Consider the following 57,671-nt stretch of genomic DNA (forward strand, 5'->3'; position numbering starts at 1 on the left):
CAGAACGGGTAATAATGTCCGCATGCCGCGGGCTGCCCACCTGATTAATAATCACGCCACTGACACGGACGTCAGTGCGAAGCGTGGAGAAACCGTGGACAACAGCCGCCGCCGACTGCGACATATGCCGGGCATCAATTACCAACACCACCGGCAGTCCCAGCAGCGAGGCAATCTCGGCCGTCGACCCCACCACCGACAGCGGGTCGTCACCAATGCGGCCGTCGAAGAGCCCCATAACACCTTCGACCACCGCAATATCGCTGTCGGCAGCTCCGTGTGCGTAGAGCGGCCCAATCATCTCAGGCGAGCACATAAAGGAATCCAGATTGCGCCCGGGACGACCAGCGGCGACTCCGTGATACCCCGGATCAATATAGTCGGGTCCGACTTTGAAAGGTGCCACCGCGTGACGGCGCGACAGTGCACGCATCAGACCCGTCGAGATTGTCGTCTTTCCCGTGCCTGAAGCTGTGGCCGCGATAACAATTCCAGGCGCTACCACTCGATACCCTTTTGTCCCTTACGTCCGACATCCATCGGGTGCTTAATCTTGGTCATTTCCGTCACCAGATCCGCGACCTCCACGAGCTTCGGATCCGCATCGCGGCCAGTCATCACCACATGCTGGCGACCGGGACGGTTCTTCAACGTCTCCACCACATCGTCGACATCAATCCAACCCCACTTGATTGGATAGGTGAACTCGTCGAGGACGTAGAAATCGTGCACCTCATTTTCCAGGCGCCGCTTAATCTCCTGCCAGCCCTCGGCAGCAGCTGCAGCATGATCCTCCTCAGTGCCCTGCTTACGCGACCAAGACCAGCCTTCGCCCATCTTGTGCCATTCGACCGGGCCGCCCTCTCCCGTGTCGTCGTGAAGCTCGCCCAACCGGCGCATGACAGCTTCCTCGCCAACCTTCCACTTTGCCGACTTCACAAACTGAAAGACACCAATATTCATCCCCTGATTCCACGCGCGCATCGCCATACCGAATGCCGCAGTGGACTTGCCCTTTCCTGGGCCCGTATGCACCGCAGTAATCGGAATCATGCGACGCTGCCTGGTGGTCAGTCCATCGTTGGGAATTGATTTGGGGTCAAGCTTTCCTTGTGCCATGGTCTCGATGATAGGCATGGACCACGCCCGCCACGGCTTCGGCATTGAGTTCGGAGAGGTTTATGCAGTTCGCACCCAATTCCACGCTGAGTTCCTGTGCCAGCCCCAGCCGCACGCGAGAGCGCTCACAGTCGATAACCACCGTCGCCGCCAACGCTTGACGACGAATCTTTGCGGCCACAGCCCTTGCCTGCTGCAGGCCATTTTTACCCGTTGCTCGGCCATCGGAGAGCAACACCATAATTGCGCGCCGTGTGGGCTCCCTATGGGCTTCCCGAACCACCACTTCGTGTGCCTTCAACAGTCCTTCGGCCAATGGGGTTCGGCCACCAGTGCGGACATCTGCGAGGCGACGAACTGCGGTGTCAATAGACTTCGTCGGCGGTAAAACCAATTCGGCGCTATTTCCGCGGAAAGTAATGACAGCGACTTTGTCGCGGCTTTGGTAGGCATCACGCAGCAGCGAAGTGACCGCGCCGGTAACGGCCGCCAGTCGATCGCGTGCGGCCATGGAACCCGAGGTGTCCACGGCAAAGACGACCAGATTGGACTCAGTTCCCTGTCGGATAGCGCCGTGAACGTCCGTCGGTTCCAGGGGGATCATGGAGTCGCCTATGCGGGCGCCACGATTGGCCGCCGCCAGCACTGTCGCCGGCACGTGGAGACCATGGCCTCCCCGCTCGGCACCAATGGTGCTGCCCCGCGGGCCAATGGCCTTGGAACGTCGGCCGGAATCCCCTTGGCCGACACCGTCAACGCTGATTTTACGAACGGCGAAAGGGGGCGCCTTTAGCGGCGCGACCTCCCTTCGATCCCGCAGAACTCGACTGTTGCGGCTCCTGAGGTTCGGAGTTGGAGTCGAACTGGGAGACCGGCTCAGATTTGACTTCGGGCTGGTCTGAGGTCTCCGAATCCGACTCTGGCTGATTCTGGTCATCTCGGAACTGCTCCTCTGCATCCTGCAGAGCATCGTCGAGCTGTTCCTGGTCCAGTCCTGGTTCATCAAAGGGGTCACGGCGACGACGGTGCGGCAGTGCCATTTCTGCAGCTACCTTAATGTCTTCCGCAGTGATCTCAATTGGATTGCGCGGTTCGGGCTGCGCCGACTCGTCCCCGGCTACTCGCCAGGCAGCGTGAGCGCGGGCGGTACGTGCAATGACGATGTCGGCACGCATACCGTCCACATCAAAAGCAGCGCACACGGTGGCAATTTGACCGAGAATGCTGGGAGTCAATTCAACGTCGTCAAGCAGTGCGCGTGCGCGATCGATGCGAGCGTGTAGTGCCGCGTCGTCGGCGGCGAACCGCGTAACAAAGCTCTCCGGGTCGGCGTCAAAATCGAGGCGGCGGGCGACGATTTCCGCGCGGACAGCCGGATCCTTGGATGCGGTGACGTCAATAGCGAGACCAAAGCGATCGAGAAGCTGGGGACGCAATTCGCCCTCTTCTGGGTTCATCGTGCCGACCAACACGAACTTGGAAGTTGCAGAGTGCGAGATGCCATCGCGTTCGACAACCACGCGACCGGTGGCAGCGGCATCGAGAACGGAATCAACGAGGTGATCCGGCAGCAGGTTAATCTCGTCGACATAGAGAATGCCACCGTCAGCCGCGCTGAGTAGTCCCGGATTGAACTGTGCGTGTCCGGTCGTCAGGACGGTCTCCACATCGATGGAGCCTACGACTCGATCTTCCGTCGCGCCGAGTGGCAGGTTCACCAACGATCCGCTGAGAAATGGTGCCAACGCACGGACCGTAGTGGTCTTGGCTGTGCCCTTCTCACCGCGGATGACCACGCCACCAATCTCCGGGGATAGGGCGGTCAGAATCAACGCAAGCTGTAGTCGCTGCTGCCCGACAATCGCAGTAAAAGGAAAAGTGGGCTCTGTTTGAGCAGTGGCCGCTGACGTGATTTTTTCCATAAACACAGTTCTACCCCACTGCGAACGGATGGCTCAAAGCGGGGTAGAACAATGTTGGCTTAGTTGAACTCTTTGAAGCTCTTCAGCGAGTAATTAGCGCTCCAGCTTCAGGGTCTTCTGGGAAGCTTCCCAGACCTCCTTGAACAGAGCCGGGTCATCAGCCAGGTGCGTACCGTAGGACGGGACGAGCTCCTTCAGCTTCGGAGCCCACTTGCCCATGTGGCGACCGAAGCAGCGCTCAATCAGGCTGATCATCACGGCCGGAGCGATGGAAGCGCCCGGGGATGCACCCATCAGGCCGGCAATGGTGCCGTCCCACGAGTTGATGACAGCGGTACCGAACTCGAGGGTACCGAAGACCGGAGCCTTCATCGGCTTAATAACCTGAACGCGCTGACCAGCGACAATCAGCTCCCAGTCCTCTGGGCGAGCGTTCGGGACGTACTCACGCAGGGACTCAATTCGTGCGTCGAAGTCCTTCAGAACCTCAGTAATCAGGTACTTGGTCAGTCCCATCTCCTGAACACCAACACCGATCATGGACGGCAGGTTGGCCGGACGCAGGGACTTAATCAGGTCCAGGTTGTTACCGTTCTTCAGGAACTTCATGTTCCAACCGGCGTACGGACCAAAGAGCAGGCCACGCTTGCCGTCGATAACACGGGTGTCCAGGTGCGGAACCGACATCGGCGGCGTGCCGACGGAAGCCTTACCGTAGACCTTGGCATCATGCTTAGCAATGACTTCCTCGTTGGTGCAGCGCAGCCACTGGCCGGAGACCGGGAAGCCACCAAAACCACGAATCTCGTTAATACGAGCCTTCTGCAGCAGCGGCAGTGCGTCACCACCGGCACCGACGAAGACGAAGTTGGAAACCAGGGTGCGAACGTCCTTGGTGTGCAGGTTCTTCACGGTGACAATCCACTTGGAACCGTCGCGCTTCAGACCGGTGACCTCGTGTCCGTAGCGAATCTCAGTACCCATATCGGACAGCGCGGCCAGGTACTGCTTGGTCAGTGCACCGAAGTTAACGTCCGTACCATTCGGGTTACGAATAGCGGAGACCGGCTTGGAGAAGTCACGACCCTCGGACATCAGCGGAAGGTACTCAGCGAAACGGTCCGGATCCTCAATGAGCTCCTGACCGGGGAACAGCGGCTCCTTCTCAAGTGCCTCGTAGCGACGACGCATGAACGCCACCTGCTCCGGGCCCTGAGCGAAGGTGGTGTGATCAACTGGGTTGATGAATTCCTTCGGGTCAGTCAGGGTGCCGTTTTCAATCAGCGAGGTCCACAGCTGACGGGACACCTGGAACTGCTCGTTAATGGTCTTGGCCTTGGTGACGTCGACCTTGCCGTTCTTCTCCGGCGTGTAGTTCAGCTCACACAGCGCAGAGTGGCCGGTACCAGCGTTGTTCCACGGGGAGGAGGACTCCTTGGCGGGCTGATCGAGACGCTCGAACAGAACCTGTGACCAGGATGGCTCGAGCTCCTTGAGCAGCACACCCAGCGTCGCACTCATTACACCTGCACCGATGAGGACGACATCTACCTCGTCGCCACTGGAAGCAGGAAGCTTGTTATCAGCCATTTTGCTGTCAACATCCTTACTAACTTGATTAGTGATTCAAACTAGCGCTCGCTCACATGCGCGCACACAACTAAAGACGCAAAAGAGAGCTACCGTCTCAGTCCATAATCTATTGTGGCACACATTCCCACTACCCCCGGTAATCGGCGCTAGGCTTGACCCCGTGACTACCGATATTCCCGATTTCGTTACCCCCACCTTTAACCCCGATAACCTAGGCGAGGGCTACAGCCAACATGTCATCGAACTCGGCCAGGACCCCGACGGTGAGGGATCCGTACGCGCGGTATTGGTCCGCTACTGCCCCGACTCGTCGGCAAGCGACTTCCAAAAACGCCCGGCGGTTCTATGGATTCACGGGATGTCGGACTATTTCTTCCAGAAGCACGTAGCGGAGCGGTACCACGCCGAAGGCTACGCCTTTTACGCCATTGACCTGCGTAAGTGCGGGCGCGCTCACGAACCGGGGCAGACTTGGCATGGCTGCAGCGAGCTAACGAATTACTTCGAGGATCTCAACGGCGCACTCGCGGTGTTAGACCACGCCGGCCATACAACTGTCACTGTTAATGCGCACTCCACCGGCGGTCTCATTGCCGTGCTCTGGCTCGATTGGTTACGAAGCACAGGCGGCCATTGCCCTCAAGCACCCAATATTTCCGTCACGGCTGCCGTCTTGAACTCACCGTGGCTGACCCTGCACGTTTCCCGGGCAAAGGCTCCCGTGTACTCGCTGGTGACTCGTGTTATGGCGCGAATTCGCCCCAACAGTCTCATTCCGGTGCAGTCTGCAGGCGGCTATGGCAAATCCATTAGTGCCGACCACCAGGGACGCTGGGAGTACAACCGCACTTTCAAGCCGTTGGCTGGACATGACAAGAACTGGCGTTGGCTCAATGCCATCATCGTCGGCCAGCAACGTGTCAGCCGCGGTATCGACACCGGCGTGCCGACGCTCGTCCTCCACTCGGACAACTATCTTCTCGGCTCCGACTACACCCCGGAACTCAGTCGCGTTGACTCTGTTCTCAACACTGAACAAATTGCCGATGCCACTGCCCACCTGGGTCCGCAGGCTCGCAACGTCGCGATTCCGGGCGCCCTCCACGACGTGTATCTCTCCGCGCCCGAAGCACTTGACCGCGCTTTTAATGAGACCTTCCAGTTCCTTGCCACGGTCAAGCCGGGAGGCAGCTCGAAATAGGAGCACAGGGTAGGAGCTCGGAATAAATCAGCATTCAGTACGGTTGAACCAAACTAGTTTGACCAGAATGCTAGGAGTGCTTGTGACCACTGAGAATTCCCCTGAGACTACCCCACGCCACTACGACGTCATCATTATCGGAACCGGGTCCGGCAATTCCATTCCGGCCCCGGACTACGACAATGTCCGTATCGCTCTGGTGGAGGAAGGACGTTTCGGCGGTACTTGTCTCAACGTTGGTTGTATTCCCACCAAGATGTTCGTTCTGGCCGCTGATGCCGCCCGCAACATCCGCGAGGCCAGCCGCCTGGGCGTGCACGGCACCTTCGATTCCGTTGATCTCAAGCAAATCCAGGATCGCGTTTTCGCCCAGCGAGTCGACCAGATTGCCGACGGCGGCGAGGCCTACCGACGTGGGGACGAGACTCCCAATATCGATGTCTACGACCGCCACGCAACATTCATCGGCCCTCGCACTATTCGCACCGGCATCGGTGAGGAAACCGTCGACATCACAGCCGACAACATCATCATCGCTGCAGGCTCCCGCCCTCAGGTTCCGGGCCTCATCGCAGAGTCCGGGGTGCATTACTACACCAACGAGAGCATCATGCGCGTCGACAAGCTCCCACGCGAAATGATTGTCGTCGGCGGCGGCTACATCGCCAGCGAGTTCGCGCACGTCTTCGCCTCCTTCGGTACGAAGGTGCACATGTTGGTGCGCTCCGATGTCATGCTGCGTGGCTCAGATGCCGCCATCTCCGAGCGCTTCCACGAGGTTGCCGCCCGCGACATTGACATCCGTATGAACACCTCCATCACTGCGCTCTCCCAGGAGGGCGAGATTGTCACGGCCACGCTTGACGACGGCACGGAGCTCGCAGCCGATGCCCTGCTAGTGGCAACCGGACGCATCCCCAACGGTGACCGTATGGACCTTGCAGCCGGTGGTGTGGAGATGCACGACGATGGTCGCATCAAGGTTGACCAGTACGGTCGCACCTCTGCCGAAGGTGTGTGGGCGCTGGGCGACGTCTCTAGCCCGTACCAGCTGAAGCATATTGCCAACCATGAGGCCAAGGTTGTCTTCCACAATGTGCTGAACCCGTCCGACCTGCGCGAATTTGACCACCGCTACATTCCGTCGGCAGTCTTCTCACATCCGCAGATCGGTCAGGTCGGTATGACCGAGGACGAAGCTCGCGCCTGGGCTGCGGAAAATGGCACGGACATTACCGTGAAGGTACAGAACTACGGCGATGTCGCCTACGGCTGGGCGCTGGAGGATCGCGACGGCTTTGCCAAATTGATTGCGGACCGCGCCACCGGCCGCCTGCTGGGTGCGCACTTCATCGGCGAGCAGGCCGCCACCCTAGTGCAGCAGTGCATCCAGATGATGAGCTTCGAAATGGATGTGCGCGAAGTTGTCAAGGGCCAGCACTGGATCCACCCAGCACTGCCAGAGCTGATCGAAAACGCGATCCTGGGTCTGGAGTTCGACAGCTAGCCCAACTGCTCAATACCTGTGGCCTGGGCCAATGCGGGCCCAGCCAGGTACTCTTCGACTGCATCGGCCAACAGGTCGACCTGCCGCAGCCGTTCTGCGGCAAACGAAGTGGTAGAGCTGACCTCAAAGCCGTCCCGTCCGACGGCATCTGCAACTTCCATCAGTAACTCACGGCGCGCCTGATCATTTTCCAGGTAGCCGTGGCGGTGCGTGCCCATCACCATGCCACGCCGCGCCCCTTCTTCTTCAGGCTCAGTGATAAAGGGCGCCTCACTGCTTCGCACAACCTGTCCATTGTGGACTTCGTAAGAGCCATCCGGGTGGCTCACCAGCGTCTTCGTCCCCGCGAATTCAATGTCGGTATCGAACACGCCAAGCCCGTTCACCGTCCCGGCTATCGACTCCACCGTGTCAGTGATGGTGGTGCAGAGCATTTGGAACCCACCGCAGATGCCAATCAGCGGCAGCCCCCGGGCGGCTCGGTTCTCCAGTACGTCGTCAAGCCCACGGTCGCGCAACCACTTGAGATCGGCGACCGTCGACTTCGTTCCGGGCAACACGACCAGGTCGGCGCGAGCAACGACCGACGGATCGACTGTCCACTGCACGTGTACCCCTGGTTCACAGGCAAGCGCCTCGATATCGGTGGCGTTGGACACGCGCGGCAGGCGGATGGCTGCCACGAACAACGTTTCCATGCCCAGCGGTGCGTTCGCCGGCCCTACCGACGCACCGGCGACTGTGCCGAGCGAATCCTCCGCATCGACCCACAGCCCTGGAATAAAAGGCACTACGCCGAGTACGGGCACGCCGGTGTGCTCGCGCACCACGTCCAATCCCGGAGTTAACAGCGAAACATCGCCCCGGAACTTGTTGACAATAAATCCGGTAATCCGCGCGCGGTCTTCGGGGCTCAGGATTGCATGCGTGCCGACGAAATGTGCAAGCACCCCACCGCGGTCAATGTCACCGGCGACTACAACCGGCAAATCAGCGAGCTCTGCCAACCCCATGTTGGCAATATCTGACTCTCGCAGATTGACCTCGGCAGGACTGCCAGCGCCTTCACACAGGACGGCATCGAACTGCCCCCGCAGCTCTTCCAATGTCTCCGCAACTACTCCACGTAGCGCTTTTCTCCGCGACCGGTACGTCAGTGCGCTCACATGCCCATCGGCTTTGCCCTTCACCACCACCTGACTGGTGTGGTCCGAGCCCGGCTTGAGAAGTACCGGGTTAAAGGAGACATCCGGCTCCAGCCCACAGGCCAACGCTTGCAGAGCCTGCGCGCGCCCAATCTCGCCGCCGTCGAGCGTAACAGCGCAGTTGTTGGACATGTTCTGCGCCTTGAAGGGTGCGACCTTCACACCGCGGCGCGCGAGCAGCCGACACATGCCGGCGACCAGAACTGATTTGCCGGCATCTGAGGTGCAGCCGGCAATCAGAGCTGCGGGAGCCAGCACGACTTAGGCCTCGGGCTTCCAACCAGTTTGGAACTGACCCGGAACGTTCTGCTCATCCGGCAGGGTGAGAATTTCATAGCCATCAGCGGTCACCAACACTGTGTGCTCGAACTGGGCGGTGAACTTGAAGTCATCATTCTGCACAGTCCAGCCGTTATCCCAGATGTGGTACGGCAGCTCACCGAGGTTAATCATCGGCTCGACAGTCAAGGTCATGCCCGGCTCGAAAATGGTGTCCTGACTCGGCTCATCGTAGTGCAGGACAATCAAACCATTATGGAACGTGGTACCGACACCGTGACCGGTGAAGTCCCGAACGGTGTTGTATCCAAAACGCTTAGCGTAGGACTCAATCACGCGGCCGATGACATTAATCTCACGGCCCGGCTTGATGACCTTAATGCCACGCATGGTGGCGTTGTAAGTGCGTTCCACCAGCTGGCGGTGCTCCTCCGAGACATTGCCGGCGAGGAAAGTCGCGTTGGTGTCACCGTGGACGCCGTTCTTGTATCCGGTGACGTCGACATTGACGATATCGCCGTCTTCAATAACCTGAGTGTCCGGAATACCGTGGCAGACAATCTCATTGAGAGACACACAGCACGACTTCTCAAAACCGCGGTACCCCAGCGTGGACGGGTAGGTGTCGTGATCCAACAGGTACTCGTGCACCACCCGGTCAATCTCATCCGTGGTCACGCCCGGAGCTACGGCCTTGCCGGCCTCCACCAACGCGTTGGCAGCAATGCGAGAGACCTCTCGCATATTTTCAATATCTTCCGGAGTCTGTACCAGCGGCTCGCCGACGCCTTCCTGAACCTCGTCCTTCCAGGCGTACTCCGGCCGTTCAATATGTGCCGGAACGGTGCGAATTGGCGTGGACTTCTGCTGAGTAAGTGGAGAACGCTGAGTCATGGAACATACTCTACCCCTACCCCCGGATTAGCCTTTCGGCCTGTGCCGGTTTCGAAGCCAGAAATGCTCTAGCCCTCGTCCCCCGAACCTTCATCCATATTGGCGAAGAAGGCATCGGTAATCGCCACGGCATGCTCCGAACCGCCACCGCCGACGATGAGCGTGGCAAAGGCCAAATCATCGCGGTAGCCAGTAAACCAAGCATGGGAGCCGCCTGCGTACTCGGCCTCACCGGTCTTTGCGTAGACCTCACCTCGACCGGCAATGGCCGAACCAGTACCAGAGGTCACCACCGCCCGCATGAGTGAGCGAACCTCGTTCAAAACCTCAGGTGGAAGCGGTTTCGATGTCTGCGACTGCCAAGTTCCCGCGCTTGGCACGAGTGATGGCGTCGGAGTCCGCCCGGCCGCCACTGTCGCGGAAACCAGAGCCATGCCAAACGGGCTGGCCAAGTCATTTCCCTGTCCATAGCCCGCATCGATACGTTCGACTTCATCACTGCCGTCGGAAACGCTGCCGGTAATAGTGTCGAGGCCCGCGATGTGATAGTTGATGCCAATTCCGAAGTTCTTGGACTCCTCCTTGAACTGCCCTGGCTCCAACTTGTGAGAGATGTTGCCGAACGTGGTGTTGCAAGACCTCGCGAACGCATCGCTCAGCGAGGTATCCCCGACACCACTTCCGTTGTAGTTGGTGACAATACGTGGCCCGATCTCCATCGAACCTGGGCACGGCACAGTCGATCCCGCATTTAGCCCCTCGTGCTGTACACCTGCAGCGGCAGTGACAATCTTGTACGTCGATCCCGGCGGGAACTGCCCCATCAGCGCAAGGTCGCCGTCTTTATCTGCCTCTGCCGTCTGTGCTACCGCCAGAATCTTGCCCGTAGACGGCTGCACAGCCACCAGCATTGCCTTCGCATCTTGCCGCGTATCGACTGCCTTCTGCGCCGCGTCCTGCACCTTTTTACTAATCGATGCCTGCACCGCCGGAGCTACATCCGGAGACACCTCATAGAGCGTGCCGACGACTGCTCCGTCCTCGTTCGCCGCTACGATATTCCAGCCATCGGCACCGTGGTCGCCAGTGTCCACTAGCCTTTCCACGCGGCTCATCAAATCAGGCGCAAAACCCGGGTCGGGTCGCACCATCGCCGCCTCATCATTAACCGAAATTCCGTCAATGCCCGCGAGCTCATCCTTGACTCGCTGTGGCGTGGATGCCGGCAGCACAATCAGCGAAAAGTTACCCTTCCCACCAGCTGCCTGCTCCCCCACGGCGCGCGCGTCAAGCTTCGGACCATCTTCCGGCATTTCATTATTGATGACCGTCGCCGCCCGGTTAATCGACGACTGCACATTCTCCGTCGCATCACGATTGAGAATTACCCGGTGCACAGTGCCTGGCTCAAGCAAGGCCGCACCGTCCGAACCAACCACAGACGGACGTGGAGCTGCGATAGTGCGCAATTCTGGGTGCTGATTACGCCCCAGCTGTGGATGAAGGGATGCTGGCGACCAGCGCAACGCCCAATTCCGTTGCCCAGTCTCAGTCTTGGTCAGCGTAAAAGTGGTGTCATATCCCCAGTGTCGCTGATGCGGTAGTTGCCAATTCATGGCGACTTCGGCCGAGGACTGGTTCGAGCTGGAATCAATACCCGCAATCTCATACTCAAGCCCCTCTGGCTGGAGGCCGGCAGTGGCCGCCTTCAGATCTCCTTCAGCGGAGTCCGGGTGATCAGTCAGTGTCGCTGCCTTAGCAACGTCCCCTCCCGCCAGCGCCCCCAGGAATTCCTCTAGCACCTCGCGCCCGGTGTCAGGCCGCGGCGTACACGCGGCGGATGACAACACCAGACCCGTGATTGCCACAGCCGAGATACTGCGAAGCAGGGGCTTGCGGCGCGAAGTTTGTTCCATGTGGGCTGACGTTAGCACCGCTTTGCTTTACGACGACGCTGGCGCGCCGCAGCCTGCTATCAGCGGTTCAGCACAATTGGATTGACGACGTCTGCAGCCATAACCAGAACGCCGAAGACCAGCAAAACCGCGGTAAAGGCCATAGTAATTGGCATGAGTTTGGTGTAATCGGCAGGCCCAAGCGCCGGCTTGCCGAAAGCCTTGCGAATCAGGTCGCGGATGCGCTCATAGATAACTACGGCGATGTGGCCACCGTCGAGTGGCGGCAACGGCACCAGGTTTAACACGGCCAGGAAGTAATTGAGGTTGGCCAGCAACAGGAAGAATGAGGGCCACTGGTTCATCTCCACCAATTCACCGCCGGCACGCGAAGCGCCGACGACACTCATTGGGCTGGCCGGGTCACGCTGAGCACCAAAGATAGAGGCGACCACACCGGGAACCTTCTCCGGGATGGAAAGCAGCCCGTTCCAAACCGCCCCGAAAAGGCTGCCTGTGAAGCTGGCCGCACCACCGATGGCGGTCACTGCGTTGTACTCGTGGAGGATAGTCTCTGGTCGCTGGAAGGCGATACCAATCGCTGGCTGGTCGATGTCCTGGCCGTCATTAGTCTTGCGCTTGACGACTTCCGGAGTGACCGTGACCGTCTGGGTGCTGCCATTTCGGTCGATGGTCATTTTGATGTCGCCCCCTGCAGAGCTGCCGATGAGAGACACAGCCTCGGGGTAGGACGTGATCTTGGTGCCATTGATCTTCTCAATCACATCTCCGACACGTAGCCCTGCGCGCTCTGCAGGACCTGAACCAGTGCAGGGTTCCAGAGTACCGTCGGCACGCTGTGCCGGCGCGACGCACTGTACCGCCTGAATGCGTGGCGCCATTTCCTTACCCATGTTGGGCAAACCCCACGTCACGGCGATGAAGTAAAGAATGATGAATCCAACGATGAGGTTCATTGCCACCCCACCGAGCATCACGATAATGCGCTGCCACCACGGCTTTTTGTACATGGCGTACGGCTCTTCGGCAGGATCGATCGGATCCATTGCGGTCATGCCTGCGATGTCGCAGAATCCGCCAAAGGGAATTGCCTTTACTCCATACTCGGTGTCATGCCCACCTGCCGCAGCGTGATGCCGCTTAAAGGAAAACAGCGTTGGGCCAAAGCCAATGAAGTACCGACGCACTCGCATTCCACACAGTCGAGCTGCGGTGAGATGACCCCATTCGTGAAGGGCGATTGTCACCGCGATGCCGATTGCGAAGAGTAAAACTCCAAGAAGAAATGTCACGAGTGCTCACCCTACCCCCACTTTGGGCAAACGAGCACACCGGCGAACAGTTTCCGGCCGGGCTAAGTCCCAATTTCAGCAAGTTCTAAGGTATCCTTACACCCGATACTCAAGATTGTCTGAAAATGCGCTCAGTCGCTTTCAGCAAAACCGCAGATAGACTGAAGTGCATATAGAGTGCAATTCGCCGAAAGTGTTAACAGGAGGACTTTCAAGTGAGCAACCACGAGCCAAAGGAAGAGATTTACCGCGGCGTCAGCACCCTCGACGAGCCGTCGGCGAAGTGGGGCTGGCACGGCATGAGCAAGAGCGCTATGCAGAAGGCCGGCTGGATTTCCGTAATCTTCCTGCTGGGTATGACCATTGGTAACCACAAGGGCAACGTCGAGAACTACTGGCTGGTTGCCATTGCTGCCCTGATTGCCATTGGTCTGCTCTTGCAGCTGTTCGCTCCACGCGGCTCCCAGGTTCGCACGGTTACCGCTCACAACAAGCCGGAAGGCCATATCGAACCACAATGGGCACACGACCAGGTTAACGGCACTGGCGTCTACGCTGATCTGACTGACTCCCAGCTGCGCTCCTGGAACCGCCTGCCGAAGGGCCAGAACCAGTAGAGTTGGCCACTTTTGCAGAAAGTCTGGCCTAACAGCTCTATAGCAACAGCTCTATAGCGCTACAGCGCATAAAAAGATCCGCACCGAATTCGGTGCGGATTTTTTGCTATTTGTCGGCTAAACCTCTTCAGCCGCCAGCTGACCACACGCTGCCGCAATCTCGTTGCCACGGGTATCGCGGACCGTGCACGGTACCCCCTGCGCCTGTACGCGGCGGACGAACTCCTCCTGCTGCTTCTTCGGGGAGGCGTCCCACTTCGAACCCGGAGTTGGGTTAAGCGGAATCAGGTTGACGTGGACACGTGAGCCCAGAGCATTGTGGAGCTTCTTACCCAACAGGTCTGCACGCCAATCCTGGTCGTTAATATCGCGAATCAAAGCGTATTCAATAGATACACGACGGCCTGTCTTGTCTGCGTAGTAGCGAGCCGCATCAAGTACCTCGGCCACTGTAAAGCGATTGTTGATCGGTACCAGCTCGTCGCGAAGCTCGTCATCCGGAGTGTGCAGAGACACCGCGAGGGTTACCGACAGGTCCTCGTCGGCAAGCCGTCGGATGTTCGGCGCGAAACCGACCGTAGAAACGGTGACATTGCGCATCGAGATGCCGAATCCCTCCGGCGACGGTCGCGTGATGCGATGGATGGCGGCGAGAACGCGATTGTAGTTCGCGAGCGGCTCGCCCATGCCCATGAATACGATGTTCGTCAGACGACCGCCCTCAGCTGCCATAGTGGCAGCGGCCTCACGAACCTGGTCGACAATCTCCGCGGTGGAGAGATTACGCTGCAGACCGCCTTGCCCCGTCGCGCAGAATGGGCATGCCATACCGCAGCCTGCCTGCGAGGAAATACAGAGGGTCGCACGCCCCGGGTACTTCATCAGCACGGATTCCAGCAGCGTACCGTCACCTGCACGCCACAGCGTCTTACGAGTTTCGCCGTCGTCACAGGTGATGTGGCGAACGGGAGTCAACAGAGGTGGGAAGAGACTGTCCTTGACTTTTTGACGGTCTGCTTCCGGCAGATCAGTCATCGTCATAGGGTCGGCCTCAAGCCGACCGTAATAGTGCCGGGCAATCTGATCGGCACGGAAGGCCGGCAGACCCAGTTCCTTGACCGCAGCCTTCCGTTCCTCAACATCGAGGTCCGCAAAATGGGTCGCGGGCATGCCGCGACGTGGAGCTTTAAGAACGATTGGAAGTGAAGATGCCATGATGGCACCCATTTTCGCATGTAATGACGGTTTTGGCCTAATGAGCGACTAGGCAGCCGCAACTAAGTGGACCTTTACAAGTGGTACATACCTGCCAAAACGTGTTGAATGATAGGTATGACTAACGCTAATCAGCCGAATAACGACGGTCCGCTTTTCGACGATTCCCCGTCGTACTCCCCAAATGATTCCGTGGCTCCTGCACCGGAGCAGGGCAACCTTCCAGAACCAGTCGTTGACGCGCCGACAGAGAAGGACTCCACACCGGAGCCAGCGCCCGCCCCTGGCCGGCGCAAGGTGAAAAAGACTACCGCGGGTTCGATGTGGGTTGGCCTTGTCATCAGTGCAGTTTTGCTGATCGTACTGCTTGTGTTCATTCTGCAAAATCAGCAGGAGACCGCACTAAACCTGTTCGGCTGGACCTGGAACTTCCCGGTCGGTGTCGGAATGCTGTTCGCTGCTATCCTCGGCGCCCTAATTACCGCGCTAATCGGTGGCTGGCGAATGTTTGATCTGCGCCGCCAGATTCGTAAGGGCGACAACTAAAGCCCGACAATTAAACTAGGCTGAAAAGCTGCAATATCAGCCACGTCATCGCGGCTGATGGCAGCATGCCATCCAGGCGGTCCATCAGACCGCCGTGGCCCGGCAAAATCGAGGACATATCCTTAATCCCCAGATCGCGTTTGAACTGTGACTCCATCAGATCACCAAGCGTGGCAGAGATAACCAGGGCGATCCCCAGCACAATGCCCTGCCACCACGGCGCGTGCAACATAAAGATCGCACAGAGCGCTCCAGTAATAGTGGCGAGTACGAGAGAGCCGCCGAACCCTTCCCAGGATTTTTTAGGGCTTACCTTCGGAGCCATCGGATGCTTTCCGAACATGACACCGGCGGCATAGCCTCCGACGTCGTTTGAGATAACCCCAATCATGAAGGTCACAATGACCAAACGGGGATCGACTCCCCAGGGATTGTCCATGTGCACCAGCTGCACAGCTAGCGCCGCAAAGAACGGAATCCACATCACCACGAAAACTCCGACTGCAACATCTCGCAGCCAGTTCCGTGGTGCTTCAGCCATCCCGTGCAAAAACAGACGGGTGACTAGTAAAAGCATCAGGGTAACAGTCAGGCCCATGACCAGACCGTCAATCCCCCAGTAGGCGGACAGCCACACCATCAGCTGTCCGCCGAGAATCAGAACCGGGCGAGGGACCTGCCAATCGGACTCGCGGAGCCGCTCGCAGACCTCCCAGGTTGCAAGACCAACCGCCGCGGCGACCAGAACGGTCCAGGCGAGCGCCCCCAGCAGCAAGCCGATGATGACGACTGCACCAAGTGCTACGCCCACCGCAATTGCAACCGGCAGGTTACGACCTGCTGAGTTGCGTGGCTTAACAAGCCGTAGTTCGTCTAGAACACGTTCCTTATTGGACGCTGGCTTCGACGTTGGCATTGGCGCCTCAAATCCCCTCTCCCGGTTGAATATGAAGGCCTAAACCTCCATCAGTTCCGCTTCCTTGCGTTCAACCAAGGAGTCCACCTGCTCGACGTAGTTCTTGGTGACCTGGTCCAGCTCCTTTTCGCCTGCCTGCACCTCGTCCTCGCCAGCGTCGCCGTCCTTCTGAATCTTCTTCAGAGTTTCCATGCCCTTACGACGGACATTGCGAATCGCAATCTTGGCGTCTTCGCCCTTCGAACGTGAGACCTTAACCATCTCACGACGACGCTCCTCGGTCAGCTGCGGGATAGTTACGCGCAGGACCTGGCCATCATTAGTCGGGTTCACACCCAGGTCGGAGTTGCGAATCGCGTTTTCAATGTCACCCATGACGCTCAGCTCATACGGCTTAATCAGCAGCATGCGCGGCTCCGGAACCGAAATGGTAGCCATCTGGGTAATCGGAGTCGGAACACCGTAGTACTCCGCAATAACGCCATTGAACATCGCCGGGTTCGCACGACCAGTGCGAATGTGCGTCAGCTCCTCGCGGCAGTGCTCTACGGAGCTACCGTACTTTTCTTCACAGTCAAGCAGGACTTCATCAATCATTGTGTTTTTAACCTCGGGTTTCTTCTCGGGTTCTAGATAGTTCTAGAGCGCTCTGTGGAAAGAACGTATTACGAACAAATTTATCAGCTGTGGACGAGAGTACCGATTTGCTCACCGGCTACCGCGCGCGCAATGTTTCCGTCGGTAAGCAGATTAAACACGAGAATCGGCATGTTGTTGTCCATGCACAGGGAGAAGGCGGTGGCATCGGCAACACGCAGATCCCGTTCCAGAACCTCACGGTGGGTGATGTCGTCGAACAGCTCTGCGTCCGGCACCTCACGTGGGTCGGCCGAGTAGACACCGTCAACGGCCTTGGCCATTAGCAGCACCTCGCAGCCGATCTCCAGGGCACGCTGGGCGGCGGTGGTGTCGGTGGAGAAGTACGGCATACCCATACCTGCGCCGAAGATGACCACGCGGCCCTTTTCCAGGTGGCGCTTAGCACGCAGCGGCAGGTACGGCTCTGAGACCTGTGCCATGTTGATGGCAGTCTGAACACGGCAGTCCACGCCCTCCTGCTCGAGGAAGTCCTGCAGAGCCAAGCAGTTCATGACCGTGCCCAGCATGCCCATGTAGTCAGAGCGTGCGCGGTCCATGCCGCGCTGCTGAAGCTGTGCGCCACGGAAGAAGTTACCGCCGCCGATGACGACACAGACCTCGACACCCTTTCGGGAAACTTCCGCAATCTGTCGGGCAACGTTTTGCACCACGTCCGGATCAACGCCAACCTTGCCGCCACCGAACATCTCACCACCGAGCTTGAGCATCACACGCTTGAAGCCATTGCGCTCGACAGATTCTGCCATGACCATGCACCTTTCTCACACCGTTTAAAAAGTCGCAGACGAGTCTACCCGGTCACGACAACAAGGCACACTTGACGCTCCGCATTGCCGGCGACATGACAGCAAAATGCCCCACTCGGGTTCCCGAGCGGGGCATTTAAACTAGCTCACAGCTAGAGGCTTACACACATATTACAGCGAATTAGTGCTGGCCAACCTCGAAGCGAACGAAACCGGTCAGGGTAACGCCAGCCTCGTCCATGAGCTGCTTAACGGTCTTCTTGTTGTCAGCGACAGACGGCTGCTCCAGCAGGACGACGTCCTTGTAGAAGCCGTTCAGACGACCCTCGACGATCTTGGCGATAGCCTGCTCCGGCTTGCCCTCTTCGCGGGTAATCTTTTCGTAGACAGCGCGCTCTGCCTCGACGCGGTCGGCCGGGACATCCTCGCGGGACAGGTACTGAGCCTTCAGAGCGGCGACCTGCATAGCTGCTGCGTGAGCAGCCTCTGCAGCGCCCTCTCCCTCACCGGTGTAAGCAACCAGAACACCGACAGCTGCCGGCAGATCTGCTGCACGGCGGTGCAGGTAGACAGCGATGTTGTCGCCCTCGAGAGTAGCGGCACGACGCAGCTCCAGCTTCTCACCGATCTTTGCGGAGAGCTCCTGGGTAGCGTCAGCTGCGGTCTGACCGTCGAGGTCAGCTGCTGCGAGCTCTTCCGGGGAGTTTGCCTTGACTGCTGCGGCAGCGTCGGCGACCTTGTTGGCGAAGTCGATGAACTCCTGGTTCTTGGCAACGAAGTCGGTCTCGGAGTTGACCTCGACCATGGTGTTACCAGAAACAGCAATCAGGCCCTCGGCAGCGGTGCGCTCTGCACGCTTGCCGACGTCCTTTGCGCCCTTAATACGCAGGATCTCGACAGCCTTGTCGAAATCGCCGTCGGTCTCGACGAGTGCGTCCTTACAAGCCTTCATGCCGGAGCCGGTCAGCTCACGGAGCTTCTTGACGTCAGCAGCAGTGAAATTCGCCATGCTGGGCGTTCCTCCTTGTGGTGGTTAGAACTTGTGGTGGTTAGAAAGTTCAGCTTTACTCAGCGGATGCCGTCTCAGTTGCAGTGGAGCCCTCGGCGTCCATCTCTGCAGCCTGGTCGGTGTTCTCAGCGGCGGACTCGATCGGAGCGTCGCCTGCTGCCTCGCGAGCAGCGTTGGCCTCGCGCTCAGCGCGAGCCTTTCGGCCCTCTTCAACAGCGGTGGAGATGATACGGGTCAGCACGGAAGCAGCGCGGATTGCGTCGTCGTTGCCCGGGATCGGGAAGTCAACGTCATCCGGGTCGCAGTTGGTGTCCAGGATGGCAACAACCGGAATGCCCAGCTTCTTAGCTTCGGCGACAGCGATGTGCTCCTTGTTGGTATCAACAATCCACAGTGCGGACGGAACCTTGGACATGTCGCGAATGCCGCCCAGGGTGCGCTCCAGCTTGGTGCGCTCACGGGTCAGCATCAGGATTTCCTTCTTGCCGCGACCCTCGTAGCCGTTCTCAGCAGCGTCCATTGCCTGAAGCTCCTTCAGGCGAGCCAGACGCTTGGAAACGGTGGCGAAGTTGGTCAGCATACCGCCGAGCCAGCGGTGGTTGACGTACGGCATGTCAACGCGCTCTGCCTCGTTCTGAACGGCTTCCTGAGCCTGCTTCTTGGTACCGACGAACAGGATGTTGCCACCGTGAGCGACAGTCTCCTTGACGAACTCGAAAGCCTCGTCGATGTAGGTCAGGGTCTGCTGCAGGTCGATGATGTAGATGCCATTGCGCTCGGTGAAGATGAAACGCTTCATCTTCGGGTTCCAACGACGGGTCTGGTGACCGAAGTGGACACCTGCATCGAGCAGTTCTCGCATGGATACAACAGCCATGTCATATTCAGGGAAGATCCTCACGTCCAGCCTGACTAGGGCTGCGGCTGCTTCCCTTCCTTTCTTATCCGATATAGGTGGTTACAGTTCACGCACAGGCTTTCCCTGTGCCCTAGCGCTCCCCCGCTGCCTCACACCCGACAGATATTCTTGCCGAGCACCCGTGAACCAGCCGGAATGGGTCGCGCGCGTAGTCTTTGTGCTAATGACCGCCCATTAAGGCAGACACCGCGAGCGTCATCTTATCTGATACATCGCGCAGGTCGCAATATCTGACACGCCCTGCTATCCACAGGGCAAAAAGTCATCCACAGCTACAACCGTTTGCAATGCACTGCCGCTTGTCGACGAGTGCAGCGTCCGCCACACTATCGCGCATGACGACCAAGCAGAGGCCCAGGCGCTCGCTAATGCGCACATTAGCGCTATTCGTGCTCGCTGTCGCGCTAACAACACCCCCAAGCCCACCTACAGCTACCGGCGAGCCAATATCCGCCATTGCGCATGCCCTCCCCGTCCACGGCGAAGTGCTACGCGACTATGCCCCACCGGAAAAACGCTGGCAGCCTGGGCATCGCGGAGTAGACCTGAACGCCTCCCCGGGCCAGCCAATCCGCGCCTCAGCTCCCGGTGTGGTGCATTTCGCCGGTTCGATTGCCGGAATGACTTCCGTGTCTATCATGCACGCCGATGGCATCCGCACAACCTATCAGCCCATAGATACCGCACTAGAAAAGGGAGACCACGTGGCCGCTGGCCAGGTGATTGGCCATCTTGTGGTCAATGCCAAACATCCCGAACCGGGTCTGCATTGGGGCGCGCTGCGCGGCAAGGACTATCTCAATCCGCTTGATTTGATCCAGCGGAGGCCAATCGTGCTCAAGCCCGTACGTAATTAAGCGCGAGGATGTGCCCGCTTATGTACCTCACGGAGGCGATCCGCTGAGACGTGGGTATAAATCTGCGTGGTCGCCAGACTGGAATGGCCGAGCATCTCCTGCACCACCCGCAAGTCAGCGCCACCTTCCACCATGGCCGTGGCCGCAGAGTGCCGGAGAGCATGCGGTGAAACATCAGCCCATTTATGAATAACTCGGCGCGCCTGCCGAGGATTCAACCTGCCTCCACGCACACCGAGAAAAAGCGCATGTTCGGCCTGTGCGGAAGCAGGAAAGTTTCCACGCACCTGGAGCCAACCTTTGAGTGCCGCCTCCGCTGGTGCACCGAAGGGCACGATGCGCTGCTTGTCCCCCTTACCCACTACCGAGATGATATGGCGGGAAAAGTTCACATCAGAGACGTCGGCCTTGCACAGCTCCTCTACACGCATCCCAGTGGCATACAGCAATTCCACGATGGCCAAGTCGCGAGCCGCTACTGCACTGTCCTCGGAGGAGACTTTCTCGATTGCCTCTTCAACCTTCTCCGGCGAGAGCACTTCCGGAAGATGCTGATGCTTCTTCGGCGTTGACAGCCGCAGCGACGGATCAGCGTCGAGAATTTGCCGAGCTACAAGCCAACTACAGAACTGGCGAATGGACGTCGTTAAGCGGGCCAGCGATGACCGCGCAGCACCCTCCGCGTGCTTCGCGCCGAGGTGCGCGCGGATGACAGGCGTGGAGAGTTCACTGATGTGGTCCAGGCCAGCGAGGAGGGGCATAAGATCGGCTCGATAGGCGCGGACGGTTGCGCCGGAGAGTCTGCGGGAATAAGTCAGCTCATCGAGAAAATCCATGAGTATGGCCTCGATATTGGCGGATAACCCGAAATCCAACTCAGCCCTGTCGTCGTTATCGGTTGCGCGCTTCACGGTTCTGACCTTAGTAGATACACATCGCAAGACCTCACCAGACAGCGGAAAAAGGCAGTGACTCCGACTTTCGCCAGAGCCACTGCCCTATTGCCTCACCCATGTCACAAGCCCGTTTCCGTAACAGTTACTTAGGCTTGCCTTGCCTATATTACTGAGCGTACAAAAAATTGCAATACCTAATTCAAGATTTTTTCGAGATTCTCTGCAGAAGGCTTTACTAGTGCGTCACTAACGCTTCTGTTCCTGGCGCAACCACCCGCCCTCCACCCGATTGGTCAGCCCCTGTCCCTGCAGCTCCAGCAACAAATGTGTCGTAAGCGCCACGGCTAATCCCGCCTGCGCCGCAACTTCTCCCACCGGCGTTGGCTCCGCAGAATTCAGAGAGTCGAAGACAGCGAGCTCATTGCGAGAAAGCTTCTGCACCGCCGACTTTTCCCACAACAATTCAAGCTGAGCGTCCTCATTCACTGTGCCAACTGACCGATACAGCGACCGCACATTGTCGGCACTACACACCAGGACAGCCTCGCCACTGCGGATTAGGTCATGACAGCCAGAGGTAGTTTGCAGCGTCACCGGTCCCGGCACCGCCCCCAAGGGCTTGTTTAACCTCACTGCCCAGTGCGCTGTGTTGCGCGCCCCTGAACGCCAGCCCGCCTCGACGATTGTGGTTGCCCGCGATAGGGCCGCTACCAGCCGATTCCTAGTCAAAAACCGATGCCGCGCAGGTCGCACACCCGGTGGATACTCCGTGACCAGCGCACCCCGCTCTGCAATCCGGTCGAAGAGTTCTGCATGCGTCCGCGGATAGTCAACCCCTACACCACCGGCTCCGACCACAACCGTAGTGCCGCCAGCGTCGAGCGCCGCTCGATGCGCCGCGGCATCAATCCCCAACGCACCACCACTGATGACACCAACCCCCGCATTCGCGAACTGCCCCGCGAATTGGGCCGCCACTTGTGTCCCGTAGCTGCTGGCCATCCGCGTTCCGACAATAGCCACCGCTTCACTGAGCATCTCCCGCAAGTCACGCCCACGCACCCACAGCGCAAGTGGTGGCGCATCGGCGCGGTCACGGACTTCGAGCGTCGTAAAGCAGGACAGCAACTCCCCCGGCCACTCTGGGTGCCCCGGATAGATGAGACGCCACCCCATCGCCGCCGCCGACTCCAAATCGTGGCCGCTCTGGTCAACGTCGGCCCTTGCCTGCGTCGTATTGAGCAGACCTTCCGGCAGCCCGGCGCGAGCCTTGATCCTCTCCGCTACCTCTACCGGCCCAAACTCCGTCACGAGCCGCACAATCTGCGGATGCGTCGCCTCTACCACACGATTCAGGTAAGCCCACGCGTGAATTTCATCCATTTCTCCCCCTTGATAATGGTTCGGTTGTATTAGCTGCTCTCGCGGTCGTGCAGCTGGCAGGCGCGTTGCACATGCTCGAAGGTAAACGCGTCTGCCCCCTCGAGGTCTGCGAGCGTCCACGCGACTGCGATTACTTTGTCCACTCCCCGCTGGGTAATCTCTCCGTTCCTCAACTGGTAGTCCAATAACGCCATCGCCTCTTCGTCCAGGCCCGCGTGACGACGGAGAAGCGAGCGTGGCACACTCGCGTTGGTGACGGCTGCTTCGTCAGCAAGCCCCAGGGCCTGCCACCTATGGCAGGCACGGTCACGTGCGGCCTGTACCCGATCGCGAACGGCCGCGGAGGGCTCATTGTGTGCTTTGTTTGTAATGCCCAGCTTGGCCCCGGCAGGACTGAGCGTGACGTTGAGATCCATGCGATCGCGAAGCGGGCCCGATAATGCGCGACCATGCTTGGCTCGCTCGGTACTAGAACAGGTGCATTCGCTGGCGTACGCCGCCCCGCACCGACACGGATTAGTCGCCATGACTAGTTGTGTTCTCGCCGGAAAGGTCACTCGGTGGTGCGTACGCAGGTGGACGACCACCCCGTTTTCCATCGGCATCCGCAACGCATCCAATACCGCCGGGCGCATGAGGGTAATTTCGTCCAAGAAGAGCACCCCATGGTGGGCAAGGCTAATCGCGCCGGGCTTGGGCACAGCACCGCCGCCGACTAGCGCTGCCACAGTCGCGCTGTGATGCGGTGCCACAAACGGCGGATGTTGAACAAGAGTGTCCGTAGTATCCAGTGCTCCGGCCACCGAATGCAGCGCGGTGACCTCCAGCTGCTGCCACTTCTGCAATGGCGGCAGAATTGTGGGCAAGCGCTTAGCGAGCATGGACTTCCCAGTTCCCGGAGAACCCTGCATGAACAGATTGTGCCCACCGGCTGCCGCTACCTCGAGCGCGAAGCGGGCGTCAGGTTGGCCATCGACATCGGCCAGGTCTACCGAGAAGGCTTCTTCGCTGGGGTCGTCGTTAAGCGCGGTCGTCAAACCTGAGCCGGTGAGTACCCAGCCCCATAGCTGTGTGAGGTCGGCTGCGGTGCAGACTGCGATGCCGTCGACGAGCGCGGCCTCGGCGGCGTTGGCGGCGGGAACGACAACCCAACGGGCGCCGGCCTCGCGGGCGGCAAGGACCTGCGGCAGCACTCCACGCACCGGGCGAATGGAACCGTCGAGCCCAAGTTCGCCAATGAGAACCGTATGGCGGAGACGACCTCGGGCCTCCATGTCATCGCTGGTTGCGATAAGGATGGCGCAGACGATGGCGAGGTCAAAGCTAGTGCCGTGCTTGCGGATATGCGCCGGAGACAGACTCACCACGACCTTTGTCTTCGGCCAGGGCAGCTGCGAGTTAGCAACCGCCGTACGCACGCGATGTTTGGCTTCTCCGACGGCGGCATCGCCGAGCCCACCGATATACATTCCCGGCAAACCACGCCCAACATCGGCTTCCACCTGCACAATAGTTCCTTCAATGCCACTGAGGCTGACTGCAAGAGCTGTACCGACAGTCATCTAGCAGTCCCACATGATTGCGTCGCAGATTGCGGGAATGTATGTAACCGCTACGACTGGAGGACCGGACGAAGGGCTGGACACTGTGACTTCTGCACAGTCGATAACTACGGACTCCAACCAGTAGGTAGAACTTTCTGACAGCCACTGCGCCGCCGCCTTGCGTAAATGACGAAGCTTAGCCGCTGTGATGGCCTCTCTGCCGTCCCCAAACTGACTACTTCGCGAGCTGCGCCGCGTTTTTACTTCCACAAAATGCAGCCTGCCGTTGATGTCTTCAGCAATAAGATCGAGCTCATAGCGCCCGACCCGCTCATTCCGAGCAATAACTTGCCACCCGTAATCCTCCAACATCTCAGCAACGAAATCCTCCCCAAACGCGCCGAGCTGTCTCGTGGTCAGTTCTTCAAAGCTCTGTGTCATAGCCCCCAGTCCCCCTGGTTCCCCGTTGAATTGTGCCTTGGCGGCTCGGAAACACTCTTGCACAGCGGGCATGACAAAGGCCCTCCGATAGATGCTCGGAGGGCCCTAACTGTGGATAATTTTTCGACTGTGGATAACTGTCAGCAGCTTGCCATAACAAGCGATGACAACCGACGATAAACTACGGCAGTCGCAAGTCCGGCTTATCCAGTTCCTCGATATTGACATCCTTGAAAGTGATAACGCGCACGTAGCGGACAAACCGAGCCGGGCGATGGACATCCCACACCCACGCATCCGACATCCGCAGCTCGAAATAGACCTCGTTTTCGCTGTTGTGCGGAATCAGCTCCACAGCATTAGCAAGGTAGAACCTGCGCTCCGTCTCAACTACGTAGGAAAACTGACTAACGACATCGCGGAACTCCTTGTACAGGGATAGTTCAACGTCGGCCTCGTAGTTTTCTAGATCTTCTGCGCTCACGACCGCGACGGCTCCTTCGAGTGTTTACATGTTGCTCTTTTTGTACATGTTGGTCTATTCGGGGTGCTCAAGATACTCCGCGTGTGCCAAGCGCACATTGCGGTATGACCACCGATGCTCCGGGGTTGCGCCATGGCGTGAAATCGCTTCCATATGCGATGCCGTGCCGTAGCCCTTATGCCCCGCCAGACCATAGTCCGGATACTTCTCCGATAGGTCAACCATAATGCGGTCGCGGGTGACTTTGGCTAAGACACTCGCAGCAGCAATACATCGGCAGGTGGAATCACCACCAATCACGGGCAAATAGGGTGCGGTGAAGCCAGACACCTTGAGCGCGTCGGTAAGCACGTAGCCAGGGCGCTGCTCCAAACCGGCTACCGCGCGGCGCATTCCAGTGACATTCGCGTCCTGGATGCCGAATTGATCGATGTAGGATGCGGGGATCGTCGTCACGCAGAAAGAGATGGCGAAGCGCTGGATGAGCGGAAAGAGCCGTTCGCGTGCGGCTGGCGTGAGCTTTTTAGAATCGGTGAGCTTATCCAGCTCTGCGATGGGGCGTTCGGGAAGGCAGCAGGCAGCGATAACTATCGGGCCTGCACAGGCGCCGCGGCCAGCCTCGTCGACCCCAGCTACAGGCCCAAGGCCGCGCTTTGCCAGTGCGACCTCCATCGTGCGCGACTGCTTCAACCTCCGCAGTTTCGGCGCCGGCGGCGTGAGCAGACGGTGCTGACTAGTTGTGCTGGATATCTGGATCATCGACGCCACCGATGCGGTTAAACGGCAGGATGATTGCCTGCACCTTGCCGACGACGTTATCCAGAGGCACAGTACCCTGCAGCTCGTCACCCATGTGATAGCGAGAGTCCGCAGAGTTGGTGCGGTTGTCACCCATGACCCACAGATGCCCCTCCGGCACTGTTACCGGCCCGAAGTACGGGCCACCACACTGCTCAGAGCCAAGATTATCCACCACTGGCTTGTCTGCCGGAGTTTTAATGAAATCCTGCTCTGTCATCTTGCCGTCAACCATGATGCCGGGATCTCCTGGGCGACACTGCACAGTCTGCCCACCCGTGGCAATCACACGCTTGACCAACGCATTTTCATCCGGCGCAACAAGGCCAATCCAGGAACCAACCGTCTGCAGCGAGTTCGCCACCGGGTTAGTTGAACGCTGTGACACGTAGTTACTATTCCAGGACTCCGGGCCATTAAAGACGATAACATCACCGGGCTTGGGATCTGAGAACTGGTAGGAAACCTTATCCACCCAAATGCGGTCACCGGTGCACCCGACACATCCGTTGAGCGTCGGCTGCATCGACTCGGATGGAATCACGTAGACGCGGCCGATAAAGGACTGCACACCAGCACTGATGAGCAGGGCAATCACGATAATGATTGGAATCTCGATGTACCACGGAGTGTGCTTTTCAGGCTCCTCGTCAAGTTTCCGGAAGCCTTTCAAGCCTTCAGTACGGTCTTCTTTTTGGCCGTCAGTCTGTTCGCGCGAATCGTCGTCGGTCATGGGAAAAGACTATACGCGATAGAAAAATCCCCACCGAGCTCAACACTCGATGGGGATTATTTTGCGCCAAAAGACTAGCGGCGCTCCTTGATGCGTGCAGCCTTACCGCGCAGGTTGCGCAGGTAGTACAGCTTCGCACGGCGAACGTCGCCCTTGAAGACAACGCGAATCTCGTCGATGTTCGGGGAGTGCACCGGGAAGGTACGCTCAACGCCGATGCCGAAGGACATCTTGCGGACGGTGAAGGTCTCGCGGACGCCACCGCCCTGGCGACGGATAACGACGCCCTTGAAGACCTGAATACGCTCGGTCTTACCTTCAACAATCTTTACGTCGACCTCGACGGTGTCACCAGCGCGGAACTCCGGAACGTCGTCGCGCAGGTATGCTGCATCAACCTTGTCAAGAATGTTCATGGAAACTTATTCCTTTACTTTTTGCATAGACAGAGGACCCTGGCGGCACTTTCCCACAGAGGGACGCTCGGCCGGTTCATGCCCGAAACAGGTAAAGCTGCCTATAAAGACAACCTGGAAATTATTACACACCCCCTGGTCAGAAACCAAACTCTTCCATGTTCGGTGGGTCTTGCGGGGCTTCCGGGGCTTCCGGGTCTTGCGTGTCTTGCGTGTCTTGCGGGTTGGGAGTATCGGCGTCTTCTCCCCTGCGTGCTTCCTCGACCAGCTTCCGCGATTGCTCTATTAGTTCCTGGCGATACTCGTTATACTCTGCCAGCGCCTGCGCCATTCGCAGTCCCCGTTTGTCAAAGGTGTAGCGTCCGTGCCCGGCAAGCGGCCCATCTTCCAGGCTCACCGCCTTTTTGCCCGTGCTTGACGACGTCCACAGTTCCACTCCATCCCGATCACGTGCAACATCCCACAGACCAGCCGTTTTCATGTTGTGGTGTCGGCGACAGAGGCAGTGCAGGTTCGGCGTTTCCGTTGCCCCGCCCTCTTCTGGGTGCTCTTTGTCGTACGGCTCAATATGGTCAATGTCGCAGAGCTCCGCGGGTACATCACAGCCCGGGAAGCGACACGTACCGTCCCGACCTTTAACGAAGGCCCTCTGACTTTCGGTTGGGGCGTAGCCCTCCGCGGTTTCGTCGGCAAGCATACGAATATGCGTGACCTTTTCGATCCACGCCTGCGTAGCTAGCTGCGAGATCCAGCCAACGCCGCCAAGCCAGGCGGTGCGCGGGCGCTCCTCTGTGGCGGGACAGTACAGGTTGAGCACGATTTTTGCCTCGGCGGTGCCGCGGATGAGGTGCGTCAAAGCTTCGACACGGGTACAGCCAGCTGAGCTGGAGATGGACTCAAGGGTGGTTTTGAACTCGAGAGCGCGGGTCTTTTCCAGCTCCATAAAAACTTCCGCAAAGTTGTCGCTCTCTTCAAATCCGATACTCTCTCCTACTATTTCGCGTTCTCCTGCGGGAAGCAGCGGATCGACATCACCCGGAAGGTTTTTGGGGCGAAGCTGAGGTTCAATTTCTTCGATAACCCGTTGCAGGAATTTATGCAGGCTGCGAACTCCCCGGAGTGCCTCACCATGCTTACGGGGAATGACAAAGCGAGCAATTTCTTCTTCAACAGCTGCACGCACCTCTGGATCGTGGAGCGGCGCTGTCGCGCGAGCAATGGTGATCAAATGCGCAAAGGGCAAATGAGCGCGAGCTTTAATAAAGGCACCCAGCCGGGGCATGCGCGCTAACTGAATGCCGACCTCCACATACTCGAGCGCTTTACCGCGGGAAATACCCAATTCGGGCGCGATTTCAGCAATATATGCATCCACATCAATCTCAAGCGACTTCGGCGTGCAACCGCAAGCTATACCCAGTTCCAGGCGATTGCGTTGGATACCCGCCACCGCCAACTGGTTCGTGGATGACTCGTGGAAAAACTGCGGCGCTTCAGGTAGCAGAGCCGCTTGGTAAACATCGGACGGTTGTTTGGCCGGACTATCTTTTTCAGACATTGTTCCCCCAAAGCCCCAACCTCGCTCGGTGTCGATGACCAGTGAATACCACTAGCCCAACGCCAAGAAGAGAAGCTCAAGCACTTTGTTCTTGATGCCTCCATTTTAGCACACCCGTTCGCTTTAACAACCCCTTTCGTGAAACTTTTTCGCCTATATTTTCGAGGGTGTTGTTGAATGTCGCGAGGTGCATATTCCTGCGAAACTCCGCGCACGCTAAGACCGCACGCTAAGACCGCACGCCAATAACGAGCGCCGCCGGCCGTTGCTACAAAGCCCCCCCCAACTGCTAGATTGTCTCCATGCAGCAGATTCCACGCTTTGACCCCTGGATTGTTCGAGGAACAATCATCGCCCCGTGCGTTCCGACCATTGCACAGCTTCTGTGGGTAATTGCCATTTCCGACCGACTACCGGAGCAAATAGCAACGCATTGGAGCGGCGGGGACACGCCGAACGGTTTCATGCCGCCGGTTCAAAGCACATTGGTTATGGCCATCATCGTCATAGCATGTGCGCAGATCGGTTGGCTCGGCGCCAAAACCAGAACGCCGCTTGTCGTACGCAAGCCTATTGCAATAACCAACCTCGCTCTCTGCGGCTTCTTAATCGGCGTTGAATTTGCGATTATCATCCCGCAAATCGACACGACGGACCCTACGACCGCCCGAATCGGCTGGATCTATGCAATAGCCGGTGTCATCATCGGCCTAGTCGCTGCCCTGTTCGTGGCGCGCCACCTCAAGGACTACTCCTCGCTTACCGACGCCACGGTCACCGAGTCGACATCGCCACATTTGCCCCATAGAGAAGGAGACCCAACTCCCATCGATGTCAGTGTGACCATCTCTAAGGGTGTCAAGATAGCCCTCGCAGTCTGGTGCGTGGTGTCTGTAACGCTCTCAGTGTTCCTGCCAAGCCTCGGCATCATTTTTCTGCTGTGCGCGCCGCTATTCCTCATCGCATATGAAACCGGCATGACACTAGACACGGACCCGAATACCGATTCCATTACCGTTTTTAACGGCTGTGGCCCGCTGAAGATGAAACACCGCATTGAGCTTCGAACCATCAAATATGCGAAGCCGGCCACTTATAACTGGGCCGACGGTGGCGGTATTGGGCTTCGACTTGGAAATGATGGCCGCATCATCGTGGCGGCACGGTCAGGCGAGGCCGTCAAGATTGAGACCTCAGGTTCCGATTACACCATCGTCGTACCTGATGGAATGGCTGCGGCTGTCGCGGGTGAGATCAACAGCCGCATCGACGCTATGCGCCAATAGGCTATGCACTAATAAATCAAGCGCTAACAGATCAGGAGCTAAAAGCCTGCCCTGCGCAGCGCGTCGGCCATGGAACCGCCCTGCTTCTTGTTCTGGGAACCGCGCTTGCGGCCGCCTCCACGGACTTTCCCGCGACCGCCACCAGTATTCGGCTTGGCATCTGAGGTGTCGTCGTCAAGCCTGAGCGATAGACCGATGCGGTTGCGTTCGACGTCAACGTCGAGAACCTTCACCTTGACCACCTCGCCCGAGCGGACGACCTCATGTGGGTCGGAGACGAAACCGCGGGCCATGTTGGAGACGTGAACGAGGCCGTCCTGGTGGACCCCGACGTCGACGAAGGCGCCGAAGGCCGCGACGTTGGTGACGGTGCCCTCGAGAATCATGCCTGGCTGAAGATCGGAGATCTTCTCCACGCCTTCCTTGAAGGTGGCGGTGACGAACTCGGGACGCGGATCGCGGCCGGGCTTGTCCAGCTCAGCCAAGATGTCCTGGACGGTGGGCAGGCCGATACCTGCGGACTCATCGACGAATTCCGCAGCACGCACCTTGGAAAGGACGCGGGAATTACCGATGAGCTCCTGGACACTAACGCCAGCCGACGCGGCGATGGCATCGACGACGCTGTAGGACTCCGGGTGCACGGCAGAGGCATCCAGCGGGTTGTCAGCGCCGTGGATGCGCAAGAAGCCAGCGCACTGCTCGAAGGCCTTGGGACCGAGACGCGGAACCTTCAGCAGTTCCTTGCGGGAGGTGAAAGCGCCGTTTTCGTCTCGGTAGGCGACGATATTGTCCGCAACAGTCGAGGACACGCCAGCAACGCGACCGAGCAGCGGCGCGGAGGCGGTATTGACCTCGACACCGACAGCATTCACCGCGTCCTCCACAACCGCGTCGAGAGAGTGCTCGAGCTTGGTCTGGGAAACGTCGTGCTGGTACTGGCCGACACCGATGGACTTCGGATCGATTTTGACGAGCTCTGCAAGCGGGTCCTGCAGGCGGCGGGCAATCGACACGGCACCGCGGAGAGAGACATCCATGTCCGGGAACTCGGCTGCTGCCAGGGATGATGCGGAGTACACGGAAGCACCGGCCTCAGAGACCACCACTGGGGTCGGCTTCTTGCCGCCGGCCTGAGCAATCAGGTCGGCGCTTTCGCGGGCCAGAGTTTCGGTCTCGCGGGAAGCGGTGCCGTTGCCGATGGCCATGAGCTCCACTCGATGAGTGGCGCAGAGAGTGGCCAGCTGCTCCTTGGCGCCAGACCAGTCATTGCGCGGCTGGTGCGGGTAGACGATGGCAGTGTCGAGCACCTTGCCGGTGGAGTCGACAACGGCGCACTTCACACCATTGCGGTATCCCGGATCCAGGCCGAGAGTGGCGCGTTGACCAGCAGGGGCAGCCAGCAGCAGGTCGCGCAGGTTACGGGCGAAGACATCCACGGCTTCAGCCTCGGCGCGCTCCTTCAGTCGAGTGCGGGCATCGAGGGCAGCGGACACCTCCAACTTGGTACGCCAGCCGAAACGAACGGCCTGGTCAATCCACTTGGAGGCGCCGCCGTCGGGAAGTTCAAAGGCCTCACGAATCATGTGTTCGTAGGTCTCATCTTCACCCGCATCGATGTTGAGAGTCAGGATGCCCTCGGCCTCTCCACGCAGCACGGCCAGCACACGGTGGCTGGGCATGGTCTCCAGCGGTTCGTTGTGCTCGAAGTAGTCGCGGTACTTCGCGCCCGCAGTCTCCTTGCCCTCCACCACGGCAGCGGCGGCGGAACCGGAAGACCACACCTGCTCACGGACAGAGCCAACCAAATCAGCATCAGTAGCGAAGCGATCGACCAAAATGGCACGGGCACCGGTCAGAGCGTCCTTCGCATCCTTACCAGCTGCCTCGCCGTATTTAGTGGCCAGAGTCTCGGGATCCGCGGCGGGGTCGGCCAGGAGCTCCTCCACCAGCGGTTCGTACCCCGCCTCACGCGCAATATCGGCCTTGGTCTTGCGCTTCTTTTTGTACGGCAGGTAGAGATCCTCCAACCGTGCCTTGGTGTCGCAGGCGAGGATGGCGGCCTTGAGGTCGTCGTTAAGCTTTCCCTGCTCTTCGATGGCGGCGAGAATCGTCTGCTTGCGCTCTTCTAGTTCGCGCAGGTAGACGACGCGTTCCTCGATGAAACGCAGCTGTGTGTCATCGAGCCCGCCGGTTACTTCTTTGCGATAGCGGGCGATGAAAGGCACGGTGTTGCCTTCGTCGAGAAGCTTGATAGCGGCGGCGACGGCACTTTCGGCAACGTCTGCACCAGTGGCGGCGAGTTCTCTGGCAATTACTGATGAAATCACCCGGGCAACTTTACTATCGTGGAAGTACCAATTGGCGAACGCCCCACAGAAGGCTCGCAGTAAACACCGGAAAAGGAGCCCCATGAAGCAGAAACTCTGTGCCGAATACCTGCGCATTTCCGATGAGGAGGCAGCGCGGTTAGTTGAGGTCGCAGCACCTGCGGCGACCAGCGACGGCGGCACGGCGGGGCTTGTTAACGACGGCGCGGAGAAGATTATCCTGCAGCACTTCGTCGACGTTCCGGACGAAGACGCCCTGGACATCGACACGGACTGGGAGTCCTTGCTGCGCACGTTGACCGGCAATCCCATCGACGGCCAGGCGCTCGGCGACCCGCTGGCGGAGGCCATCCTCGGCGCCGACCGCGTCTGCCGCAAGCCGCTGTCTGCAGTCATCCGCGCCGATCGCGTCGGCGACGTGCACCAGACGCTGGCAAGCATCGATCTTGCCGCCCGCATCACGGACAATGGTTCGCTTATCGACGAAGCCACTGCGACGCAGCGGTACCGCGAACTCGTGGCCTTCTACGAGGAGACTAAGGCAGCGCGTAGCGCCGTGCTCGTGGCCATCTCCTAAGAACTAGCAGCGCAACTGCTAAGCCAACAACTCCGGCGATGAGGCCGCCAATAACATCGGTAAGCCAGTGCGCCCCGACCCACACGCGCGACAGTGCCACAGCGCCGATAAGCGCGATGATGGCCAGATCGAGCAGCTTGCGGGCTGTGCGGCGCAATACGGGGATGGCCAGCTGCATCGCGGCCATACCGCTGGAAGTAACCGCTGCCACATGCGCAGAGGGAAACGCCGCATCATGTAGGTTGACCAGTGAGAACTCCTCACCCGGTCGGTCGCGGTCCAAAAACCACTTCATGGCATAAGTCACCGCAATCGACGAACCGAATGACGCCGGCAGTAGCAACGCCCAGGCACGGAAGCGGAACCACAGGAGTGCCGCAGCAACAAGCGTGACCGGCGCGACGTAAATCGGCCGGATAATCTCGCTCAAAGTCAGCATCAAACTATCGACGCGGCCATCCCGCGCCCCATGCAGTTCACTGGCCCAGCCCGCAAACGACTGATCCACGCTCCCCGCCAGCTGCGTCTGGGTGAACCACGCCAGTGCCCCTAGAACAGCTAACCAACCAATGACGTGCCGGGGTCGCGCAATTCGAACACGTGCCACTAGCAGTTCTCCTCGGTTACTTCCCCAATGACCTCTTGGATTATTTTCTGGTCACGGGCGCTGAGATCGACGTCGGCAAGCAAATCCGGACGACGTTCGGCCGTGCGAATCAGTGCCTGATCGCGCCGCCAACGGTCCACCAGCGCGTGATTGCCGCTGAGGAGAACGTCCGGTACGGCCAGTCCACGCCACTCGCGCGGCTTGGTGTAGGACGGCCCTTCGAGCAGCCCGTCCGAGAAGGAGTCCTCCTCGTGGCTCTTGCGGTTGCCCAACACACCCGGGATCAACCGTACGACGGACTCCGCAATCACCAGCACCGCCACTTCCCCGCCGATCAGCACATAGTCCCCAATAGAGACCTCACACACGCGGTAACGATTAGCGGCATCATCAATAACGCGCTGGTCAATGCCCTCGTAGCGCCCGCACGCGAACACAATGTGCTCCTCGTGTGAGAACTCCTGCGCCATCTGCTGCGTAAACGGCTCGCCCGCCGGCGTCGGGACAATCAGCAGGGGCTTCGCTGAATCTTCTTCGCTTAACGACGGCACTTCCGCTGCAGCATAGGAAGATTCCTCGGCCAAGCCCAGCTTCTGATCATGGCGGACATTGTCCAAATGTGGCACTGCGGATGTCAGCGACTGCTCCGCTTTCAGCGTCGCCACCTCGTCGAGGGCGGGACCCCAGACATCCGGCTTCATAACCATGCCGGGGCCACCGCCGTAGGGCGAGTCATCCACGGCTTGGTGTACACCTGGCGCCCAGTCGCGCAGGTTGTGCACTCCGACGCTTAAAATGCCCTGCTCAATTGCCTTGCCCAGCAGCGCATGACGCAGTGGCTCGAGGTACTCCGGGAAGATTGTGACTACATCGAGACGTAAGCTCACAGCTCCAACAGTCCTTCCGGCGGCGTGATGGTGACGGTAGAGTTTTCAAGGTCTACTTCCGGAACGATTTCCTCTACCAGGGGGATAAGAACCTCCCGGCCGCCGGCGTCGAGCGTGACTTCAAGGAGACGGTGAGCGGGAGCACGGACAATAGAAGTGACCTCGCCGATATCGGTGCCGTTGTGGACAACGTGCAGGCCAACGAGCTCAAAGTCATAGAAGTCCTCGTCTTCGAAGACAGGCTCTGCATAAAACTTCATGCCCCGATGGCGCTCGGCCTCATTGCGTCCCGGAATCTCCTCGAAGCGAACCAGCAAACGCCCCTGGTGCGGGCGCGCCGTTTTCACAGTCAGCTGTTCCTCACGGCCGGCCTGTACACCCAACAGCGTGGTCCCGACTGCGAAACGCCCTTCCGGGTCATCCGTTGTCGCATCGACGACGACTTCCCCGCGCACACCGTGGGGCTTAATCACTCGGCCAATAAGCACCATGTCAGCTACCGACACGCGCACACTCCCTCTCTTATAAAGGTTCTGTAAAACACCCGCGTAAAGCAAAAAAGGCGCCACCCAACACTTCGTCTTGAAGTATAAGGTAGCGCCCGGATTAGCTAAGCGGCGTACTCAGCGTCCTTATTACTCGGCGTCCTCGGAAGCCTCGGACTCAGCAGCCTCAGCCTCGGCAGCCTTTGCGGCCTCCTCAGCTTCCTTAGCAGCCTTAGCTGCTTCCTTGGCCTCGCGGCGCTTAGCAGTGATGGCCTCAGCGGACGGGCCGTTGTTGGCCTCTTCCAGAGCCTTGTTGAACAGCTCGAGCTTGGTCGGCTTCGGCTCAGCAACCTTCAGGGTGCCCTCTGCACCCTCGAGGCCCTTGAACTTCTGCCAATCGCCGGTGACCTTCAGCAGAGCCAGAACCGGCTCGGTCGGCTGTGCACCGACGCCCAGCCAGTACTGAACGCGCTCGGAGTCAATCTTGATGATCGACGGCTCTTCCTTCGGGTGGTAGATGCCCAGGTTCTCAATGACCGCACCGTTGCGACGGGTACGAGCATCAGCAACGACAACGCGGTACTGAGCGGTACGAATCTTACCCAGGCGCTGCAGCTTAATCTTGACTGCCATGAGGAGTTCCTCTTTCTTCTATGTCACTGGACAATACTTATGCATCCAAGCTCACCAGTAATTACTAACAAGGTGCCTTGAACCGGTTTTGTCCTTGGGATATTTACACTGCGCGTGACCACCGGGCGGCCGTGGCCGGATCCGATGAATTCGCAGTCGTGCCTCGGCTGAGGATTCTCATTGAGACAACTCGAGGTATATTACCAGCAGTTTTTGGAAATTAACAAAACTACGCACTCGAAACGCTGCATACCTTCTAAAGCTGAACGTCGTTGACAGTGGGGTAACGTAACATTCTATGAAAACCACCGGCACCCAGTATAGGTATGACTTGGACGGACTACGGGGCATTTCGATTGCCCTCGTAGTCCTTTTCCACGTTTACGTCGGCCGCGTTTCCGGTGGTGTGGACGTATTCCTCTTGCTCTCGGGGTTTTTCTTCTTCGGCGCGCAGTACCGCAATGCCATTAACCCCCGGCAGTCCATCAATCCATGGTGGAGTATCTGGCGCACGCTGCGTCGCCTAATCCCGACACTGGTGCTGGTCCTCTTCGCGACAACCCTGTTTGTCATTTACTTCATTCCATCGCTTCGTACCATCGACATTGCCCAGCAACTCCGCGCCAGCCTGCTCTACTACCAGAACTACGAACTAGCGCTCCAGGGCTCGGACTACGCTGCCGCAGAGAGCGAAACTTCCCCACTGCAGCACCTGTGGTCAATGTCGGTGCAGGGTCAGTTTTATCTCGGCTCAATATTGCTCATCTCCCTGCTCGCCTGGATGACGCGCTCACCCCAGATTGTCGGCGCGGTCACCTCACCAGTGGAGGCGAAGCGTACCGACGCTACTGGAGGTAAACTCCGCCGAATTCTCACTCCGTTGCTGGCAGTCATCACTCTCGGCTCACTTTCCTATGCCTTCTATATGCACTCCGAGAACCAGGGGTGGAACTACTACTCCACTGTCAGCCGACTCTGGGAACTCTGCCTCGGCGCACTACTCGGACTGATTCTTGTCCGGGGCTCCGTCCCCATGCCCAAGCCTCTTCGAGTGCTGTTAGCCGGCATCGGCCTCGCGCTGGTGGTCTCCACCGGTTTCATCTTCGACGGCGCCGCGCAGTTCCCAGGCCCTTGGACGCTGTGGCCCCTCGGAGGTGCTGCGCTGATTATTATCGCTGGCCCCGAGGCGGGTTGGATCTCCAAGTTCCTGGCCAGCCGCCCAATGCGCGAGATAGGCCAGAGCGCCTACGCGCTCTACCTGTGGCACTGGCCCCTTCTGATTCTGGCCATAAACTACCTCAACCGCGATACCCCGGGGCTGAAGCTTGGCACCGCAGTGATTGTCGTTTCCTTCATTTTGGCCAAGCTCACCAACAAATTTGTCGAGCTGCCGCTGGCTCAATCAACTCGCCGACCGACCCGGACGCAGCCCGTCGTCGGCGATGCAATCCACGCAATGAAGCATCGTCGCCCGGCCCGTCGTCAAGCGGTAGTTGGCGCTGTCATCGTCATTGCGTTGGTCGGCATGTCCAGCCTTGTCAACGTGCAACAAATGCGCGTCAATCACGCCTCCGCCACCAGCCTAGATCCCGAGGTCTATCCAGGTGCACTCGCGCTTACCGACGGGTACGAGGTCCCCAAGGCAGCCACAAAGCCGAATACCGATTTCATCACGGACCTCTGGCCGGAACCTGCCCTCGATGGCTGCCTTGCGACAGGCGGTGAGGACGTCGGATACTTCCCACCGAATCGCCGTTGGCGCGATGAGACCCAGCCGTGTGTCTACGGTGATCCGGATGCTAGTGAATCGATTGTCATCATCGGGGGCTCGCACATGGAGCATTGGTTTGCCCCGATTGATGCCTACGGCAAAAACAACGGGTACCGAGTGGTTGTTCTCCTGCGGCAAGGCTGCCCGGCGACCTTGGAGCCCATCCACGGGGTCGGCGACATCTGCGTGCCCTGGACTTTCGAAGCACTACAGAAAATTGACGAGATTCAGCCAGAGATGGTTTTCACCACCTCGACCAGGCCCTTGTTCCAGGCGGACCCACCGCAGCCCGGCGACTATACACCGGATGGCTACGTCTCGTTTTTCGCTGCTCTACAAGAACGCGGAATTGACTTCTTCGCCATCCGCGATAACCCCTGGGCACTGCGTAAGGATCTGAGTCAGTTCTCCCCCAGCGTATGCGAAGAAGCGGAAGAAGACTGCACTATCCACCGCAAAACTGCCCTAAATGCAGAAAATCCCGCTGAGGAGATTCTTGCGAACTTCCCCAACGGGCACAGTCTAGATTTCTCCGACATCTTCTGCGGCCCGACCACCTGCCGTAAAGTTATTGGCAATATCTACGTCTACCGCGACAGCAATCACATCACCGATGAACTAGCGGCCACTTTCAGTCCTGAAATGGACCGCCAGATTCAGAAGGCCTTGCGGGACTAGCTACTTCTAGTCCCTGCTACTTCTTGCCCTGCCCGAAGTCGAGATTGTTGAGGTCAAAGTCCTCCATGCCTTCTGGCAGCTGGTTACCCATCTGCTTCTGCAGCTTCTGCAGTTCAGCCATGCTAGGCATCCCCGGCATGCCCTGCATACCCGGCATTCCAGGCATACCAGGCATTCCGCCACCGCGCATTGCCTTCGGCGGCGTTGGACCACGGTTAGCGCCCTTGCGCTTATTCTTGCCCTTCCCCTTTCGACCACGCTTGGCCTTGCGGTTCGATGGGCGACCGCCGCCCATACCAAATCGGCCGGCCATCTGCGCCATCATCTTCCGCGCCTCATTGAAGCGTTCGATGAGCTGGTTAACCTCCGAAACGGACACACCGGAACCGTTGGCGATACGACGACGTCGTGAAGCGTTCAGAATCTTCGGATTCTCGCGCTCTTCCGGAGTCATACCGCGGATAATCGCCTCGATGCGGTCGAGCTGCTTTTCATCGACCATTTCCGCGGCCTTGGACATTTCCGCGCCGCCGGGGAGCATCTTGAGGATGTTGCCGATTGGGCCCATCTTGCGGACCATCATCATCTGCTCGAGGAAGTCCTCGAGAGTCAGTTCGCCGGAACCAATCTTCTGGGCGGACTTGGCAGCCTGCTCATGATCGATTTCCTTGGAAGCGACCTCAACCAACGTCTTCAGGTCACCCATGCCCAGGATGCGGCTGGCCATGCGGTCCGGATGGAAGACGTCAAAGTCCTCCAACTTCTCGCCCGTGGAGGCGAACAGAATCGGCTTACCGGTAACCTCACGGATAGACAGTGCAGCGCCACCGCGCGCATCGCCATCGAGCTTGGTCAGTACAACACCGGTGAAGTCAACGCCGTCTCGGAAGGCCTTGGCGGTCTCTACCGCGTCCTGACCAATCATGGAGTCGATGACAAACAGAACTTCATGCGGGTTGATGGCATCGCGAATGTCGCGGGCCTGCTTCATCAGAACCTCATCGATACCCAGGCGACCTGCGGTATCGATAATCACCACATCGTGGCGATGCTGGCGAGCATAAGCGAGGCCACGGAACGCGGCGTCAACTGGGTTGTCCTCGCTGGTGCCCATTTCATGGGTGGAATCGAGGCTGGTGCCCGGGAACGGCGCGAAGCACGGCACACCTGCACGCTCAGCCACGATTTCCAGCTGCTGCACCGCACCTGGGCGCTGCAGGTCACAGGCGACGAGAACTGGGGTGTGCCCCTGATCCGTGAGGTACCTGGCCAATTTACCGGCCAAAGTGGTCTTACCAGCACCCTGCAGACCGGCCAGCATGATAACCGTTGGCGGCTGCTTCGACAGATTGAGACGTCGAGTCTCGCCACCGAGGATGTTGATCAGTTCCTCATTGACGACCTCAATGATCTGATTGGCCGGGTTGACCGTCTGGCTGCCAATAATTTCGTTAGCGCGTTCCTTGATGCGCTTGATGAAGGTACGGACAACCTCGAGGGAGACATCGGCTTCCAGAAGAGCCAGCCGGATCTCGCGGGCAGTGGCGTTAATATCCGCCTCAGTCAGGCGGCCCTTCCCGCCCAGCCCCCGCAGGGCACCCGTCAAACGATCGGAAAGAGACTCAAACAAGTTTCCAGCTCCCCTTTTGCCTTGTCTTTTCTTAACTGTTCTACCGTACCCGCTGGACACTCCGTTTGGCACATATCTACAGCTTCGCCTATCGACAACAATTGCAGCCCATCCACCCTAAACACCCCGATTCAGGTGTAACCAATAGGAAGTAGAAAACAGCAATAGGATGACGCTCTTTTGCCCTCGGGAACGTTAAATTACTATTCGTTATTTTAACGTGACACTTAGACACCCCCTCCAGACAGGGTTGATCTACTGCATAAAGAACGTTTGTCCAACCTAACGACCGCCGCTTAGATAACAGCTAAATAACGTCAGTAGTTGACCTTCACCAAGGGTGCCCTTAGCGAGAACCTCCCCCGAGTCGACAGTGGCGAGTCCTATAAACACTCCAACCACAACGGGTGTACACACTCAGCGTTGTAAATATAAGTTCCCACTTTCCCTTACTGGGGTTTGGACGAGTCAACAATTTTGCTTTACCCCCTCCCCAAACTCTTACCGCCAAAGATTTTAATTAGTTATTAGAATCAAATGAGTGAACAGTGTTCCCCCTTGAGCCCATTGATTGCAGGGCTTTCCTATTGACATTGTGAGGTTTCCCAATGAAGAAGCTCTCTTCGACCATGGTGGCCGCTGCCGCTTCAGCCGGCATGCTCATCGGCGTTGGCACCGCCACCGCACAGATTCCTGACCCCGCCCCGTCGGAATGCCCCGCCGGTCAACATTTTGAAAGTGTTGACGGTACTTTCCAGTGTGTAGATGACGCGGCAAACCCGGATCCAGGAGGTTCATCGAACGATGGCATTCCACCGGGCGTTGAGGATACCCAGACCTGTCCCGACGGTTCCCCGCGTGATATGAGCAAGATCGACCCGGCAACCGGAGCTTACGGTGCTTGTGGCACTTCAGATGATTCCGGCCCAACTCCGGAGCCTGATGAAGATGCCCCAGAGAATGACGGAATTCCGCCGGGAGTCGATGACACCGCAACGTGCCCCGACGGTTCCCCGCGTGATATGAGCAAGATCGACCCGGCAACCGGAGTCTACGGCTACTGTCCAACTTCCGACGACGAAACTCCGGGCGACGATGAGAACCCAGGCGACGATGAGAATCCAGGCGATGACGCACCGGGTGATGATGAAAACCCAGGTGACGAACAGCCCGGGGACGACGAGAACCCTGGGGAGGACGAGAATCCTGGGGAGGAAAATCCAGGCGACAAGCCCGACGCCCCTAAGAATGACGGTAAGAAAACCGGGACCAAAAACACTGGTCTAGCAGTCACTGGTGTTCAGGCGACTGCCCTCGGCGGTGCCGCTCTCGCACTCCTGGTCGGTGGCGTGGCAGCTACCCGCCTCGCACGCAAGAATTCTAAGGATTCCTAGCGCAACTCTCCGCTAGATTCCTAGCACCTCAACAGTAAAGGCCTCGGAGCCCCGCGTATCCTCTACAGAAATCTACGCGGTGGCTCCGAGACCTTTATTATTTTGCCGGGGACGACGGCCGACGCTGTACTCACCGATCGATGGAAAATTCACTCATCGATGTTAGTTACTATTTGCGGCCGCCGAGCAGTGCGTCTACGAAGCTCTCTGGCTCAAACGGCGCCAGGTGGTCAGCACCTTCACCAAGGCCAACCAACTTCACCGGCACACCGAGCTCGTTTTGCACTTGGAATACAATGCCGCCCTTCGCGGTACCGTCCAGCTTGGTCAGAGCAACGCCGGTAATGTCAACGACATCCCGGAAAGTACGAGCTTGCAGTAGACCATTTTGGCCAACCGTCGCGTCCAAAACCAGGATGACTTCGTCAACCTGAGCCTTCTTCTCCACCACGCGCTTAATCTTGTCCAGTTGGTCCATCAGACCGACCTTGGTGTGCAGGCGGCCGGCGGTGTCGATGAGCACCACATCAGCGCCGGACTCGATACCGTGAGCAACTGCCTCAAATGCAATAGAAGCAGGATCCGCGCCTTCGGCGCCACGAACGGTCTCCGCGCCAACGCGTCGCCCCCAGGTTTCCAGCTGGTCGGCTGCAGCAGCACGGAAGGTATCCGCTGCACCGAGAACAACACGGTGGCCACCGGCAACCAGCACACGAGCCAGCTTGCCCGTCGTCGTAGTCTTACCCGTGCCGTTGACACCGACCACCAGAATCACTGCGGGCTTGCCCTCGTGCGGAAGTGCGCGGATGGAGCGGTCCATCTCAGGCTTGCACTCCTCAATCAACACCTCACGCAGCAGGGCGCGCGCCTGCTCTTCCGTGCTCACCTTCTGGCTGGCAATACGCTCGCGCAGCTTATCGACGACACGCTGCGTCGCAGCCGCACCGAGGTCAGCCATCACCAGGATGTCCTCGACCTCTTCCCACGCGTCCTCATCAAGGTCACCCGCGCCCAAGATGCCGAGCACCGACTGGCCAATTGCATTCTGCGATCGTGACAGACGACCGCGCAGGCGACCCAGACGCCCCTCAGCTGGGTCGATGGAGTCAATCTGTTGTTCCGGCTCTGGCTCTGGCGTCGGCTCCGGCGCAACTTCCGGCTCTGGCTCTGGCGTCGGTTCAGGCGCAGGAACTACCTCTACCTCAGGCTCCGCTTCGAGCTCTGGCTCTGGTTGTGGTTCCGACTCGGGCTCTGATTCCTCTTCCCCGGTCGTAGGTAATTCCCCGGTCGTAGGCAAATCGATCGGGATTTCCCGCATAACGCGGTCATAATCCCCCTCCATTTCGGTGGGATTATCCGGAATTACCAGTCGACCTTCTGGTTTCAACAGTGAGCCGTCTGACTGATTGGCAGGTTTGTCAGCCTGCTTTTCTTCCGGCTCCGGGGCCTGCTTTTCAACCGGCTTTTCCACCGGTTTCGGCATCGGTTTTTCAACCGGCTGCTTCTCACGGGTATCAGTCCCACCACCGGCCGGAGCGAAGTTAAAACCACTAGTGGCCTGGTAATTTCCAGACTTCTCCTGCTGGGTGAGTTCCTTAGTATCTTCCTTCGCAAAGGAAATGCGCTGGTTCTTCCTGCGGACATAGCCCACAACAAAAAGCAGCGCGATAATAACGACAATCGCGACGACAAGGAGTATCCACTGAGTTGGAGTCATAACTCTCATTATGCAGTATCAACGACTCTTCCTCACTTACTCCGTGCTTACTCCGCTCCTGACGACGGAGTTGCGGATGCCGGTGACATTCGCTGCGAGATTACTCGAGTCACACCATCACCTCGCATGGTCACGCCGTAGAGCACATTCGCAACGTCCATTGTTGGCTTCTGGTGCGTAACGACAATCAGCTGACTGGTCGCGCGGAGTTCCTCGAGCAGCGCAATAAGGCGACGCAGGTTAACGTCGTCAAGCGCGGCTTCCACCTCGTCGAGTACGTAGAAGGGACTTGGGCGCGCGCGGAAAATAGCGACGAGCATTGCCAGCGCCGTCAGCGACTTCTCGCCGCCGGATAGCAACGACAGCCGCTTGACCTTTTTGCCCGGTGGGCGGGCTTCAACCTCGATACCTGTCGTGAGCAGGTCGTCCGGCTCAGTGAGAACCAGTCGTCCGTCGCCACCTGGGAAAAGCGTTTGAAAGACCGCGGGGAATTCTGCCTCGACGTCCTTCCACGCGTCTGTGAAGAGCTGCAGAATCGTGGCATCGACTTCCTCGACAACATCGGTGAGGTCCTGGCGGGCCTTGAGGACATCGTCGAGCTGCGTGGATAGGAAAGAGTAGCGCTCCTCCATCGCCTTATACTCCTCCAGCGCCAACGGGTTGACGCGGCCGAGCACACGCAGATCCTTCTCCGCCTGTTTGAGCTGCTTCGTCACGGCTGCGCGGTCGAAGTTCTCATCAGGAGCAAAGTCCGCGAGCAGGTCATCGACAGACAGCCCCAACTGGTCGACGATGCGCTCTGCAGCCTCGGTCACGCGAACCTGCGCCTGCGCACGGGCGATGTCTCCCTGGTGCGCGGAATCCGTTAGCTGTGCCAGCTCACGTTGCGCCGTATTCGCCTCCGTCCGGGCCGCCGATAGTGCCTGCGACACCGTCTTCTTCTGCGCCTCGGCATCGTCGCGATCGGCCTCTGCCCGCGCCAACGACACGTTGACCTTCGCGTGCAAGTCCTCAGCCAGCTCCGCGACAACTTCTGCCAATTCGCGCTGGGCAACCTTCGCCATTTGCGCCTGCTCATGGCGGGCCTTCGCTACGCGCTCCGACGCAGCCTGGCGACGGAGCCGCTCGGCCTTACCTCGTACACTCGACAGACGCTCCTCTGCCGTGCGCAGCGACAGACGCGCCTCTGTCTCCATGGCGCGCACCGCCGTCAGCGCCTCCGAGGCACGGTCACGTTCGCTTGTCGACGGTTCCCCCTCCTCGGGGTCACGGTCAACGCGAGCCAAGCGGTCTGCGACCTCAGCCAACTCCTTCTGGAGCTTCGTTACTCGGTCCGCGGCTTCGGCACCGCGCTGCTCAGCGCGTTCGGCATCATGCACCACGCCGGACAGCTGCGCTGTGGCCCGAGTTCGGGCATCCGTGAGGACCTTCATACGACTCTGATGCTCACGCAACGCAGCACGGGCGGCCGCCGCGTCAGTGCGGCGGTCCTCTTCTTCGGCCTGTGCACCGGAGAGCACACCACCGAGGTCACTCAAACGCACCTGTGCTTCTGCTAGTTCTTCGCGAGTCTTAGCAATGTCGGCGGCGATTTCCACACCTGATGCAGTGCCACCAGCACCGCCAGCTACCCAACCGGAGCCACGCAGCACACCATCGCGGTCAACAACGCGCAGTCGAGTATCCTGCGACACCAGCTCACGGGCAACGTGTTCGTCGTCGCAGGCCACGACATCAACGAGCAGAGAGGTCAACGAACCCGAAAGCCCCGCGGGCACCGTCACATGATCGAGCAGCCAGGATGCCTGTGCGGGCAGAGTGATGTCCAAGCGCCAGGAGTCGGATGCATCCGCAGAATTGATAACGACGGCACTACCCTTGCCCGCGGCCACCAGCTCGTCGATAAGCGAATCTCCACTGCCCTCGCTGACCAGTGCCTCGGCGGCCGCGCCGAGGGCGGCAGTGAGCGCTTTTTCCCAGCCAGCGTCGACATCGATGACTTCAGAGAGAACACCGAGCTCGTGCTTTTCACGTAGCCACGCGGTGCCGTCGTTGGCAGCGGCGGTGCGGGCGGTCTCCAGTGCTTCGATGCGGGCGGACAAACCTGAGACACTGCGCTCGAGGTCGCGCTCGTCAGAGCGGAGTTCTTTCAACCGTGTAGAGGCCAGCTCTGCTTCTCGGTTGGCCTGTTCATAAGCGCTCTGCAGCTCGGGACCTTCGAATTCGGCCTCGGCTAGTTCCTGCGCGGCGTTTTCCACGGCTTCGGTGGCATCGGCACGGCGTTCGTCGGCTTCATTGGTTTGCTCGGCAAGACGTGCAGCTTCGGCTTCGGCGGCTTCCAATCGGGTGCGCAGAGATTCTTCTGCGGAAATGAGACGAACCACGCCTTCACGACGGTCGGCGATTGCGCGAACGGCCGCGAGGTGCTCCGCCTCGGCTTCGCGGAAGGTCTCCTCGGCGTCGAAGAGCGTTTCGCGGATTTCCTCCAGTTTTTCGCGGGCCTCTGCCTCAGCCTCAGCGAGCGTGGCTTCTTCGGTGGCGGCGTCGTCGGCACGCTGCTCCAGGAAGTCCGGGTCCGGGCCTACCCACGGAGCGACGGAGTGGTCGGCCGCGCGATCGGCGGCAATGCGGGCGGTGGCCTGAATACGCTCGCCGAGTGCAGAGAGACGGAACCACAAATCTCGGGCAGCATCGGCAGCTGGGGTGATGTCCTCCAGTTCGGCTTCAAGTTCGGCAGTGCGCTCAGCGGCAATCTCGGCTCGCTCCGTGGCGGTCTCCACCTTTTCCTCGATGAGCTTGGCTTGACCAGCAATGTCATTGAGGCTGTCCTGCAAATCCACGAAATCAGCCGCGGCCAGGCGTAACTTGGCGTCGCGCAGGTCTGCCTGTACAGTCTGGGCGCGAGAGGCGGCCTCAGCCTGACGCTTCAGCGGCTTGAGCTGACGGGAAAGCTCACCTGTCAGATCCTGCAATCGGTCGAGATTGGCCTGCATCGACTGCAGTTTGCGCTGCGCTTTTTCCTTGCGACGGCGGTGCTTGAGCACGCCTGCGGCTTCTTCAATAAACGCACGACGCTCCTCCGGCCGGGACTCCAGAATCTGCGAAAGCCGGCCCTGACCGACGATGATGTGCATCTCGCGGCCAATGCCGGTGTCGCTGAGGAGCTCTTGGACATCCATGAGCCGGACGCGAGAACCGTTGATTTCGTACTCACTTGCACCGTCGCGGTACATGCGACGCGTGACAGACACTTCCTTATATTGAATGGGAAGTGCCCCATCGGAATTGTCGATAGTAAGAGTTACCTCCGCGCGCCCCAAGGGCTTTCGCCCGGAAGTTCCCGCGAAGATGACATCTTCCATTTTGCCGCCGCGGAGGGTCTTGGCGGAGTGCTCGCCCATAACCCACGCGAGGGCATCGACGACATTCGACTTGCCAGATCCATTCGGGCCGACAACTGCGCAGATGCCGGGCTCGAATTTCATCGTCGTCGCCGAAGCGAAGGATTTAAAGCCCTTCAGAGTCAGCGATTTCAAATACATGGGGCAATATCTTACCCGTAGTTACGGTTTGGAGCTGAATTACCCCAAGCACTCACTTAGTTACACAGCCTTGTTTACACAGCGCCGTTTACACAGCCGCCTGCTTGGCCGAAGTGTAGGCCGACTCACCGTGCTGAGCGACGTCAATACCAGAATGTTCCTGCTCGCCGTGGATACGCCAACCGACGGTTGCCTTCAGAACTCGGGCAATGATGTACGTCAGCACGCCCGAGAACACAGCTGCGATGACAGCAATAATGACCTGGATGGCAAACAACTTCAGGCCGTCGATGCCACCGCCGGTAAGCAGTCCGCGATCATTAGCCAGCAGGCCAACACCAATCGTTCCCCACATAGCTGCAACCAGATGCAGACCAACCACATCCAGGGTGTCATCGAAGTTGAATTTGTACTTTAAGCCAACTCCCCAGCAACCCAGCGCACCGCCGATATAGCCCAGAATGATTGAGGTCACTGGGTTCATATCTCCTGCGGCCGGAGTAATAGTCACAAGCCCTGCGATGACACCCGAAGCGGCGCCCAGCGAGGTGGGATGTCCATCACGAATACGCTCGAGTGAAATCCAGCCGAGCATCCCCACGCACGCTGCCACCGTCGTATTCAGCCATGCCAGACCAGCGACACCGTCGGCAGCAAATGCCGAACCGCCGTTGAAGCCAAACCAGCCGAACCACAGCAGTGCAGCACCCAGCATGACGAGTGGCAGGTTGTGCGGGCGATGCTGGCTGCCATCGATAGACTTGCGCTTGCCGACGATAATCGCCAGCACCAAAGCGGCGGTACCAGCAGCAATGTGCACAACCGTACCGCCAGCGAAGTCAATTGGAGCGATCAATGCTTCACCGTCAGCGGTCCCAAACAGCTTTGCCGAAAGGCTCTCTGCAGAGTGGCTCAGCAGACCACCGCCCCAGACCATGAAGGCCATTGGGAAGTACACCAGCGTTGTCCAGAAACCGACGAAGATCAACCAGGTGGAGAACTTCACACGTTCAGCCAGTGCACCGGAAATCAGCGCCACCGAGATAGAGCAGAACGTGAGCTGGAACCCGATGTCGATGATGTTCGGGTAACCATTTGCACCCGCAATGTAGTTGCCGTCGCCATCCGTAATCGAGTTACGCAGTCCGAAGAACTCGAACGGGTTGGCAAACACACCGCCAATCGACTGCGATCCGTAGGACATCGACCAGCCCCACAGCACGTAAATGGCACCGACAACGCCGACAGCACCAAAGCTCATCATCATCATGTTGAGCACCGACTTCTGTCGCGACATGCCGCCGTAAAACAGCGCGAGCGCCGGTGTCATGAGCAAAACCAACGAAGCCGACATCAGCATCCATGCTGAGTTTCCCGACTGTGCAATTACTTCTTCAGGCGTCATATGTGCCTCCCCTGTCTGTCAGTAGGTAGTTATTAACTTAAATCACTTTTCCTACGTATTTGCGTAATCTTTTTCTCACTTGCGTAGCTTTTAAGCACTCTGGGAGCTCTTTAGCGTCCCAATCGACTACCTCAAGACAGGAAAAAATCCCCCGCTAACTGCGTAAAAACAATGACGCAGAGCGAGGGATAGAACGTTTCGAGTTTTTCGGTTTTCCTACACCGACATGGGGGGGGGAAGACAGCTAGCACACGCTTAACGACGGTCAAACGTGCTCAATGCACCCTTCGGTTCCTGCCATAACGGCACCACTGTCGTCACATCGCCCGGAGTATTCGGCCCCTCAAGCCAAGCGAGCAAACTCTCACAGTCTGCTCGTGGCCCTTCAGCAACAACTAACACCCGACCATCCGGATAGTTCTGGGCATAACCAACCAACCCCAACTCCAGAGCCGTCGCGCGGGTGTACCAGCGAAAACCGACACCTTGGACATGACCGTGTACCCACGCGGTGAGGCGGACGTCGTTAAGCGACATCGGACTCACGCACTGTCATCGGGTCGGAACCGTCCCAGCACTCAATCTTGTCGTGACCGCGGAGGTTAGGCAGATCATCGCGGTGGAATACCGGATTGAGCCCCTTGGCCTTCTGCTCAGAGTAGTTCCGCAGAAGCGCGACGGCTACGCCACCCAGCGGCAAAATCGCGATGATATTGATGGTGGCCATGAGTGCGGAGAAAGTATCTGCAAGCGACCAGACGAGCGGCACGGAACCGACAGCTCCACCAATCACACACAGGATGACCAGGATGCGCACGGTGTTCAGGACAGCCTTGCTCTTAGACAGAAATGGGATATTCGCTTCGGCGTAGTAGTAGTTGCCCACCAGCGAGGAGAACGCCAGGAAGAAGATGATGACCGTAACCGCGTGGATTGCCCACGTGCCCACCTGCGCCGACAGCGCGGCCTGAGTCAGCGCGGTGCCCTCCGCATCACCGCCAAATGTCGGATCGGACAGCAGGATGATCACTGCGGTGATGGTACAGACGACCCAGGTGTCGAAGTAGACACCCATCGTCTGGATGAGCCCCTGTTTGACCGGGTGTGACACCGACGCCGTCGCCGCCGCATTCGGAGTGGAACCCATACCGGCCTCGTTGGAGAACAGGCCGCGGCGAATACCCTGCATCATGGCAGTACCGACAGCGGCACCGGCAATCTCGCGGATACCGAAGGCGTGCTCAAAAATCAGCTTGATCATGCCCGGCACCTCGGTGATGTTGAGAGCCAAGACAATCAGACCGAGGATAATGTAAGCCACGGCCATAATCGGCACGACGATCTGCGTCACCGCCGAAATACGCTGCACACCACCGAAGATGATGACGCCGGCCAAGATTGCCAGCACAATGCCGACACCGAACTTAAAGATCGGCGTTTCCTGACCAGTCGACTCCGCCACAGCCGCCGTGATCGAGTTGGACTGCACCGCGTTGAACACGAAACCGTAGGTCACCGTGATAGCGATGACGAACAGCGATGCCATCCAGCGCCAGTTCTCCCCTAGCCCCTTGGTGATGTAGTAGGCCGGGCCTCCTCGGTAAGAGTCCTTATCCCGCACCTTGTACAGCTGTGCCAGCGTAGACTCCACGAAGCTGGTTGCGCCACCAATCGCGGCGAGTAGCCACATCCAAAACACGGCGCCCGGGCCACCGGTGGTGATCGCTACCGCCACACCTGCGACGTTGCCGGTACCAACGCGCGAGGCCGCCGAGATAGTAAAGGCTTTAAAAGCCGAAATACCCTTGACACCCTCCGAGATGTCCGAAGGCTTTTCAGTGATAGCCTTGAACATCTCCGGGATGTACCGAAGCTGCACGACAATGGTCCGCCAACAGAAGTACAAACCTGTACCAATCAGCAGAACAATCATGAACAGCCAGTACTTGTCATTCCAAGCATTTACCCAGTCGGTTGCTTGCTCCATGAAACTCATAAGGAAATTCTAGCGTTGACAGGTGGGACACAGATAACTCGATCTATTCCCAAATGGCAGACGGACAATTGCGCGCCCACACCTCGGACACGGCTCCCCCTCTTGTCCATAGGCGTTCAAGCTCCGCTCAAAATAGCCACTTTCGCCGTTGACATGCACATATAACGCATCGAAGCTCGTGCCACCCGCCGCCAGCGCCCGCTCGAGTACCGATTGTCCCTCGCGCAAAAGTTTCGCTAAACGACGGACCGAAAGGTCACACGCCGGCACGCGACCATCGACCTTCGCCGCCCAAAGCATTTCGTCGGCATAAATGTTGCCGATACCCGACACAATGTTCTGGTTGAGCAATACGGCCTTGATCGGTGAACGCGACTTCATCATGCGGTGTGCAAGTGCAACCACATCGACGGTGGGCTCCAACAAATCGGGCGCGATCTTGGCTGCGGGTTCCGGAACAAAGCGACCGTGAGATTCGACCAGTTCACAAGCCCAAACCCAACCAAAGGTGCGCTGATCGTTGAAGTTGATTAGGTGCCGAGCGCCGTCCGGCAGGGCGATGTCGAAAGCGGCTCGGGTGTGACGGCCAGATAGCGTATTAGGAGTATACGGGGCTTCCACACGCAATTGGCCGCTCATGCCCAGGTGGATGGCGATTGCGGAGTCGTCGTCAAGCGTGAGCCACATGAACTTGCCGCGGCGATCCGAAGCGACAACCGTGCGCCCGCGCGTACGACCGATAAATTCTGCGGCGCCACCGGGTTGGCGCCGCACGGCACGAGCGTTGTAGACGAAGGAATCGTCGATGCGGCCACCGACGACGTAAGTGTCGAGACCGCGGCGTACGGACTCGACTTCAGGAAGCTCGGGCATTAGGCCAGTGCAGTATGCGCCTGATGCGCGGCGTGCATCTCGGCTTCCTTCTTCGTGGCACCGGTACCGCTGCCCTTGACCACGCCGTCAACCAGCACGTCGACGTAGAAGGTTAGGTCATGGTCGGGGCCGGTGGTGCGCACGGTGTACTCGGCAGCCGGTAATTGCTTGGCCGCCAGGCGCTCCTGCAGCAGCGTCTTCCAGTCACGGCCGCGGGACTCCGTCGGGGCATCGTCAATCATCTGGTTGAACAGGCGAAGCACAGTCTCGCGGGCAACCTCGAAGCCATGTTGCAAGTAAATGGCACCCAGCAGCGCCTCGGTGGTGTCAGCGAGAATCGAGTGCTTGTCCGCGCCACCGGTGGCCTTCTCACCGCGGCCGAGGAGAATGTGCTCCCCCAATCCGATGCTGCGGGCCAGGTCAGCCAGCGCGTACATGTTCACGACACCTGCGCGCATCTTGGAAATATCCTGCTCAGCGCGGTCCGGGAAGCGACGGTAGAGTTCTTCAGCAACGCACACGCCCAGCACGGCGTCGCCCAGGAACTCTAGACGCTCGTTATTGGTCAGCATGCCATTTTCATTTGCGAAACTGCGGTGGGTCAGAGCGAGCTTCAGGGACTCCTCTGGTAGCTCAACACCGAGTTTATCCAGCAGCGGGGCGTGATCGACGGCCTCGAAGGCCGCCTTCCTAGCCGCCTCACCGGTTAGCCGACGCTTGCGGCTCATCCGTTATATCTCCTTTAAATTCTTCGTCTAAGTCGTCGTCGATTACTTATCGTCGCCGAGCGAGCCAAACTTTTCCGCCAGGCCAGCCCAACGCGGATCAATACGTTCCTCTTCACCCGAGATGCCGTCTGGTTCGGGCACTTCCGAGTCCGACTCAGCACAGCTGGAATCGAAATCCAGACAGGTCGGATTGAAGGGCAGATTCAAGCCCGCCTCATCGATGACGGCTTGAGTGATATCCACCGTATTGTCGACAATCTGACCAACTTCGTCCTCAACGTCTTCTTCCTCGGCATCGTCGCCTGTGATGAAGTCCTCGTTGTTGGAAAAGACAGCCGAAATATGGAAGCTGAGCTCCGGATTCAGCGGGGCTAGGCAGCGCACGCACTCACCGGTGGCCTTAGCAGTCACAGTCGCGTCAACCATGACACCACTGCCGAGGTTCGTGACAATGCCGTCAACGACAACCTCCTCGCCTTCGGCAATACCAATCATCTCGGCACCGACGCGAACAGGGCTATCGCCTACCTTGCGGAACTGTTCGGGCATGTCGTCCTGCAGACATGTAGAAACGTCCAGAATAAATGGGGATGAGTCAGTCATGATAGACCTCAGTCTACCCCGAAGATGCCCTAACGCTCGTACCGGCGGCGTTCCTGGCCATCAGAGAAGGAAGACGGCGCGTTCTGCGCACCTGCACCACCGCCGACGGCACCGGCACCCGAACGCAGTACGGAGCGATTACGACCGACATTGCGCAGGGTCTCCTGGAGGGTCTGCTCAAACTCGGCGAGCTTGGAGTCAACGTAACGGTCACACTCTTCGCGGAGGCGAGAGGAATCCGCGTGTGCGTCGGACAGCAGACGATTCGCCTCGTCGTTGGCCTCGCGGACGACCGTCGATTCAGCGACCAGGCGAGCCTGCTCCTCACGGCCTTCCGCAACGGAACGCTCGTAGGATTCGTTACCAGCGTGAATCAGGCGATCGGACTCGGCAGAAGCACGATCCACAATGCTGTCGTACTCGTGCTGAGCATCCTCGCGGAGACGACGGGCGTCGTCCTCAGCGGCCGCGACGGTGCCAGCCGCGTGGGCATTGGCATCCTCGACGGTGTGATTAGCGCGGGCCTCTGCCTCGTCGACAATACGATGGGCTTCTTCATCCGCAGACGAAATGGTGTTGTTCGCCCGGGCTTCAGCATCGTTGATAATCTCATCCCGCTGGTCCAAGACATCCTGCGCGTCATCGAGCTCAGCCGGGAAAGCATCCCTCAGTTCATCGAGCAACTCGAGAACACGCTGACGCGGGACCATGCAATTGGCCGACAGTGGCACGCCGTGTGCCTCTTCTAGGATCTGGACCAGTTCATCAAGAGATTCGAAGACGCGAAACATGACTTATATGCTACTTCAGTCTGAGCTGCAGGGCGTGCAAGACAGGCTCAGGAACTAGGCCTTCCACCGAACCGCCGTACCGAACAACTTCCTTCATCAGTGTCGACGACACGTGACCGTACTTCGGATCAGCCTCCACAAAGAGAGTTTCAATGCCAGTCATGCGCCGATTCATCTGTGCCATAGGAGCCTCGTACTCGTAGTCCGCTGCCGAGCGCAGTCCCTTGACCAGGCAGGTAATCCCCTGCGCGGAGGTGTAATCCACCAACAGCTTCGACCAGGAGTCCACCCGCACGTTGTCCAAGCGCTGCGTGCACTGCCGAATGAGGTCCATGCGCTCTTCGACGTTGAACATGCCCTGCTTATTCGGGTTGTGGGTAACTAACACGGTCACCTGATCGAATTGGCGCGCGGCACGCTCAATCACATCGAGGTGACCAGAGGTCATGGGATCGTAGGAACCGGGGCAGCATGCGTGAGTCATAGGGGTAAACCACCTTTGGCCGTCGTAAAGCGTAAAGAAGAACGTTAAGCGTTGTAGATAGCGGTGTCGAAGCGCGCCATACCGTGAATGCGACGCTTCAGCTTCTGCTGGAGCTGCTCGTAACCCTCGGGCCACTGCGTCTCGTCGTCATCGCGGTGACGCTCCACAGTCACGACCGCGCCCGGCGCGAGGAAGCTGCGCAGAGCCTCCAGCATCTCTGTAACGGCCTCCCCCGCCAGCTCGTAGGGAGGATCGGCGATGACGCGGTCAAAAGGCTCGCCCGGCGCGCCCGCAAGGTACGACGACACTTTCATCGGAGATACGGCCACATCGGGATGCCCCACGGTGCGAATGTTCTTTTCAATGGCGGCAATGGCGTTCGGGTCGTTTTCCACCAGTACGACGGAACGCGCGCCACGGGAAGCCGCTTCCAAACCGAGCGCACCCGAGCCCGCGAACAAGTCGAGAACGCGAGTTCCCTCTAGCCCAAAGCGTGTGGACCAGGACGAAAAGATGGCTTCTTTCGCGCGGTCACTGGTTGGCCGAGTGGTCTCTCCCTTGGGTGCGACTAGTCTGCGACCGCGCGCCTCACCTGCAATAATGCGGGTCATCTACTTCCCTTCGTGCGATGTGTTCTCGTTGCCGTTGTTCTGTGCCATCGTGCTGTGAGTTGCTGGCGTGATTCGTGCCAGCAGCTGACCACCTTCGACATCCACAAATTGATCTGCCGCCACCTCCGCGACCGTACCCGGGCAGGGCGCTAAAACCGGCGCTTCTAGCTTGACGGCCTCCACGACCGCAATGACCTGACCAGTCGTCACCGAGTCTTTCTCGGCGACCTCCCAGCGGACTACTCCTGCAAAAGGTGCACAGACATTTACCATGCCCAACAGTCTACTTAGGTCTTACTAGGAGCGGTCCAAGTAGTTCGACTGCTCTTCATCAATATCGGAGATGAGCTCCGCCACAAGCTTCTCGTTGCCGTCGAGGAGAGCCGTGGCGTCGTGCCGAGTGCGCTCGATAATCTCGCCGTCGGTGGTGAGATCCACCAGGCCGAGGCCAGTTGCCAATCCCGATTGGTCATCGCCGAGTAGATCGCCAAAACTACGCGTGGCCAGGTCCAACTCCGCCAGTTGAATGCCATCGGTGGTGGCGGCAATGCGTTCCAGCCGGGTGCGCTCGGGTGTCTGCGAATGCGTGTGTGTACACAGGAAGCACAGTCCACCCTGGTCACCACGGCCGACACGACCGCGCAGCTGGTGAATCTGCGAGATGCCGTAGCTCTCGGCACGGCGAATCATCATAATCGTGGCCTCTGGCACATCCACGCCGACTTCGATAACTGTGGTGGACACCAGCACATCCAGCTGTCCTGTGGCAAAGGCCTGCATCACGCGGTCTTTGTCCTCCGGTGCCATGTTGCCGTGCAACTGACTGATACGAACACCGGGCAGTTTCTTCCTCGCTCGGTCGAATACCGCTTCCACGGACTCGTCGAGGAACTGTTCCTCATCGCGGGTAATGCGGGGACAGACAATGAAGGCGCGGTTGCCCTTGGCCACTTCTTCCGCAATGCGCTCCCAGGTTCGTGCCTCCCAGCGGGGTTTCTCCAGCGTCGGTACGACAAAGGATTGGATCTCCTGACGTCCCCGTGGCAATTCCGTCAACTGCGAAACTGCGAGGTCGCCAAAAATGGTCATCGCTACCGTGCGCGGAATCGGGGTTGCCGACATCACCAACAGATGCGGTGTCATTCCACCCCGTCCCCTGCTGCGCAACTGATCGCGCTGGCGCACACCAAAGCGGTGCTGCTCATCGACGACCACCAACCCGAGATCGAAGAACTCCACGCCCTCACTGAGCAGGGCATGCGTGCCGACGACAATGTCCGCCTCCCCGTTGACTGCCTCCAACAGGGTTGCCCGGCGCTCCTTCGTCGACATCGATCCCGTCAGCAGTCGCACAGTCACTGCTACTCCGGCTTGCTCCAGCATCGCTGTCAGTGAGCGGTAGTGCTGTTGGGCCAGGACTTCCGTTGGCGCCAGCATCGCGCACTGTCGGCTGGCATCGACTGCTTGCAGCATTCCCAGCAGGGCCACCACGGTCTTACCCGAGCCGACTTCACCTGCTAGCAGGCGGTTCATTGGGTTAGGCCTCGCCATATCGTGCGCAATATCGGCTGCGACCGCGACCTGACCGTCGGTAAGCGAAAACGGCAACCCCCGGCGCAGCTCGTCGCGTAGCCCCCCGGCGACTTCCATGCAGGCCGGAGCGGTGAGGCTGGCTTGAGTACGCTTGCGTGCACCAACGGCGAGCTGGAGCTCAAGCGCTTCGTCGTACTTCAGTCGGGCAAGCGCAATGTCGGGGCCCGCGATGGAGGGAAAGTGTGCGCCACGCAGTGCGGAGTCGAAATCGGTAAGTCCCTCCGGCGTGGCGGGCAACGGGTCTGGCTGCAGCGGTAACCATTCGAGGATGCGCTGCATGTACAGAGCCAGGTGAATACCCGCTACTCCTTTGCGGCCACGGTAAATGGGCAAGTAAGGACGCGTGAGCAACCGCTGCATCTCCGCAATCCCCTTGGCCGTTTTCGTCAGTGTGGCCAGCTTTCCAGTGGCTGCGCCTACCGAACCATCGGCTTTGAGCACCATGCAGTCAACATTTTTCAGCTGCAGCTCATTGCGGAACTCGCTGAGCGTGCCAACAATGAGCAGACGCACACCCGGGTGCAACATATTGCGCAGCCACTCGGCACCGAAAATCGCGGCCGGAAGAATGCGCACGCCGTCGCTGACATAGATTTTCAGTGGCTTGCGTCGGTCGGCGAAGGCGGGCGCTGGCGCAATGCTGTGCACCTCCACGACTGTCGTGATGGTGTCGCCAATGTCGGAAAATGACACATCTAAGCTCTTGCCCTGTGCCACGTAGCGCTTTGGGAAATTCGTCAGCGCATCCGAGACGGTCTCCATACCAAAAGCCGTATGCAGCTTCTTCGCAATCTTTGGCCCCACCACGATATTCAGGGGCGTGCGCGCATAATCCGAGCCGAGCCATCCGAGCATCGTGCTACTCGATTCCTATCTGCACCGGCTCCTCGATGCCGGTTGCATCATAGGCTACGACCTCCACAGGCTTGTCCAGCCGCGCCCGCACTTCCGCTATGTCCACGCCTTCAGCTCCGCGCCCGAGCAGCAGAGTCACTAGTTCCCCGCCGCCAGCCAACAGGTCTGAGATGGTCTCTGTGAGCGCGTCAGTCAAGGGCTTATCGACGTCCGCAGCGACTACAGCCGTTCGCGTGCCATTGGCAGCTTCTCCCATAGCATACGCGGCAACCGCCAGCGGCAGCTCAGCCGAATGCACGGCCAAAGCAGCAAGGCCAGCCGGAATGGAGTCTGTGGACACTACCGCGAGTGTCGGATTAGCCGCGGCAGCAGCGAATTCGATATCCGCCAACTCCTGGTCGCTGACCAGCCCGTTTGGCAACAGGATTACCTCGTCCGCGCCCCGCATGGCAGTCAGCGCCTTGGTGACCACATTGTCAGCAAACTCCTGGTCGGCGGTGGCTGCGCAATCTGTGGGAGTGGATGTGGGAGTCCGAGCGGGGGTCGGGCTGATAGCAATTGCTCCCGAGGAGGTGATGAGGTCTTTCAGCGGACCGTCTGGCACTACCGCAATGAGGATGCGAGTGGACTCAGGTGTTGGCGCCGGCTCATCGAGTACCTCGATGCGGATGCCCACCGGACGACCGAAATCAAGTGCCGCCTCAATAACCGCGCCCGGCTCCACTGTGTGGATATGCACCATGTACTGCGCGGCCTCCGCATTACCAGCATCACCTGCGATGATGAGCGAATTTCCCAACGGGTTTAACCGCTCTCGCAGTCCCTCCACCTCCTGGGTATCCGCCAAGGAAATCAGGTACATGACCTCCATCTCAACGGTGGCTACCTGTGGCGCGTCGACATGCAAATCGACCGGTGCGGTTGCACGGCCGCTGACTTCGTCGGCAAGCGCGTCGAGCAGAATGACCAACCCCGCGCCGCCGGCGTCGACCACGCCCGCCTGCTGCAGTGCCGGGAGCTGGCTGGGGGTTTTCGCCAGCGCATCGCGAGCGGCATCCGCGATTGTATCGGCGAGCTCCTCAATCGAGTCGCCCTCAAATTCCTCCGCGGCAATCGCGGCGTGCCGCAGGACTGTCAGGATCGTGCCCTCCACCGGATTGGCAATCGCCTGGGAGACATGTTGCACAGCTAGCTTTAGCGAGTGCTGCACCGACTCAACGCCAATGCCACTACCGGAGGCAGCCTCAGCCACCGCGCGAAAAACCTGCGAGAGCACAGTGCCCGAATTACCGCGGGCACCACGCACCGCACCGGCAGCTAGGGCCGCGGTGACTGCGCGAACATCGGAAGCGTCAGCCTTTTGCGCTTCCTCATACGCCGAACTCAACGTCGCGAGCATATTCGACCCGGTATCGGAATCCGGTACTGGGAAGACATTGAGACTGTTGATCTCATCGCGGCGGGATTGAAGCGCATCAATACCCCGAGCAACCCAGCCGACAATGGCGGCAGAACCAATCTGCAAAGAC

Annotated in this window: 53 protein-coding genes (2 of these 53 cut by a window edge); 9 read left to right on the forward strand and 44 right to left on the reverse strand. The window is 59.0% G+C overall.

The window, feature by feature from the left end; genetic code table 11:
* The 5 genes from CORAM0001_RS00500 to mqo all read right to left on the reverse strand — a co-directional run.
* Nucleotides 1-505, reverse strand: the beginning of a protein-coding gene (locus tag CORAM0001_RS00500) for a cobyrinic acid a,c-diamide synthase CobB (RefSeq protein WP_005509449.1). The gene continues 872 nt to the left of window position 1, outside the view; the window shows 505 of its 1,377 coding nt (coding positions 1-505); it begins with the start codon at nt 503-505; the stop codon falls past the left edge of the window.
* Nucleotides 499-1,119: a cob(I)yrinic acid a,c-diamide adenosyltransferase gene (cobO, locus tag CORAM0001_RS00505; protein WP_040360795.1), complete on the reverse strand. Its 621-nt coding sequence runs from the start codon at nt 1,117-1,119 to the stop codon at nt 499-501. The genes CORAM0001_RS00500 and cobO overlap by 7 nt, the downstream gene beginning before the upstream one ends.
* Nucleotides 1,100-1,777 (reverse strand): vWA domain-containing protein, encoded by a 678-nt coding sequence (locus tag CORAM0001_RS00510; protein WP_244261952.1) that lies wholly within the window; start codon nt 1,775-1,777, stop codon nt 1,100-1,102. The genes cobO and CORAM0001_RS00510 overlap by 20 nt, the downstream gene beginning before the upstream one ends.
* Nucleotides 1,778-1,883: 106 nt before the next feature.
* A complete protein-coding gene (locus tag CORAM0001_RS00515) occupies nt 1,884-3,041 on the reverse strand; it encodes a magnesium chelatase ATPase subunit I (RefSeq protein ID WP_040360675.1) in 1,158 nt (385 codons plus the stop codon).
* Between the two features lie 93 nt (nt 3,042-3,134).
* Complete coding sequence (gene mqo, locus CORAM0001_RS00520) at nt 3,135-4,631, reverse strand: malate dehydrogenase (quinone) (RefSeq protein WP_005509360.1); 1,497 nt, start codon at nt 4,629-4,631, stop codon at nt 3,135-3,137.
* 163 nt (nt 4,632-4,794) lie between these two features.
* Here mqo and CORAM0001_RS00525 point away from each other — a divergent pair, with 163 nt between their 5' ends.
* Nucleotides 4,795-5,835, forward strand: coding sequence for an alpha/beta hydrolase (locus tag CORAM0001_RS00525; RefSeq protein WP_005509326.1), 1,041 nt, complete (start codon nt 4,795-4,797; stop codon nt 5,833-5,835).
* 67 nt (nt 5,836-5,902) lie between these two features.
* Nucleotides 5,903-7,342: a mycothione reductase gene (gene mtr, locus CORAM0001_RS00530; RefSeq protein WP_050773560.1), complete on the forward strand. Its 1,440-nt coding sequence runs from the start codon at nt 5,903-5,905 to the stop codon at nt 7,340-7,342.
* Here mtr and CORAM0001_RS00535 read toward each other — a convergent pair.
* The 4 genes from CORAM0001_RS00535 to CORAM0001_RS00550 all read right to left on the reverse strand — a co-directional run bounded on the left by CORAM0001_RS00535 (nt 7,339) and on the right by CORAM0001_RS00550 (nt 12,928).
* Nucleotides 7,339-8,805, reverse strand: coding sequence for a cobyric acid synthase (locus CORAM0001_RS00535; protein ID WP_005509615.1), 1,467 nt, complete (start codon nt 8,803-8,805; stop codon nt 7,339-7,341). The two genes, mtr and CORAM0001_RS00535, sit on opposite strands and share 4 nt — an antisense overlap.
* A gap of 3 nt (nt 8,806-8,808) precedes the next feature.
* Nucleotides 8,809-9,720, reverse strand: coding sequence for a type I methionyl aminopeptidase (gene map, locus CORAM0001_RS00540; RefSeq protein WP_005509534.1), 912 nt, complete (start codon nt 9,718-9,720; stop codon nt 8,809-8,811).
* A gap of 68 nt (nt 9,721-9,788) precedes the next feature.
* Nucleotides 9,789-11,636 (reverse strand): penicillin-binding transpeptidase domain-containing protein, encoded by a 1,848-nt coding sequence (locus CORAM0001_RS00545; RefSeq protein ID WP_050773561.1) that lies wholly within the window; start codon nt 11,634-11,636, stop codon nt 9,789-9,791.
* 59 nt (nt 11,637-11,695) lie between these two features.
* Nucleotides 11,696-12,928 (reverse strand): M50 family metallopeptidase, encoded by a 1,233-nt coding sequence (locus CORAM0001_RS00550; RefSeq protein ID WP_005509675.1) that lies wholly within the window; start codon nt 12,926-12,928, stop codon nt 11,696-11,698.
* Between the two features lie 215 nt (nt 12,929-13,143).
* Here CORAM0001_RS00550 and CORAM0001_RS00555 point away from each other — a divergent pair, with 215 nt between their 5' ends.
* Complete coding sequence (locus CORAM0001_RS00555; protein WP_005509442.1) at nt 13,144-13,545, forward strand: DUF2631 domain-containing protein; 402 nt, start codon at nt 13,144-13,146, stop codon at nt 13,543-13,545.
* 117 nt (nt 13,546-13,662) lie between these two features.
* On the opposite strand, the gene rlmN is transcribed toward CORAM0001_RS00555, so the two are convergent.
* Nucleotides 13,663-14,760, reverse strand: coding sequence for a dual-specificity RNA methyltransferase RlmN (gene rlmN / locus CORAM0001_RS00560; protein ID WP_040360677.1), 1,098 nt, complete (start codon nt 14,758-14,760; stop codon nt 13,663-13,665).
* Nucleotides 14,761-14,877: 117 nt separating this feature from the next.
* Here rlmN and CORAM0001_RS00565 point away from each other — a divergent pair, with 117 nt between their 5' ends.
* On the forward strand, nt 14,878-15,306 hold the full coding sequence (locus CORAM0001_RS00565) for a lipopolysaccharide assembly protein LapA domain-containing protein (RefSeq protein ID WP_005509321.1): 429 nt from the start codon (nt 14,878-14,880) through the stop codon (nt 15,304-15,306).
* Between the two features lie 10 nt (nt 15,307-15,316).
* Here the strand turns inward: CORAM0001_RS00565 and CORAM0001_RS00570 are convergent, their stop codons facing one another.
* From CORAM0001_RS00570 to rpsB, 5 genes are all read right to left on the reverse strand, one after another.
* The gene (locus tag CORAM0001_RS00570; protein ID WP_005509444.1) at nt 15,317-16,222 is read right to left on the reverse strand and encodes a phosphatidate cytidylyltransferase; all 906 of its coding nucleotides are present in this window, start codon (nt 16,220-16,222) and stop codon (nt 15,317-15,319) included.
* 39 nt (nt 16,223-16,261) lie between these two features.
* Nucleotides 16,262-16,819, reverse strand: coding sequence for a ribosome recycling factor (gene frr, locus CORAM0001_RS00575; protein WP_005509525.1), 558 nt, complete (start codon nt 16,817-16,819; stop codon nt 16,262-16,264).
* Between the two features lie 83 nt (nt 16,820-16,902).
* Complete coding sequence (pyrH, locus tag CORAM0001_RS00580) at nt 16,903-17,628, reverse strand: UMP kinase (protein ID WP_005509726.1); 726 nt, start codon at nt 17,626-17,628, stop codon at nt 16,903-16,905.
* A 181-nt stretch (nt 17,629-17,809) separates the two neighbouring features.
* Entirely contained in the window at nt 17,810-18,637 is an 828-nt protein-coding gene (gene tsf / locus CORAM0001_RS00585; protein WP_005509403.1) for a translation elongation factor Ts, read from the reverse strand.
* 55 nt (nt 18,638-18,692) lie between these two features.
* A complete protein-coding gene (gene rpsB / locus CORAM0001_RS00590) occupies nt 18,693-19,514 on the reverse strand; it encodes a 30S ribosomal protein S2 (RefSeq protein ID WP_040360682.1) in 822 nt (273 codons plus the stop codon).
* Between the two features lie 410 nt (nt 19,515-19,924).
* Between rpsB and CORAM0001_RS00595 the strand changes: the two genes are divergently transcribed.
* On the forward strand, nt 19,925-20,413 hold the full coding sequence (locus tag CORAM0001_RS00595; RefSeq protein WP_040360800.1) for a murein hydrolase activator EnvC family protein: 489 nt from the start codon (nt 19,925-19,927) through the stop codon (nt 20,411-20,413).
* Here CORAM0001_RS00595 and CORAM0001_RS00600 read toward each other — a convergent pair.
* From CORAM0001_RS00600 to CORAM0001_RS00640, 9 genes are all read right to left on the reverse strand, one after another.
* Nucleotides 20,410-21,264 carry a tyrosine recombinase XerC gene (locus tag CORAM0001_RS00600; RefSeq protein ID WP_425265853.1) on the reverse strand — a complete coding sequence of 285 codons (855 nt, stop codon included), beginning with the start codon at nt 21,262-21,264 and terminating at the stop codon, nt 20,410-20,412. The genes CORAM0001_RS00595 and CORAM0001_RS00600 overlap by 4 nt on opposite strands.
* A gap of 291 nt (nt 21,265-21,555) precedes the next feature.
* The gene (dprA, locus tag CORAM0001_RS00605; protein WP_005509461.1) at nt 21,556-22,692 is read right to left on the reverse strand and encodes a DNA-processing protein DprA; all 1,137 of its coding nucleotides are present in this window, start codon (nt 22,690-22,692) and stop codon (nt 21,556-21,558) included.
* A gap of 29 nt (nt 22,693-22,721) precedes the next feature.
* Nucleotides 22,722-24,254 carry a YifB family Mg chelatase-like AAA ATPase gene (locus CORAM0001_RS00610; protein WP_005509318.1) on the reverse strand — a complete coding sequence of 511 codons (1,533 nt, stop codon included), beginning with the start codon at nt 24,252-24,254 and terminating at the stop codon, nt 22,722-22,724.
* On the reverse strand, nt 24,255-24,677 hold the full coding sequence (locus CORAM0001_RS10850; protein WP_081451080.1) for a YraN family protein: 423 nt from the start codon (nt 24,675-24,677) through the stop codon (nt 24,255-24,257).
* A 181-nt stretch (nt 24,678-24,858) separates the two neighbouring features.
* Nucleotides 24,859-25,161, reverse strand: a complete 303-nt coding sequence (locus CORAM0001_RS00620; protein WP_005509529.1) for a DUF2469 domain-containing protein — start codon at nt 25,159-25,161, stop codon at nt 24,859-24,861.
* A 54-nt stretch (nt 25,162-25,215) separates the two neighbouring features.
* Nucleotides 25,216-25,920 carry a ribonuclease HII gene (locus CORAM0001_RS00625; RefSeq protein WP_081451075.1) on the reverse strand — a complete coding sequence of 235 codons (705 nt, stop codon included), beginning with the start codon at nt 25,918-25,920 and terminating at the stop codon, nt 25,216-25,218.
* The gene (lepB, locus tag CORAM0001_RS00630) at nt 25,895-26,692 is read right to left on the reverse strand and encodes a signal peptidase I (protein ID WP_005509713.1); all 798 of its coding nucleotides are present in this window, start codon (nt 26,690-26,692) and stop codon (nt 25,895-25,897) included. Before lepB ends, CORAM0001_RS00625 begins: the two co-directional genes overlap by 26 nt.
* A gap of 74 nt (nt 26,693-26,766) precedes the next feature.
* Entirely contained in the window at nt 26,767-27,108 is a 342-nt protein-coding gene (rplS, locus tag CORAM0001_RS00635) for a 50S ribosomal protein L19 (RefSeq protein ID WP_005509575.1), read from the reverse strand.
* Between the two features lie 139 nt (nt 27,109-27,247).
* On the reverse strand, nt 27,248-28,666 hold the full coding sequence (locus CORAM0001_RS00640; RefSeq protein ID WP_050773563.1) for an HNH endonuclease signature motif containing protein: 1,419 nt from the start codon (nt 28,664-28,666) through the stop codon (nt 27,248-27,250).
* Nucleotides 28,667-28,968: 302 nt separating this feature from the next.
* On the opposite strand from CORAM0001_RS00640, the gene CORAM0001_RS00645 reads away from it, so the two are divergent.
* A complete protein-coding gene (locus CORAM0001_RS00645; RefSeq protein WP_005509518.1) occupies nt 28,969-29,952 on the forward strand; it encodes a DUF1648 domain-containing protein in 984 nt (327 codons plus the stop codon).
* A gap of 38 nt (nt 29,953-29,990) precedes the next feature.
* On the opposite strand, the gene CORAM0001_RS00650 is transcribed toward CORAM0001_RS00645, so the two are convergent.
* On the reverse strand, nt 29,991-32,282 hold the full coding sequence (locus tag CORAM0001_RS00650; RefSeq protein WP_005509647.1) for a Tex family protein: 2,292 nt from the start codon (nt 32,280-32,282) through the stop codon (nt 29,991-29,993).
* A gap of 82 nt (nt 32,283-32,364) precedes the next feature.
* Here CORAM0001_RS00650 and CORAM0001_RS00655 point away from each other — a divergent pair, with 82 nt between their 5' ends.
* Nucleotides 32,365-32,859, forward strand: a complete 495-nt coding sequence (locus tag CORAM0001_RS00655; RefSeq protein ID WP_016422552.1) for a DUF1877 family protein — start codon at nt 32,365-32,367, stop codon at nt 32,857-32,859.
* On the opposite strand, the gene CORAM0001_RS00660 is transcribed toward CORAM0001_RS00655, so the two are convergent.
* The 4 genes from CORAM0001_RS00660 to rpsP form a co-directional block, all read right to left on the reverse strand.
* Nucleotides 32,819-33,466 (reverse strand): phosphatase PAP2 family protein, encoded by a 648-nt coding sequence (locus tag CORAM0001_RS00660; RefSeq protein ID WP_005509562.1) that lies wholly within the window; start codon nt 33,464-33,466, stop codon nt 32,819-32,821. The genes CORAM0001_RS00655 and CORAM0001_RS00660 overlap by 41 nt on opposite strands.
* Nucleotides 33,466-34,353, reverse strand: a complete 888-nt coding sequence (trmD, locus tag CORAM0001_RS00665) for a tRNA (guanosine(37)-N1)-methyltransferase TrmD (protein WP_005509307.1) — start codon at nt 34,351-34,353, stop codon at nt 33,466-33,468. The genes CORAM0001_RS00660 and trmD overlap by 1 nt, the downstream gene beginning before the upstream one ends.
* The gene (gene rimM, locus CORAM0001_RS00670) at nt 34,350-34,844 is read right to left on the reverse strand and encodes a ribosome maturation factor RimM (protein ID WP_172620263.1); all 495 of its coding nucleotides are present in this window, start codon (nt 34,842-34,844) and stop codon (nt 34,350-34,352) included. Before rimM ends, trmD begins: the two co-directional genes overlap by 4 nt.
* Before the next feature lie 144 nt (nt 34,845-34,988).
* Nucleotides 34,989-35,471 (reverse strand): 30S ribosomal protein S16, encoded by a 483-nt coding sequence (rpsP, locus tag CORAM0001_RS00675; RefSeq protein ID WP_005509613.1) that lies wholly within the window; start codon nt 35,469-35,471, stop codon nt 34,989-34,991.
* A gap of 298 nt (nt 35,472-35,769) precedes the next feature.
* Here rpsP and CORAM0001_RS00680 point away from each other — a divergent pair, with 298 nt between their 5' ends.
* Nucleotides 35,770-37,920: an acyltransferase family protein gene (locus CORAM0001_RS00680; RefSeq protein ID WP_005509410.1), complete on the forward strand. Its 2,151-nt coding sequence runs from the start codon at nt 35,770-35,772 to the stop codon at nt 37,918-37,920.
* A 16-nt stretch (nt 37,921-37,936) separates the two neighbouring features.
* Here CORAM0001_RS00680 and ffh read toward each other — a convergent pair whose 3' ends face one another.
* Complete coding sequence (gene ffh / locus CORAM0001_RS00685; protein ID WP_005509330.1) at nt 37,937-39,550, reverse strand: signal recognition particle protein; 1,614 nt, start codon at nt 39,548-39,550, stop codon at nt 37,937-37,939.
* Nucleotides 39,551-40,158: 608 nt separating this feature from the next.
* Here ffh and CORAM0001_RS00690 point away from each other — a divergent pair.
* Nucleotides 40,159-40,944 (forward strand): hypothetical protein, encoded by a 786-nt coding sequence (locus CORAM0001_RS00690; protein ID WP_005509692.1) that lies wholly within the window; start codon nt 40,159-40,161, stop codon nt 40,942-40,944.
* Between the two features lie 169 nt (nt 40,945-41,113).
* Here the strand turns inward: CORAM0001_RS00690 and ftsY are convergent, their stop codons facing one another.
* The 14 genes from ftsY to CORAM0001_RS00760 all read right to left on the reverse strand — a co-directional run.
* Entirely contained in the window at nt 41,114-42,661 is a 1,548-nt protein-coding gene (gene ftsY, locus CORAM0001_RS00695) for a signal recognition particle-docking protein FtsY (protein ID WP_005509596.1), read from the reverse strand.
* A gap of 47 nt (nt 42,662-42,708) precedes the next feature.
* Nucleotides 42,709-46,203, reverse strand: coding sequence for a chromosome segregation protein SMC (gene smc / locus CORAM0001_RS00700; protein ID WP_005509550.1), 3,495 nt, complete (start codon nt 46,201-46,203; stop codon nt 42,709-42,711).
* An 88-nt stretch (nt 46,204-46,291) separates the two neighbouring features.
* On the reverse strand, nt 46,292-47,608 hold the full coding sequence (locus CORAM0001_RS00705; protein ID WP_005509413.1) for an ammonium transporter: 1,317 nt from the start codon (nt 47,606-47,608) through the stop codon (nt 46,292-46,294).
* 255 nt (nt 47,609-47,863) lie between these two features.
* The gene (locus CORAM0001_RS00710) at nt 47,864-48,145 is read right to left on the reverse strand and encodes an acylphosphatase (RefSeq protein ID WP_005509493.1); all 282 of its coding nucleotides are present in this window, start codon (nt 48,143-48,145) and stop codon (nt 47,864-47,866) included.
* On the reverse strand, nt 48,135-49,595 hold the full coding sequence (locus tag CORAM0001_RS00715) for an alanine/glycine:cation symporter family protein (protein ID WP_005509334.1): 1,461 nt from the start codon (nt 49,593-49,595) through the stop codon (nt 48,135-48,137). The genes CORAM0001_RS00710 and CORAM0001_RS00715 overlap by 11 nt, the downstream gene beginning before the upstream one ends.
* A gap of 18 nt (nt 49,596-49,613) precedes the next feature.
* Nucleotides 49,614-50,477, reverse strand: coding sequence for a bifunctional DNA-formamidopyrimidine glycosylase/DNA-(apurinic or apyrimidinic site) lyase (gene mutM / locus CORAM0001_RS00720; protein WP_005509643.1), 864 nt, complete (start codon nt 50,475-50,477; stop codon nt 49,614-49,616).
* On the reverse strand, nt 50,477-51,205 hold the full coding sequence (gene rnc, locus CORAM0001_RS00725; RefSeq protein ID WP_005509488.1) for a ribonuclease III: 729 nt from the start codon (nt 51,203-51,205) through the stop codon (nt 50,477-50,479). The genes mutM and rnc overlap by 1 nt, the downstream gene beginning before the upstream one ends.
* A gap of 42 nt (nt 51,206-51,247) precedes the next feature.
* Nucleotides 51,248-51,808, reverse strand: coding sequence for a YceD family protein (locus CORAM0001_RS00730; RefSeq protein ID WP_005509314.1), 561 nt, complete (start codon nt 51,806-51,808; stop codon nt 51,248-51,250).
* Between the two features lie 29 nt (nt 51,809-51,837).
* A complete protein-coding gene (locus CORAM0001_RS00735) occupies nt 51,838-52,599 on the reverse strand; it encodes an SPFH domain-containing protein (protein ID WP_005509588.1) in 762 nt (253 codons plus the stop codon).
* 10 nt (nt 52,600-52,609) lie between these two features.
* Entirely contained in the window at nt 52,610-53,083 is a 474-nt protein-coding gene (gene coaD / locus CORAM0001_RS00740; protein ID WP_005509598.1) for a pantetheine-phosphate adenylyltransferase, read from the reverse strand.
* Nucleotides 53,084-53,127: 44 nt separating this feature from the next.
* A complete protein-coding gene (gene rsmD, locus CORAM0001_RS00745; RefSeq protein WP_005509332.1) occupies nt 53,128-53,694 on the reverse strand; it encodes a 16S rRNA (guanine(966)-N(2))-methyltransferase RsmD in 567 nt (188 codons plus the stop codon).
* Nucleotides 53,695-53,967, reverse strand: coding sequence for an acyl-CoA carboxylase biotin carboxyl carrier protein subunit (locus CORAM0001_RS00750; protein ID WP_005509454.1), 273 nt, complete (start codon nt 53,965-53,967; stop codon nt 53,695-53,697).
* A gap of 24 nt (nt 53,968-53,991) precedes the next feature.
* Nucleotides 53,992-56,142 (reverse strand): ATP-dependent DNA helicase RecG, encoded by a 2,151-nt coding sequence (locus tag CORAM0001_RS00755; protein WP_005509574.1) that lies wholly within the window; start codon nt 56,140-56,142, stop codon nt 53,992-53,994.
* A 4-nt stretch (nt 56,143-56,146) separates the two neighbouring features.
* On the reverse strand, nt 56,147-57,671 hold the 3' portion of the coding sequence (locus tag CORAM0001_RS00760; RefSeq protein ID WP_005509513.1) for a DAK2 domain-containing protein. The gene runs 2 nt beyond the window's last position; 1,525 of the gene's 1,527 nt are visible here — the last part of the coding sequence; only part of the start codon is in view: it crosses the right edge, with 1 base visible at nt 57,671; its stop codon occupies nt 56,147-56,149.

Source organism: Corynebacterium amycolatum SK46 (genome assembly GCF_000173655.1).
GTDB lineage: Bacteria > Actinomycetota > Actinomycetes > Mycobacteriales > Mycobacteriaceae > Corynebacterium > Corynebacterium amycolatum_A.

Bases quoted from the DNA above. Each gene is read 5' to 3' on its own strand.
- rimM (WP_172620263.1), bottom strand. From the start codon at position 34,844: ATGGTGCTTATTGGCCGAGTGATTAAGCCCCACGGTGTGCGCGGGGAA.
- CORAM0001_RS00595 (WP_040360800.1), top strand. From the start codon at position 19,925: ATGCGCACATTAGCGCTATTCGTGCTCGCTGTCGCGCTAACAACACCC.
- frr (WP_005509525.1), bottom strand. From the start codon at position 16,819: ATGATTGATGAAGTCCTGCTTGACTGTGAAGAAAAGTACGGTAGCTCC.
- CORAM0001_RS00570 (WP_005509444.1), bottom strand. From the start codon at position 16,222: ATGCCAACGTCGAAGCCAGCGTCCAATAAGGAACGTGTTCTAGACGAA.
- CORAM0001_RS00750 (WP_005509454.1), bottom strand. From the start codon at position 53,967: ATGGTAAATGTCTGTGCACCTTTTGCAGGAGTAGTCCGCTGGGAGGTC.
- cobO (WP_040360795.1), bottom strand. From the start codon at position 1,119: ATGGCACAAGGAAAGCTTGACCCCAAATCAATTCCCAACGATGGACTG.
- CORAM0001_RS00755 (WP_005509574.1), bottom strand. From the start codon at position 56,142: ATGCTCGGATGGCTCGGCTCGGATTATGCGCGCACGCCCCTGAATATC.
- dprA (WP_005509461.1), bottom strand. From the start codon at position 22,692: ATGGATGAAATTCACGCGTGGGCTTACCTGAATCGTGTGGTAGAGGCG.
- rplS (WP_005509575.1), bottom strand. From the start codon at position 27,108: ATGAACATTCTTGACAAGGTTGATGCAGCATACCTGCGCGACGACGTT.
- CORAM0001_RS00705 (WP_005509413.1), bottom strand. From the start codon at position 47,608: ATGACGCCTGAAGAAGTAATTGCACAGTCGGGAAACTCAGCATGGATG.
- CORAM0001_RS00640 (WP_050773563.1), bottom strand. From the start codon at position 28,666: ATGTCTGAAAAAGATAGTCCGGCCAAACAACCGTCCGATGTTTACCAA.
- mtr (WP_050773560.1), top strand. From the start codon at position 5,903: ATGCTAGGAGTGCTTGTGACCACTGAGAATTCCCCTGAGACTACCCCA.
- mutM (WP_005509643.1), bottom strand. From the start codon at position 50,477: ATGCCCGAGCTTCCTGAAGTCGAGTCCGTACGCCGCGGTCTCGACACT.
- map (WP_005509534.1), bottom strand. From the start codon at position 9,720: ATGACTCAGCGTTCTCCACTTACTCAGCAGAAGTCCACGCCAATTCGC.
- CORAM0001_RS00545 (WP_050773561.1), bottom strand. From the start codon at position 11,636: ATGGAACAAACTTCGCGCCGCAAGCCCCTGCTTCGCAGTATCTCGGCT.
- rsmD (WP_005509332.1), bottom strand. From the start codon at position 53,694: ATGACCCGCATTATTGCAGGTGAGGCGCGCGGTCGCAGACTAGTCGCA.
- CORAM0001_RS00710 (WP_005509493.1), bottom strand. From the start codon at position 48,145: ATGTCGCTTAACGACGTCCGCCTCACCGCGTGGGTACACGGTCATGTC.
- CORAM0001_RS00610 (WP_005509318.1), bottom strand. From the start codon at position 24,254: ATGACTGTCGGTACAGCTCTTGCAGTCAGCCTCAGTGGCATTGAAGGA.
- pyrH (WP_005509726.1), bottom strand. From the start codon at position 17,628: ATGGCAGAATCTGTCGAGCGCAATGGCTTCAAGCGTGTGATGCTCAAG.
- CORAM0001_RS00730 (WP_005509314.1), bottom strand. From the start codon at position 51,808: ATGACTGACTCATCCCCATTTATTCTGGACGTTTCTACATGTCTGCAG.
- rlmN (WP_040360677.1), bottom strand. From the start codon at position 14,760: ATGGCATCTTCACTTCCAATCGTTCTTAAAGCTCCACGTCGCGGCATG.
- mqo (WP_005509360.1), bottom strand. From the start codon at position 4,631: ATGGCTGATAACAAGCTTCCTGCTTCCAGTGGCGACGAGGTAGATGTC.
- CORAM0001_RS00735 (WP_005509588.1), bottom strand. From the start codon at position 52,599: ATGTTTCGCGTCTTCGAATCTCTTGATGAACTGGTCCAGATCCTAGAA.
- CORAM0001_RS00645 (WP_005509518.1), top strand. From the start codon at position 28,969: ATGCAGCAGATTCCACGCTTTGACCCCTGGATTGTTCGAGGAACAATC.
- ftsY (WP_005509596.1), bottom strand. From the start codon at position 42,661: ATGACTCCAACTCAGTGGATACTCCTTGTCGTCGCGATTGTCGTTATT.
- rpsP (WP_005509613.1), bottom strand. From the start codon at position 35,471: ATGGCAGTCAAGATTAAGCTGCAGCGCCTGGGTAAGATTCGTACCGCT.
- CORAM0001_RS00680 (WP_005509410.1), top strand. From the start codon at position 35,770: ATGAAAACCACCGGCACCCAGTATAGGTATGACTTGGACGGACTACGG.
- CORAM0001_RS00625 (WP_081451075.1), bottom strand. From the start codon at position 25,920: ATGATCCAGATATCCAGCACAACTAGTCAGCACCGTCTGCTCACGCCG.
- coaD (WP_005509598.1), bottom strand. From the start codon at position 53,083: ATGACTCACGCATGCTGCCCCGGTTCCTACGATCCCATGACCTCTGGT.
- rpsB (WP_040360682.1), bottom strand. From the start codon at position 19,514: ATGGCTGTTGTATCCATGCGAGAACTGCTCGATGCAGGTGTCCACTTC.
- CORAM0001_RS10850 (WP_081451080.1), bottom strand. From the start codon at position 24,677: ATGACACAGAGCTTTGAAGAACTGACCACGAGACAGCTCGGCGCGTTT.
- CORAM0001_RS00565 (WP_005509321.1), top strand. From the start codon at position 14,878: ATGACTAACGCTAATCAGCCGAATAACGACGGTCCGCTTTTCGACGAT.
- lepB (WP_005509713.1), bottom strand. From the start codon at position 26,692: ATGACCGACGACGATTCGCGCGAACAGACTGACGGCCAAAAAGAAGAC.
- CORAM0001_RS00690 (WP_005509692.1), top strand. From the start codon at position 40,159: ATGAAGAAGCTCTCTTCGACCATGGTGGCCGCTGCCGCTTCAGCCGGC.
- CORAM0001_RS00515 (WP_040360675.1), bottom strand. From the start codon at position 3,041: ATGGAAAAAATCACGTCAGCGGCCACTGCTCAAACAGAGCCCACTTTT.
- CORAM0001_RS00715 (WP_005509334.1), bottom strand. From the start codon at position 49,595: ATGGAGCAAGCAACCGACTGGGTAAATGCTTGGAATGACAAGTACTGG.
- rnc (WP_005509488.1), bottom strand. From the start codon at position 51,205: ATGAGCCGCAAGCGTCGGCTAACCGGTGAGGCGGCTAGGAAGGCGGCC.
- smc (WP_005509550.1), bottom strand. From the start codon at position 46,203: ATGTATTTGAAATCGCTGACTCTGAAGGGCTTTAAATCCTTCGCTTCG.
- tsf (WP_005509403.1), bottom strand. From the start codon at position 18,637: ATGGCGAATTTCACTGCTGCTGACGTCAAGAAGCTCCGTGAGCTGACC.
- CORAM0001_RS00655 (WP_016422552.1), top strand. From the start codon at position 32,365: ATGAAGCAGAAACTCTGTGCCGAATACCTGCGCATTTCCGATGAGGAG.